The sequence below is a fragment of the Shewanella sp. AC34-MNA-CIBAN-0136 genome, from assembly GCF_040309945.1.
In the GTDB taxonomy this organism is placed as follows: Bacteria; Pseudomonadota; Gammaproteobacteria; order Enterobacterales; family Shewanellaceae; genus Shewanella.
Genome location: NZ_JBEOPJ010000005.1, coordinates 230,687 through 287,355 on the forward strand (window position 1 = coordinate 230,687; position 56,669 = coordinate 287,355).

The following is a 56,669-nucleotide window of genomic DNA, read 5'->3' on the forward strand; positions in this document are numbered from 1 at the left end:
TAACGAATATATTGTTTATCGACCCAATCTTGATCTGGTTCGTTGCCAAAGTAAAAGCCTCGCACACCATATTGTTCATCAAACAAATTGCGGCCCCATAAATATGCCGACCATGTTGGCGTTTCATAGCCTAAACGGGCGTTATAAATGGTATAGGCTTCTGACTGAGATTCATTGCTGTCAGAATAATAAAACTGGCTTTTACCACTGGCATTCACGTTTGCAAACCAACCAGAATCAGCAACATAAGTCATACCAGCACTGTAAGTAAATTTAGGTGAATGCGCTAAGTCGCGCCCAGATAAATCGACGGTAGAACCGTATTTGTCACTGTATTGATATTGGCCATATTCAGTTTCCAACCAACCGAAACTACCGTAGAACTCAATATTTTCTGTTAAATACCATTTTGCATCGAGTTCCGCGCCATAGTTACTTGAACTGCCAGCATTTTCGGTAAATAGAATAAAACGCTGCGGGCTATCTGGGTCTTGTAAAGAGGCGGCAACTTGTTGGTCTTGGCGGTCCATATAAAATAGCGCCAAGGTAGAATCCACTTCTCCATCAAACCAGCTCGATTTTAAGCCAACTTCATAGTTATACAAAATCTCAGTGTCGAACTGTTTCTTGTCAGACAATTCAGCAGGCAGTGTCATATTAAAACCACCCGCCTTATAACCGCGGGCGACACGAGCATAAGCATTGTGATTAGCATTAATGGCTTTTGACAACGCAATATGGCCGCCCCACATATCTTCTGATGGGGCAAAGTCATCTTTATTGCTGTCACTATAATCACTATCGCGGCGCTCGAAACGCAACCCAGTCGACAATAAGTAATCATCACCTAAATGGCTGTCTAATTGACCAAATATGGCATAGTTTGTCGCCTCATAATTTGACTGCAACACTTCATCTGGCCAGGTGTTGTATTCCGAGTATAAGTCGTTATCTTCTTTCAAATTCATCGCGTATACACCCAATAACCAGTCGGTACTACCGGCGAAGATGCGTCCTGCATCTTTGGATGATAAACGGAACTCTTGGGTAAAGGTTTTACGATCGCCCTTTTTGTCCCAGGTGTAATCATAAACACAAGGTTCAGTACCTGAGGCCGCTCCTGCGTCGTCATACACAGTGCATGCTTTACTCGCCCAATAATCCGAATTGGCCCAATCACCATCATATCCATTATGATGATCAGTTTGCGCAAATGATGTTAATGATGTGAAGTCAAATGCTTGCATACCCGTGTATATGAACTTAACCCCTGCTCCAGTCGTTTTTTGTGTATCAACACCGGGTTGGTCAGTTAAGGTATTACTGCGATTATTATCTAATGTCCACACATCGTAACCATTATCAAAATTGGCATGCAATAAGGTTAAATCAACTTGAAGATCGTCAGTAGCGTACCAACGGAACTTAGCCCTAGCCGTTAACTCATCACGTTCATTGGTATCATCACGGTTAAGATAAAGGTTGTCACGGTAACCATTTTGATTGTGCTGTTCTAGTGATACACGGTAGAGCAATTTACCTGAGTCATTGAGTGGACCAGAGCTAAAACCAGAAAGAGTACGAAGATTGTCATCACCTAAACTGACTTTTGCGCCATGTTCAAATGATTCGGTAGGGTCATTACTTTTTAAGTAAATTAATCCAGCTAGTGCATTAGCACCATATTGAGTACCTTGTGGACCGCGCAAGACTTCAACTTGCTGCATGTCGTACATACTCGACACCATGCCAAGGCCTGATAGGTCGATGTCGTCGACCACAAAGCCAACCGATGAGTTAGGTGCACCTTGATATTGTTCTTGTTCACCGACACCACGAATTTGGAAATATTTAGGACGAGAACTGCCACCAGACCAGTTAAAGTTGGCAATAGAATTGAGCACATCTTCAAAATGTTGCGCCCCTTCGTCTTCTAATTGTTGGGCATCAATAACCGTCACGCTTGACGGCATTTTATCAAGGCTGATATTACTAAAATCAGCATTAACAACAATCACTTCCATTTTTTCATATTCGGGAGTGACATTTTCAACATCGGCCGTTTTAGCCATAACCACAGGCGAGCTTAATGCCACCATTACCGCTAAGGCAATTGGTGTTTGGTGTAACCTAGTAGAGTTTTTCGTGAACATAGGACCTCAAATAGTGATTTTGAGATCCGGCAAGAGTAGCGAATAAGAGGTGCACATAAATAGTGTGGCCCATTCCTACGCCGGTATAAGCCGGATCAGGTTCTAAGGGTTCGTCATACAGACATCTCAGTTCAGGTTTTACTGAACACCCCTTGGCGATCACGATTATAAACTAACTTCACCATGAATACACGAGCAGCGATACAATTTGATAACGCAAAAATATAATTGATTAACTTTATATTAAATCTCAGTAATCATGTCTCTTCAAGTTCTCTGTAGCGTGGCTTAATTTGAGAAAGCTTCGCGCACATAAATCTCAAATCGAATAGCTTGTGTATTGGGCGCTACCGCACCCACTTGCAACTGCTGTTTACCATGTAATTTAACCGACTTCCAACTGCTTGCTTCATCCTCAACTGTAAATCCGCTAGCATCGTACCAAGTGAACTTATATTGTAGACGTAGGTCAGTGCTCGATTTGCTTTGAATTAGCGCAGATGCTTTGATTAAGTCAGCAACCATGACAGATGAAATATCCACAACATTGACATCACTGGCAAAAGAGCTGCTATCGACTCTAACCTGTCCGCTTGAGTCTACCGAAATACCTGCCGTGTTATGCGCACAGGCGCTAAGCAACAATGCTAATGCGAACACAAATATTGACGTTATTTTCATGCTATCTCCTTATTTGCTGTTAATGTAAAGCGTTGACTTAATCTATCAAAAAATGTGCTCTGGCAGTGGCTATCAATTGTTTACGGTTGGTTTGCCAACAGTTCATACTGACGTTAGCCACACGGCGGCCTTGGCGAGTAATTTTACATTCTGCAAAGGTATCTTGATGTAAACCTGCGCGTAAATAGTCAATTGAGAAATCAACAATTTTAGGCACTTTCTTGGCTTGCATAAATACCATTAATTGTACAATTGCCGACATTTCCATAAACCCAGCAATCACTCCGCCATGTATTGCAGGTAAAATCGGATTACCAATGTTGTCATCTTTAGCCGGCAGTCTAAATACCATTTCATCACCAAAACGGGCCACTGACATGCCAATAAATTGTGAGTAAGGTACTTTCTCAAGTAGGTAACTATAATCATTCAGTTCAATGGCACGTTTAACCACATCTTGAACATCTAAACCCTTTTGTGTCTCTATTTGGGTTGGCTCACTCATGATTTCGCCCCCGGTAAATTCCCCATTAACACTTGACGAAACTCTTCGCCGACCATTTCTGGACTAATTCGCATAAAAGAACCCACCGCGTGAGCGATAGGTTCATCAATACTGTCTTGATATGCTATCGCACGGGTAAAAGCAACGCTTGACGATAAACGATAGCATTCAGCAAAGGCATAAACCGACTTATGAGGCTCTGCGGGTTTCATGTAGTCGACACGTAAATCCAATGTTGGAGACAACTCTAACGATTGGTACTTCTTCAAAATGGCGCATACCACGGCTGTGCCACAAGCGGTATCTATCAAGGTTGTGATCACCCCACCATGAATGACTCCGGTGTCGGGGTAACCAATAATATCTTGACTGTAAGGTAACTCAATTAACACATGATGCTCACTGGCTTCTTGCACTGAAAGCCCTAAACGACGGCACTGAGCTAACTGGTTGACAAAACGGGTGGCGACTTCAGTTAATGGAAAAAAATCACTGTTAATTTTCATTATCCACGACTCAGCATTGGGCCTAATGGTTTACCCCCTAAAAGATGCATATGAATATGGTACACCTCTTGACCACCATGCTTATTGCAATTCATGATTAAGCGATAACCATCTTCAGCTATACCGGCTTCATCGGCAAGTTTGGCCGCTACTGTTATCATCCGCCCTAATGCTAATTCATCAGACGCTTTAACATCATTTGCTGTCGCGATTAAATGATTGGGAATAATCAGAATATGCGTAGGAACTTGCGGAGCAATATCCCGAAATGCGGTGACTAATTCATCTTGGTATAAAATATCCGCTGGAATTTCACGGCGGATAATTTTGCTAAATATGGTTTCTTCGGCCATTTGGATGCCCTCATTAGATAACTGCATTGATGCTATTGATAATACTATCAACTCTTTGAACTATCACTCCAGTAAAAACGCTTTTTATGGGTAATATTTTGCCTAAAATGGGATTCGTTTGCTTAAGTGAGTCAATTTTGGCAGCATTGGTTATTATAGCTCAATCGTTTTGATTGCGACTTGCCACTCATTCGGAATTCTTTATGCATTATCATATTCATGCGGTCGACCCAAAAGCTCATTTATTTGAAGTGACTTTTACGCTAAAAAACGCCAATCCATCTCAGATTTTTTCATTACCAGCATGGTTACCTGGCAGCTACATGATCCGAGATTTTGCCAAAAATATCATTGAAATTGATGCCAAAGAGAATCTACAATCGCTTGCAGTCACTCAATTAGATAAACAAACATGGCAATTGAATAACCAAGGCAGTGATATCACTCTGTGTTATCAAATTTATGCATGGGATTTGTCTGTTCGCACTGCACACCTTGATACTAATCATGGGTTTTTTAATGGCAGTAGCGTGTTTCTAGCGGCTAATGGTCTTGAGTCTCAACCACATACCGTCACCATTGCCAAACCTGCACTTGCAGAATTAGCTCATTGGACGCTAGCCACCAGCATGACTAGAGCATCAGGTGAACAATTTAGCTTTGGTGATTTTAGCGCTGAAAACTACGATGACTTAATTGACCATCCCGTTGAAATGGGTGAACTGGCCATCGAAACCTTTTTCGCTGCTGGTGTGCCACACGATATCGTACTCAGTGGCAAACACAGGGCAAATATGGCTCGATTAGCCAAAGATTTACAAGCGATTTGCGAATATCAAATTAATTTATTTGGCACTCCAGCACCCTTTAAGCGTTATGTATTCATGACCACCGTTTTGGACAATGGTTTTGGCGGTTTAGAACATAAAGCATCAACAGCGTTAATGTGCTCTCGCAACGACTTACCTTTGTCACTCGATGCGCCAGTAGATAAAGGTTATCGCACTTATTTATCACTGTGCAGCCATGAATATTTCCACTCATGGAACGTTAAACGGATTAAACCTGCTGAGTTTACGCCATTTGATTTATCACAAGAGTCTTATACTTCTCAATTGTGGGCGTACGAAGGTATCACGTCATATTACGATGATTTAATTACCTTTAAATCTCAGTGTATTGATGAGAAAGGTTACCTTACTTTACTCAGTCAAATTATGACTCGAGTATACCGAGGCGAAGGTCGCTTTAAACAAACCTTAAAGCAATCAAGTTTTAATGCTTGGACTAAGTTTTATAAGCAAGATGAAAATGCCGCTAATGCAATTGTCAGCTATTACACTAAAGGCGCACTATTTGCCTTGTATGTAGACTTAACTATCCGTATTGAAACCCAAGGTAAATACAGCCTTGATGATGTTATGCGTACACTTTGGCAACAATATGGTTTAACAGGTGTAGGTACTGAATCGTCAAGCCATCAACAGATTGTTGAAGCGCTATTAAATCGCCCTTGTGACGATATCTTTACTTATCTCGACAACACAGACGATTTGCCACTAAAAGAATTACTGGCTCAAGTGGGCGTGAATATGAGTTTACGGACCTGTGAAGGTGTAACTGATTTGGGTGGTGCTGGAGCTACAGGTTATAACATTGGTTTTGGCGCAAAAACAAAAGCGGAATCATTAGGGTTAAAAATTCTAACGGTTAGCCAACACAGTCCAGCACATCAAGCGGGATTAAGTGCGGGTGATTTATTGATTGCAGCAGACCACTTGCAAGTAACCAGTCAATTTGAACAGCAACTGCAAAGTCGACCCCTTGGCGAACAAATCACTTTGCATTGGTTTAGACGTGATGAATTGATGCAAGGAACATTAACGATCAGTGAAGCGGCTTTAGACACGATTTCGCTTAGCATCATTGATGCGACTAAAACACAATTGTGGCTTGGTTAAGACTAAGAAGCGATTATCAAGTTTGAAAATTGATTTACTGAGTACCATCAATATTAATCGAAAATTTGAATTAAAAAAGGATATCAATTTGATATCCTTTTTTATAAATCTTCTCTATTACTATACAAATGTACCAATATGACTAGCTCTGCTTAATCCGTTCTAATACTTGATTTTCAGTATGTGCTTCTAACCAGTATTTTTGTAATGTTGGATTTTTTACTCCTGATACAGGATCAAGTAAATTCCAAGCTCGTTTCCAAATACCGTCGGCAATCATATGTACGACCGCACTTTCAATAGCAGCTGCAATACATAAACTCACTGGTTCGTTTGAGGTATAACCCGCCTCAGACTCTAATAATTCTTGCGCATCAATAAATTTAAATACGCCAGCAGTAATTTCTTTTGAAATAACGGCCTTAGTGGTTGTCACACTGCTTAATAATCGACCTGTACGGATGTCGACCGCACGTAAATTAACCGTGATGCTATCGACACGGTATTGACCCGATACGCCGATTCCCAAATAACGAGCGCCTGCGCCACCGGTTTTAATATTGGTGTCGTAAGCCACTATGCCACCTTCCATTAAAATTTGGGCACTGTTTAATTGTGGCAACTTACTGGCATCACCATTGAGTCCTGCACGAACAATTTTTCGTTCTGTCAGTAAATTTTGTAACCCTTCACGCTCAACAGGCACAAACCAAGCAGAATCATTGAGCGCCTGAGCTAAGAAAGCCGTTCCAGACTGAGGTACTGCAGTTGAAAAGTTACTCGAAGGTATCGGCTTGTATTGACCCGTTTGATCACGAAAATCATACACTGCTGCCACCATACTTCCTTGGGGTGATGGCAAACTGACTAAATCATAATATGTCTCGCCCTTTGGCATTAAACTCGTGGTTGCTTCAATACCGTCGAATTCACTTTTTATCGATGAACACCCACTCAAAGATAGAATAAATAAGCTAAGCAGTAGTCTTTTCATGATTAGCCCCCTGTTGATGCGCCGACAATACCACCAACTTCGATGATGGTCGTCTCGCCGGTTAATAAGTCAGTAATGTGAACCAGTAACGATCCATCTTCATTGACCACATTTATCTCAAAGTCATCGGTTTTTAAATAACCTTCACCACCATTTGCCGCATCATTAAACAGTTGACTCATTAAGCGTGACTGTAATGAACTAGCAAGCCTGTCCAGCGCTGTAGGGGCTACATAAGAGGAACCACCTTGATGTTCATTTTGCGCTGACGCATTTGCCAATAAATAACTACCATTAAGGTAACTGCCCCCAAACGCAGGGTTAACTGGGGTATATACCAGTTGCGTCGCGACTAAGGGAAAACTAAATGATGTTATTGATAAGATTAGTAATAATTTTTTCATATGCATTCCCTGCTAAAACTCATCAGGAGCAAGATCGGGGTCTGAAAATGCCGCCCATTTTGCCTGTTGTTGATATTGCAACAGGGAAGCATTGACCCGCTTTGCTGCCATGTTCGCTTGTGCATCAATATTTCGCGATGCTGGGGATAAAAACGTCACAAAAACCGGCTTTCGATTATGCAACACTAAAATTTTACTACCACTTCTTGCTGTGGCTTGCTCTACAACAGTGAGCCCCGAATGGTTGCTCATGCCATTGATATCACGATAAGCGCTAACAAATTCTCGATAAAAACGGTGGCCAAATCTTGTCATGGCTCTATTTAAGATTAACCCATCAATTAAATCAGCTTCACGCTTAGGTTTTGCATCACTGACACTCACTACAGGTTCAGTTGAATGCAATAAATTCTCTTGAGCTTTGGAAGCGGAAGATTCTGGAATAACTTCATCTGTGGCGGGGGCAATATTAGCTTTAGTAAACTCTGGAACATTAACGTCAACATCTTTACGATCATCAGCCATAGCATCACTTAATAAAACGGCTTGACTAGCAATCAAGCAAATGAGTATCACTGATGGATATTTCACACTCTCACCTCATGCATATGAGTTTGTGCCCAAGCAATGGCTTGACCACGACTAGACACACCAATTTTTCGAAACGCACGATAGAGATGCGTTTTAATGGTAGATTCACTGACAAATAGTTGATTAGCTATATCGAGATTTGTGCTACCAGACAACAACGTTTGTAATACCTCACGTTCACGAATGGTCAGTTGTTCACTGTCATCGTCATGCTCATCGTTTAATATTGAACGTTGCAAGCCTTGCGGCATAACACTTCGACCTTTGAGTATTTCATTCAAACCTTGGCTTATTTCCGCTAAATTAGCATCAGAATAAAATACACCTATTGTTGTTGAAGGATGAATTAAAAATTTAGTATCAAGCTGCTTAGGAAAATTTAAAAACACTGTGTGAATCGCGCAATATTCGCGTTCAATGAGGCGTTGTAATTGGTAAGTTTGTTGTAAATCAATAGTCGACAAGTCAAATACAACAACTGAAATAGGCTCACTTGCTAACATTTTTGCCATTCCATTGGGCTGAGCTTTAGTCAATTTGATTAAAAACTCTTGTGGCCAGCGGCAATCAAGTAAATCGATCAATAACTGTGACCGAGAAACAATCATCCAATTTACGACTTTAAACATCATTTACACTCCATGTGAAGATGAACTAGATGCTCTTTAAACAGAATTTGCATCAATGTGAAACAAGATTAGCAAGGCTTTTATCATTTAACAATTAGTCAAAAGGGTGCTTACACACCCTTTATTATACTTATGTACTACAAACCTTGAGTTATCGTCACTGTGTTACCATAACCCGTGCTGGTAGCGATCGCTGAATTATGCATATCCGCTTGAGTAACATGAACAGTATTGTTACCTAGCCCTTCAACGTATACATCTGCGAAGTTCATAGCATCTGTTTGACTAATAACAATTTCGTTAGTATCACCCCACCAAGATTCAGCATAGGCCTCGTTATGATGACCAGTCTGATCTATATCAATGATTGTTGAAACATCAGCCGCATCGGCATAGGCTTTGTTATGATGGCCATTCTGATCAACGGTAACAACGTTATCCGTACCCCATGAACCAGCACCGATCCCTTCACCATAAAAATTACTACCATTTGGTCGGCTATTAACTTCATTATGATGGCCAGTTTGATTCACTGTAACGGTACTGAATCCACCAGAGTCAGTTGATGCACCCGCATAGTTATGATGACCTGATTGGTTAATCGCAATCGTGTTGTCATAACTGAACTCCCCTTGGAACACTATTGCTTCGTTTGAGAAACCCGCTTGCGCAATCGTAGCGGTATCACCCATACCTTCTTGGTCAACAGTAGCATTGTTACCAGAACCTGAATTACCGTTACCATTCCCAAGAGTTAACGCACTTTGAGTCACTGTTGCAGTGTTGCCTTCATTTGACTGATTGACGATTGCAACATGATCAAAGTCCATTTGCATTACCGTTGCGGTTTGATTCAAACCGTATTGGTTAACTTGAGCTTCATGATTACCGCCACTTTGAGTCACATGTGCATCATGAGATTCACCATTTTGATATACATTTGCCATGTTAGACAAACCAACTTGTTCAACTAAACCAATGTTGTCATTACCTTCCTGCTCTAATATTGCAACGGTATCGTCACTGGTTGCTCCACCATAATTTTGAGTGTTTTGTAATATATCACCAATATTATTTGAACCAGTTTGAGTTAATGTGGCACTAGCAGCATCTGATGATTCCTGCTGAATATAAGCATTATTGTTAGAGTTTCCAGATTGATTAATGGTTGCATCAGCAAAATCTGACCAATGATTATAAATTTCGGCGGTATCTTCACTTCCGGTTTGATTAATCGAAGACTGTGCACCGTCACCGTCATTTTGAGTGACGGTTGCTATGTTTCCATTGCCATTTTGGTTAACAGTTGCTTGAGCATTCTCACCGTTAAAAAATTCCTGTACGACATTTGCTTGGTTATCATTACCAATAGATTCAACAGATGCATTAGCTGTGCTTGTTGCATTATGTTGATCAATCAAAGAGGTATTTCCATCCCCCTCTTGATAGGATATAGCTTTTGAATTTGACGTTTCAGCTTGTGAAATCGTTGAGAGATTACTATCTCCAATTTGGACAATAGTTGCGTCATTAGCAACACTATTATTTTGTTGAACAACCACTGCAGTATTTAGATCTCCTTCTTGACTAACATCGGCTTCGTTGTTACTTGCATACGCACTTACTGAAGTTAATAAAACAGCAGATATTAATAAAGCTAATTTAGAATATTTCATCTTTGTATTCCCTTCATTTTATTGAATAGATTAATTCCTTTGAGTTACGTTCACATTCTGTGTTGTCCCCCATTGAGTGACACCGACAGCATTTCCAAAACCGTATTGTTGGATCCGAATGGTATTATCATTACCAGTCTGATTAATGATAGCTAAGTTACTAATTCCAATTTGGCTAACGTCCATCAATAAATTGAAACCAACCTGACTTGCAATCACTTGGTTATTAAACCCTGATTGGTAAATATTGGCTTCAATATCACTTCCAGACTGGAGTACAGCAGCACCATTGAGAATGCCTTGTTGAGTGGAAGATATTTGATTGTTATTGCCTAATTGAATGGAATTGAAGCGATTATTGAATCCATTTTGATTTACGTTGATTGATAACTCATCACCATTTTGACTCACATTAGCTCTATTATTAATGCCAATATTGAGCTCATCTATGTCGCTTAGATCTTGTTGTCCTAAGCTAGAAAAAGATATTAGACATAATAAAAAAGCAAGAATTCCAGTTCTTACATTAAAGCGAAGTTTATGAGTACGCTTGTTAAAGATCATGCTCCCTGCCCCTTGGTTATTTCACGTCATAACATTCAATCGGCTTAATAACGTTTCTATTGATAGTGTCAATATTATGGCGCTGTCAAATGGTATTTGAATCATCCTCGAGTATTAAACCAACATAGACCTATAGGTTATATTAATTTCAGCCCCCTACTTTATTACTACACAAACATATAAGATGATGATTTATATTTATATTTTTAAATATGCAATTCTAACCTAGCTATAAATTAGTGAGACATTAATATGAGAATTATAGGAAGAGCCGATTCTCCCAAAGAACAAGAAATTAAATATATACAAATAATAAAAAAATTAGAGTTTCCCTTAAAGTATGTATTTTGAAAGAGTAAGATGATGAAAAAAATTCAAAAGTAGATATTACTAATTAGTTACTAATTAAAAAATATAAATTATTGATAATAAACAGAAAATATTTATAGTCTGTATATTTTAAGTAATATATATTTGAGAAAGCTCCCCATAATCAATTATTCAGCAAAGAAGCCACTAAAAATATAAACAACACGATTGAAATCACTTGCCAAAAACGTACTGGGTTGCGAGTTATAATGGGCACATAATCATTTACTGTATGATTCGCTTTGGCAGTGGTTAATTGATGAATAAGCTCACAGGTATCCGCTTGGCGTAAATTAGGTTCTACATTGAGTGCTTTTTTTAATGCTACGTCAATCCACTCTGGCACCATTGGGTTTAATTTATGTACACTAATATATTCTAAACGTTGATAATCCTGCCGCGTTCGGCATTTCTCGAGTTTGCCTTTAAAAGGCAATTGCCCAGCCAACATCTCAAAAGCAATCACTGCAAGCGAAAATAAATCGGCACGACCATCGGCCTTATAACCCAGTATAACTTCAGGGGCGGTGTAATCAGCCGTACCCAAAATACGATCTCGAGTTAACGGACTACTAATTTCTGCCACTCCTTTGATATAACAAGAACCAAAATCGATGATTTTAACTACCCCTTCTCGGGTGATAAAAATATTATCCGGTTTTAAATCTTGATGCAGCGTTTCGCGACGGTGAAATGCTCTTATCCCTAATTCGATTTGTTTTAGCAACAGTAACACCTCTTCTACTGGGGCCTTTTTATGTTGAGTTAACCATTCACCTAAGCTTATCCCCGATAAAAACTCGGTGACATAATACAAAGCGGACTTTATGTTATGTTGCTCTACAACCTTAACGACATGAGCACTGCTAATACGCTGCCCTACCCAGCTCTCTAACATAAAGCGCTCTATGTAAGCGGCATCATCTATGTAATTGACGGAAGGTGTTTTCATGCAAAAGACTTGGTTTTGCCCATTGACGACTCTATACACTTGGCTGCGTTGTGATTGATGAAGTATATGAGTTACCTGATATCCATCAAGCTTCATTCCAACGCTAAGTGGGGGGGGGAATGGTTGACGCGACAAGCTTTGGTACACATCATCGATAGCTTGTTTAGGTAATTGTCTGACACTTAATAACTGCGCACTGAGATTATCTTTACTGCCTAAATCGAACGCCTTTTTATTCAACGCTAAGCAGAATTGTTCACACAAATCATCGCTAAGCGTTGGATGTTGCTGACAAAGAGCCGTCAACTTTCGGTGTATTTCAAATTCAGTGAGTACGTCATGAACTCCATCCGTTGTCAGTAAATAGAGGTCGTCAACTTCAACTGACAAGCTTTTATAGTCCACATCTAATTTAACGTCCATCCCCAATGCACGAGTAAGATATTGGTTTGATGAGTTAATATTAGTACAGTGATCATGAGTTAATTGCAGTAATTCGCCTCGGCGAAAACGATAAATACGTGAGTCGCCCACATGCAACATGTGCACTGAACAAGACTTAAATACCAATGCACTAAAGGTACATACAAAGCCACGTCTGGCATCACGATAGTCTTGCCCCAATCCATACAACCAACGGTTTAATGCTGTTAATACTTTGGTACTCGATGTTTGCACACTCCAAGTTTCTGGGGTGGAATAATAATCCGCAAGAAAATTACTGACACTAATGGCAGACGCATGAGCCCCACCTTCAGCGGTACTGACACCATCACTGATAACACTAACAACACCTTTCGACGTAAGTGGTATCCCTGAAGGAATACGAATACCTATGGCATCTTCATTTTGCAGTTTACGTCCTTTTTCAGAAGCTTGGCCTACAACAAGCTGCAAAGTTGCAGCAAAAGGAAGCATGGCATCTACACTATCCATCGTTTGTTCTAATGACTCTGAAGCCATAAAACCTCTCACTCTAAGATTAAGCTGCTTTATCAATATAAAAACTCAAATTGCTTAAACATAAACAATTTGAGTTTTTATGGCACTATGTTGCTCTGGCTACTTTACTCGAGCACTAACTTACGCTGATTAAAGTGACTTCGCCTTGATCGTTTACTTCAGCAATATGACCTTTGGGTTCTTTCATAAAAAATAATGTCACAAAACCAAATACGGCACTTATCGCAATCACATAAAAGAAAATTTGAGTGGATACGATAGAATATACGGTTAAGAAAAACACTGCACCGACGTTACCATAAGCCCCTGTCATACCCGCTATTTGCCCTGTTAAGCGACGCTTAATCAGCGGCACAGCAGCAAACACAGCCCCTTCGCCACCTTGAACAAAAAATGAACATGCCATAACGACTGCGACAGCCAAAGGTAATGACCATGACGAGTCGATTTGTGCTACCGACAAATAACCAATCGCTAACCCTGCAGTTAATATTAACAGGGTGGTTTTACGACCAAACTTATCACTTAACCAGCCACCGCCAGGACGAGACATTAAATTCATAAAGGCATAGCTTGATGCCAACATACCCGCTTGTGCCATGCCAAGCTCGAACGTTTCTGCAAAAAAGAGTGGCAACATCGATACCACGGCAAGCTCAGAGCCAAATGTAGTGAAATACAGCACATTCAATACAGCAACTTGCTTAAACTGATAGCGTTCAAACTCAGGCACTTCCATTGAAAACAAGTGCTTGTTCACTTGGTACGTTTGGTAAAAATCGAACAAAAACACCACCACCAACCCAAGATAAATAAGGTAGGTTGCATCTTGAGTAAACATACTCACACCTGCTGGAGACAGTTTCCAACCTAACAGCGCTAGCGTGGCATACATTGGCACCTTCATAATGATCAGTAACACATAGTCACTTTTACTGGTCACTTCTAAGCCGCCGCCCTTTTTGGGCTTAAAGTAAGTCGAACCTTTTGGGGTATCGGTCACATTGAAGTAATAAACAAATGCAAACAACAAACTCATTAAGCCGGTAATGCCAATGGCATAACGCCATCCGTCTGGGCCACCAAAAGCAAGTGCAACGGCAGGTAAAGTAAAGGCTGCTGCAGCTGAACCAAAGTTACCCCATCCGCCATAAATGCCTTCTGCTGTACCTAACTCTTTTGCCGGAAACCATTCACTCACCATACGGATACCAACCACAAAACCAGCACCAATAAAGCCAATCAGAAATCGGGCTAAGGCTAACTGCTCAAAAGTGTCGGCTACCGCAAACATAAAACAAGGGATTGAACAGATACCCAATAAGGCAGAATAGGTGATCCTTGGACCATATTTGTCGGTTACCATACCAATGATAATCCGCGCCGGGATTGTTAATGCTACATTGAGGATCAACAAGGTCTTAATTTGTGATTTAGTCAGCCCTAAACTGTCGGCGATTACGCTAACAAGTGGCGCTGCGTTAAACCACACAACAAAGGTGATAAAAAACGCCATCCAACTTAAATGCATGATTTTCATCTTGCCGTGGAAACAGAAAATATTAAATTTTTCAGCACTCATATTGCACCCCTTTATGACTGAGCCAAGACAAACACATTGCCTTGTTCAGTTTTAATTTCGAATGGTTTAACCACTAAATCAACATTTTCAATACAACGTCCGCTATCCAAGCGGTAATGTTGTTTATAAAGCGGCGAAGCAACACAAAGCTCACCATCGATTTCACAAATAAGTCCTCGGGACAATAAACTCACACCACTGGCAGGATCTACATTATCAAGGGCAAATAAACCGTCATCCCCTAAATTGAAAATGGCAACCGCACGTCCTGCAACCCAAGCCGCTATTCCGGTGCCTTTTGGCATGCTTGCTTCGCTACACACATTGACCCAAATCATGCTAATTCCTCCACAGCGAGTTGTGCTGCATCGTCTGTAATATCGTTAATAGCTATCGTTCCTGCCCCTGCGTCTTTAATACTCGGGAAACGTTGCTCACGAATTCGTTGGTAAGCACTGGTATCTGCTTCTGGCGCATCACTTGGATTAACAAACTCATTAAAGCGCGCCAAAAAGGCCGGTTGTTCAAGGCTGGTTTTCCACTCACATTGGTATGTCGCGGCAATATGGTCCATCTGCTGCTCTAAGGTCGAGTTAATCCCCAATGCATCGTCAATAACGACTGATTTTAAATACGCTAGACCACCTTCTAATGAATCCATCCAAGTCGAGGTTCGTTGTAATTTGTCTGCAGTTTTGACATAGAACATCAAAATGCGATCGATATATTTATAGAGATCTTCAGTGGATAAATCAGTGGCAAACAAATCACCATGACGGGGGCGCATACCGCCATTGCCAGCAACATACAAGTTCCAACCTTTGTCGGTTGCGATAATGCCAATATCTTTGCTTTGTGCTTCAGCACATTCACGAGTACATCCAGACACAGCAAATTTTAATTTATGTGGACTGCGTAAGCCCTTGTAACGGTTTTCTAAATCAATCGCGAAACCAACGGCGTCTTGCACCCCGTAACGACACCAAGTGCTGCCAACACAGGATTTTACCGTGCGCAATGATTTACCGTAGGCATGGCCTGTTTCAAAACCAGCATCAATGAGTTTTTTCCAAATTTCGGGTAGCTGCGATAACGTTGCGCCAAACATATCAATACGTTGGCCACCGGTTATTTTAGTATAGAGGTCATATTCTTGGGCAATTTGGCCCATGGCTATCAGCTTAGTTGGGGTAATTTCACCACCAGCGACTCGCGGCACAATAGAGTAAGTGCCGTCTTTTTGGATGTTGCCTAAGTAAGCATCATTGGTGTCTTGCAATTGCACATGACTGCTATCTTGATTCAACACATATTGGTTTTGTAAGCTAGCAAATATTGATGCGGCGGCAGGTTTACAAATATCACAGCCATATGTATGACCACTAGCTGAAGGTTTTCCATGCTGAGTGATTAAGGTATTAAAATCATTAATGCCTTCGACTTGACATAAGTGATACAAGGCTTGTCGGTCATGATCAAAATGGGCGCAAATTCCGGCATTAAAATCGAGTCCTGCAGCTTGTAAGGTTTGATCAATAATTTTTTGAACTAACGGCGCACAACCACCACAACCCGATGCCGCACGAGTACATGCTTTAATCTCGGCGATTTTATGGTTGCCAGCGGTCACGGCCCCAACAATGTCGCCCTTGGTTACTTGATGACAAGAACACACTATAGAAGTGTCTTTTAAATCGGCTTCGTTTTCTGCACCGGCTAGCAATAACTCAACTGCAGAACCTTCAATCTCGTCTTGAGACAAATAGCTATCAAGCAAGCGGCTGTAATCGCTGTTATCACCAATCAGCACTGCACCTTTTAAAAATTTACCGGTTTCGTCTAACCATAATTTTTTATAAATACCCGCTTGGTTATCAGATAACTCAACAAACTGTGCGTTATCAAAACCACGGCTAGCACCAATAGCGGCCACATCAACACCCAATAATTTAAGTTTGGTACTCATGTCTGCGCCGGTAAATGACTGCGACACGCTATTAGATGTTAATGAAGCAATATGCGAAGCGACCACTCGGGCCATTTGGTAACCAGGTGCCACTAAACCAAATATTTTTTGTTGCCATAACGCACACTCACCGATGGCATAAACATCGGGCGCTGAGGTTAAACAGTAATCGTCAATTTCAATGCCGCCACGTTCACCGATACAGATATTTGAAACTCGAGCTAATGAATCTTGTGGACGAATACCGGCAGAAAACACAATCATGTCAGTTTCAAGATAAGACTCATCATTAAAGGTCATTCGGTGCATTGCCGTTTCACCGTCAATAATCGCAGTGGTGGCTTTTGAAGTATGTACACTCACGCCGAGCTGTTCAATTTTACTGCACAGTAATTCACCCGCTTTATCATTTAGCTGAACGGGCATCAATTGTGGTGCAAACTCAACAACGTGGGTTTTTACCCCGAGCTGCATCATGGCATTGGCGGCTTCTAAACCTAATAGTCCACCACCAACAACCACCCCAACTTGACTGTTTTGAGCTGCGGCCTGAATCGATTCAAGATCTTCAATGGTGCGATACACTAAGCATTGAGCACGATCGTTACCTTGTATCGGTGGCACAAATGGAAATGATCCCGTTGCAAGCACTAAGCGGGTATAAGAATAATGATCACCTTGCGCGCTAGTCACCGTTTTGGCGGCAATATCAATTGCCGTAATAGGTGTGTTTAAGTGAAGCGTAATGCCCCAATCTTGATAATCTTGCGCGCTGGTTAACATCAGTGGATCGGCGCTACCGGTCTCGAAATATTTTGACAGCTGCACTCGGTCATAAGCTGGACGCGGCTCTTCACCAAACACGTGCACATCAAACGTTTTATTGAGACCTAAACTGCACACTTGCTCAATAAAATGATGACCAACCATGCCATTACCAACGACCACTAACTTGGGTTTTGAGACTGCCATATCCAACTCCTTCATGCCTTGGACCGTAAAAAGCAAAATGGCGCCAACTCCGCTTAAGGAGTTGGCGCCATTGCCTGTTGAGATCCAAATTTTTAAAATAAATTGTTGAGGTAAACGACCCAGTTAATTGCTGCCATTCACACTATCGTCAATCTGATACTTTATTCATTATATGTATTGTCTGCAGGCTCTATGCCAACTACAAAAAAGACTTAAACCATTGATTTATTAGCCTTAAAAAATCAACAGCCTTTACTAAACGCTCTACTGTTGTCCATCTTGGTCACAACCGCACCAAAGTGAGGCGCACCATCGTTGTTCACTGCGGTGTTTAGTGATTTTGACTTACCATGATGCTGAGTCACAATAGCAATAATTTGCGCTGACATTTGAGCTAATGACAAACCTTTTTGCATCGCTTGTTGTTGAATAATCTGGTGCGCTTTGGTTTCATCGAACCCTTGCTGCATAACGATAAGCTTGGCCTGACTAAGTAGTTTTATACTGCGGATTTCATCATCCAGTTTTTTAAATTCGGCGAGTGTTTTACTCGCAGCATTAAAACGTGCTTGGGCCAAACTAATGACACTGGTTAAACGATTAACACTTAACATCTCAGGAATAAAAGTGATGCGACCGCAATCAAGTAACTCGGTTAATGCTGTCTGCTGCCATGTTTTGGCATTGACAACTATCACCATTGGCTTACTGGTTAATATACGCTGAATAAGTCCTTGGATTTGAGCGTGTAATGTGTCGGTTAATATCAACAAGGTATCAAATGTTTGTTGATGTAATCGTTGCTCAATTTGGCTCACAGAAGTTAACACCGTGACATGTCCAAACGCTGCCAAACAAGCTTGGTACTTTACAACTTCACAATCGACCACTGGCACAGCTGAAAAACTCAGGTCACAAAAAATTAAACTGCGCATAACCACTCCTCGTTCAGCCATTTGGCTAATGGATTGTTTGTTGAACTGAAGCGGTTTGCCCAACATTGTTGACTCAAGTAAACAGCTTGCTCCGCTGCCATAATCTTCTGTGAATTTGATTTTTGTGAAATTGATTCTGGTGAAATTGATTCCTGTGGAATAATCGCTGTATTTAATTTGTGGTTAAGTAATAACAATACTGCAGCCAACGTTGCCGTCATACTGCTAAGCGCCTGCTCAATCATGGTGCGCGACATTAATGATGTCAGCGCATCAGCAGAAAAAGGCTCTTTTTCGCGCCATAACAGCGCAAGAATGTCGCTAGATAATTCAGCTTGACCCACTTTTGCACCAGAAAAGCCTTCTAATAACGTAGGGATAGATAAGCTCGATACCGCTATATTATCTGTCTGTCCGTTGACGACAGTTATCGTGGTAGCCACTCTTGGATTACACTCGGTTTCACCTTGTAAGCCTTTAAAAATAGCCACACTGCCGGCGTGATATTCGCTTTTCTCAAATAAAATTTCGCATATTCCTTGGTGTACCGCATCTAACCCAGGGTGAAAATAACTGCGAAGGCTTATTGGTGCATTAGTTGGGTTCATGCAACGCGCTGCGGTTTGAATCAAACTGCGTAGACCTAATTCTTGATGTAATTGACGACACTCATCTAACACTGGTGCTAAGTCACCCGCTCGAACATAAACAATATTATCTGACTGCAATGCCACTTTGGCCATTTGTGATGATGTACAACACGCAATATTAAGTGATGCTAAACATGATTCAACATGACGGCGATGAGGTAACGCTTGACTGTCACCGTGTAACATCACCCGAATACCTTGTTTCGCCAATAACTTAGCAACCAGTAAAAGCCAAGGTAACTGTTCGCGCTTGCCCGCATACACAGGCCAATCGATATCAACCTCAAGCGAATGCCAACCTTTATCGACAGTGCGACGTAAGCCCGCCACCATCCCTGCTATTTCTTCAGTCGTTTCACCGCGCACGCGCATGAGCATCATGGCACTGGCCATTTGCACACGCGATACTTTTCCTTTGGCAAAACCTTCAAGCAGCAAGCAAGCCTCATCAAACGTTAATGCACGTGAGCCTTTTTCGCCCTTACCTAATGCTTTTATCAGCAAACGAAAGTCAAACTCATCCACGGATGTCAGCGTTAACTCACCAATTTTAGGCATATAAAGCCTCACGCCCATATTCAAATGAGGTTTGTGTTGCAGCTACATCAATATCGGCAAGCAAAGCATTCAGCTGTTGACCAACAGACACCACTTCACCAATGATGATTAACGTCGGCCCAGAGTCTTTAATGGTTAACGCGGCATCGGCCATAGAAGCGACTGTGGCATAAGTAACAATTTGATTCGGTCTTCCACCATTGGTAACAAATGCTACCGGCAGATTAGCGGCACTTTGAGCATCGAGTAACCCAATTGAAATGCTTGCCGCTTGTTCTTTACCCATATAAAACACCAAGGTTGATTGCGCTGCTAATAATGCTTGCCACTGCGTAGGTGCATTTGCATTATCGGCATCGGTCATTTTGGTGCCGGTGATCAGCGTAACACTGCGAGCCATACCACGATACGTTAATGGAATTCCGGTACTTGATGCACAACCTAACGCCGCGGTAACACCAGCAATAAATTGCGAACGGATACCATTTTGTGCAAGGTAAAGCGCTTCTTCTGCACCTCTACCAAAAATATGCGGATCGCCGCCCTTTAATCGCACCACTTTTAATCCTTGCTGCGCTAATGTCAGCAATAATGCATTAATGTCGTCTTGCTTTTTACTCGGCTGACCACAGCGTTTACCCACAAAATGACGCTGACAAGTTGGCGTCACTAACGTCAAAATGTCACTACTCACCAGACTGTCGAACACCAACGCTTCAGCTTGTGCCACTATTCTAGCGGCCTTAAGTGTCATTAACTCTAATTGACCACAACCCGCACCAACAATAGCCACATCACCCGCGTGTAATTCATTCGCCGCATGTCCTAAAGTACTTATAGGTTGACGACCTTTTATCATTGCTTCTACGGTATTCATTAGGCTACGTCCTCTGCTACTGATGGTTGATCTTCAATGCCGGAATAAGATAAGGCGTCTTGCCAACTTTGCTTGGCACACTGCTTAACTTCACTATGACAACTGCCACATTGACGGCCGCAACCGAGTAATAACTGGGTGCTATCTAACGCCTGCTCAAAACTGATATTCGCTAAACCGTCACTCATCACTTGGTCGTTAAATTGTTGATTGATTTCGTCGTTAATGTTCGCTTCGATTACCCCTGTACAAGCGCAGATTAACGGACTATTTCCGGCTTTTATTTGCTGATGTAGCTGCTTAATTAACTGTTTATCGACAGGCTTACCAATGAAATCATTCATTTGATATAGGGCCACATTGACTTGAGTATGAGACAAGACTTTTAATGCTTTAAGTAATCCTTTATCCATATTGCATTGGATATATAAAGGCTGGCCATCTACCGTTAAAGTCCACTTAAGTGAATGCACAGTCGCTTGATACGCAAAGCCGTCGTCGGTATCCGTAAAACCGATGTGATGACACACTCCGTTCTCTAGTGTTTGTGCAACTTGCCAACATAGCCCGTGAGCAGAAGAGTCGTGTTGACCAAAAACCACCCCTTGCAGCGCCAGTTCAACAGAGCTTAATGTCACAGGTTGACACTTAAACCCTGGTTGTTTTGATATTGGGTCGACGCGAGCATCTAATGCCTGATTCACGCCTTTGGTCAGCGAAAACTGCGCAGACCAATGCATTGACATCAAAGCCATATTTGTCGGTATGTCATCATCGACAACAGCGCGAGCCATCGTGAATGAGGCATGGGGAAAAAGGTCGGGGTTAGCGGTCTCTGTGGAGTATTGTTCAATTTGATTTTGAATAGCTTCAATGCGGACCAAGCCACCTTCGGTTAAAGAGAATGCACTGAGTTGTGATGAATGCAGGTGAACGACAGGCTCAGGAATACTGGCTCGTAAGCTAGCAATATGTCCGGTGCGAGTCATGGTATGCCACTGTTCTCGGCTGCGGCCAGTGTTTAATAACAAGGTGTTACTCGGTAATGATTGTTGCGGAACACTAACAACCGCAGGCGCAACAAACTGAGCTTTACCCGTCGCGGTAGCAAACTCTCCCTGGCTAAAAACTCGCACGTTTTGTTGACCAATTTGTGTCGCCGAAGCAATAGGCCATTGTGTCGGTACTAGTGCATCATATTGCGCTTTGGATAAATCTGTTAGCCCAGTGAGATCAAACACCTTAGTCGGAAAAGCTTGTTTAACTCTAGCGGATAAAGCTGCAAACTCGCTAAATACACTGGTATTGTCATCAAAATTAAAACCATCAAAGCCCATTTTGTTCGCGACTTGGCTAACCGCCCACCAATCAGGTTTAGCTTGGCCTTTGGCTGTGATAAAGCCACGTTGACGCGTAATAGTGCGCTCACTATTAGTGACGGTACCGCACTTTTCTGACCAGCCTTGAGCTGGGAGTAATACATCAGCAAGTTTGGCGGTATCAGAATCAGGACTGATTTCAGACACCACCACAAAAGGACAATCGGCTAATGCTTGTGCTATTTTTTCACTGTTGGGCAAAGACACCACAGGATTGGTGCCCATAATCCAAATCGCTTTGATTTTACCTTCGGCAAGGGCATCAAACATCTCAACTGCTGCTAAACCTTTTTGATCTGCAACACTGTCAACTTGCCAAAAATCAGCTAATAACTGCTGCTCCGATTGTGAAAACCCCATATGACACGCTAACTGAGTGGCTAACCCACCGACCTCACGGCCGCCCATGGCATTGGGCTGCCCTGTTAACGAAAAGAATCCACAGCCAGCTTGACCGATGTGTCCTAACGCGAGGTGACAATTAATCATCGCATTGGTTGCATCGGTGCCAATGGTTGACTGATTAACCCCCTGACAAGATGCCGTAAGTACTTTTTTATTGTTGGCTACAAGTTGATAGAATTGCGTCAGCTGAGTGACAGAAACACCGACTTGTGTGGCAAGATCGGCTAAATTGACACTTAATTGTTGCGCCTGCAAAACCACGGTATCAAAGCCTTCTGTGTGTGCGGCAATATACGCATGGTCGACACGATTTTGATCGGCTAAATAACCGAGTAAGCCATGAAATAATGTTAAATCAACGCCCGGTTTAATGGCTAAATGTAAATCTGCTTGTTTTGCTGTGGCTGTTGATAACGGGTCGATTACCACTAAACGAGCATTATTGATTTTTTTTGCGGCTAAAATCCGTTGAAAAAGAACGGGATGAGTCCAAGCAGTATTGGCCCCTACAAGCACAATCACATCAGCTTGCTCTAGGTCGTCGTAACAACCAGGTACAACATCTTCACCAAAGGCGCGTTGCATCGCACTCACCGCTGACGACATGCATAACCGTGAATTAGTATCGACGTTGGCTGTCTTTAAAAAGCCTTTGGCAAACTTGTTGGCTACATAATAATCTTCAGTGAGTAATTGCCCTGATAGATAAAGCGCAACAGAGTCTGGACCGTGCTCAGCAATGGTTTGCGCAAATGTATCGGCAATCAAGGTGCTAGCACGGTCCCAATCAAGTGGCATACCAGATCGTAGTTTAGGGTAACGCAGTACATTCGGTTGGGCTAAACTGTCGAGTAAGCGTTCGCCTTTGGCACATAAATGACCGTAGTTAGCAGGATGCATGTTATCGCCGACTAATTCTAAATCTACAGCATCGATATCGGTCCAATCCGCTTTATTTGAAGACACGCTAATGCCGCATCCGACACCACAATAAGCACAACTAGATTGGATTGCTGACATACATCTACCTTTTCACATTAACGATTACATAATTGAAATACTGCGAAAGATGTGCCAAAAAAATAACTTACTGATTTACAATAGAAATAGAAAATACCTAGGTATTTTAAAACAACATTTGTGCAACAAAAGTGCGCAGCCTGCGCCCTTATGTTGCGCATCTACTTGAAAATAAAAGAATTTAAATACCTAAAAAGAGGTATGCCACTGCAAGTGAAAACGTTTTATATATGTGTTTCACTCAGCCTCATGATTTTCTAACTTGACGAATTAACGTTAAGTGATGAATTTCTTCAAAGCATGTTAAAGGTTGAGGAGAGACAATTAATACACGAGGGTGAGATATTTTATTAGACTGACTAAAATTCGCTGCATCATCTAATAAGAGCAAGTTTGTATACAAATTGATTCAATTGACTAGTGCACTTTATGCGGAAGATCGTAAAGAATGATGGGGATATTAAAACAAAATACCGACATTACGTCGGTATTTTTCAGCTACTAAAAGACTTTATTTAGCAACACGACCATCATCGTGGCATGTATCACATGTTGGCATTTCGCCTACTTTAGCTTCATGTGGTGCATGACAATCTGCGCACATTAAAATACCATCATGCGGCTTATGGTTATCATCCATTTCGGCAAGTGTACCATGGCAACTTTGACATTGTTCAAATTCATAAGCGCCATCTTTTGATGGTTCGCCATCAGCGTGACAGTTTTCACAGCCACCCATTTCAACGTGAAACTCTGCGAGGGTCTCATCAGCAGCAAATGATGCAGAAGACATCATCATTACCGCGAAACCAGCCGCAAACAATGCACTCAGTAGTTTATTGCTCACTATTCATTCCTCCAATTTTAGTGTGTGTCCGCATTCTTTTATCTGACACGGATCATCACACTGCAGCACGACACTTTGCTTAAGGGTTATTTAACAACTTTGTTTATAGACCGTTTATCAAAAAATTTATAAACAATCTCAAATTGACTGACAATATAAACGTAGTTAATCAATCCACTTTAAGCAAAATTAATTTAGATTAAACAATAATAGCAGCGATAATTAGATGAAGATGTGCGCTATATCATGTAACTCGATGGTTTTTAGTCAATAAATCAACTTAAGATCAGAAAGCAGCTAATAAAGCAAAGGCTAATGTTTGTGGGTTTGTAGCCAATAAAAAAGCCCCAATCTATATTGGGGCTACATTCTCGCAATAATATGTTACAAGCACTGTGTGTTGATATTAACTGCGCGACTTTTCTAAGCGGGCAAGTAAGCTAGAGGTATCCCAGCGATTACCTTTCATTGCTTGAACTTCTGAATAAAACTGATCAACTAATGCTGCCACCGGTAAATGGCTACCATTACGACGAGCTTCGTCTAATGCAATACCCAAATCTTTGCGCATCCAATCGATAGCAAACCCGAAATCATATTGACCTTGCCACATAGTTTGATAGCGATTTTCCATCTGCCAGCTTTGTGCCGCACCTTTGCTGATCACTTCAATCACTTTTAAGCCATCTAAGCCCGCACTCTTAGCAAAATGAAGTCCCTCAGCTAGACCTTGCACTACACCAGCAATACAAATTTGATTAACCATTTTAGTCAACTGCCCAGAACCAACTGGCCCTAACAGTTCAGCGCAGCGGCTGTATGCCGCAATAACAGGTTTAACGGTATCAAAATGAGTCTGTTCGCCACCCATCATCACGGTTAACGCACCATTTTCTGCTCCAGCTTGACCACCAGATACAGGCGCATCTAAAAAGGCAATCTGAAGTGGCTCTATGTGCGCAGCAATTTCACGCGCGACATCAGCAGAAGCCGTAGTATGGTCAACCAAAATAGCACCTGCATGCATACCATGAACAACACCTTGCTCACCTAGTACGACCTGACGTAAGTCATCATCATTACCCACACAGGTAAAAACAATGTCTTGGCCTTTGGCGGCATCTTTTGGTGTATCGGCCTTCTTACCACCATATTGTTCAACCCACTGAGCCGCTTTAGCCCCTGTACGGTTATACACAGTAACGTCATGACCCTGTTTAACCAAATGTCCCGCCATCGGGAACCCCATAACGCCTAAACCAATAAATGCTACCTTGGCCATGATTTCCCCTTATTTATTCAACTGAAGGTTTAACGTGAGCTTCCATTTCGGCACCGATACGCTTACGCATATCCATTAGTCTCAATGCACTATCACGTAAGCGAACATCATCGGCAGTAGCTGGTATCCACTCAGGAACCGATGTGGGATGACCTTCATCATCAACGGCTACCATGATAACGATACAGTGTGTCGTCAGATGACGTTCAGACTCTTTAGGATCGCCCGCCTTTACATCAATCGCAATATGCATAGACGTTGTACCGGTATAAATAACTTTACCAGTCACTTCAACAATATTACCCACATGGATAGGCTTAACAAATCGAATGCCGCCTGCATACACAGTAATACAATATTTACCGCTCCAGCCTGCTGCTGCTGCATAAGCGGCTAAATCGATCCATTTCATTACTGCACCGCCGTGAACCTTACCGCCAAAATTGACGTCTGCAGGTTCGGCCAAAAAACGTAATGTAAGTTGTCTATCTTTACCGGCCATAATAGATCCTATTAGATAAATGTCATTACTTATCAGTCTACGCTAAATCATCATTTAGCGGGAATTGATAAATACTAATGTGACAAAAAAACAAACCAAATAAATAAAAAAGGGAAGATTTTCATCTTCCCTTATTGGCATTAACTCGATTAAATTCTCTTAAACAGTAACGAACCGTTTGTGCCACCAAAACCAAATGAATTACATAAGGCATAGTCAAACTGATGACGACGTGAGGTATGAGCAACAAAATCTAAGTCGCAACCTTCGTCTGGGTTATCTAAGTTGATTGTTGGCGGTACGTGCTGATCACGCAGTGCAAGCAAAGTAATAATGGCTTCAACAGCGCCAGCTGCGCCCAACAAATGTCCAGTCATTGATTTAGTTGAACTTACAAGTACCTCGTAGGCATGTGGTCCAAACACCGATTTAACTGCTGCAGCTTCTGCTTTATCACCCGCATGAGTTGAGGTGCCATGTGCATTGATGTAACCCACAAGCTCTTTGTCAATTTGGGCATCATTAATGGCGTTAACCATTGCAGCTGCGGCACCAGCACCATCACTTGGAGGTGATGTCATGTGAAATGCATCGCCGCTCATACCAAAACCAACTAACTCACCGTAAATTTTAGCACCACGAGCTTTAGCTCGTTCATACTCTTCCATCACAATAACCCCGGCGCCATCGCCAATAACAAAGCCATCACGGTCTTTGTCCCAAGGGCGACTTGCTGCTGTTGGATTGTCATTACGAGTCGATAATGCTTTAGCAGCACTAAAACCTGCAACGCCTAATGGGCTAGTAACATCTTCTGCGCCACCAGCTACCATCACATCAGCATCACCGTAAGCAATGGTACGTGCTGCAAAACCAATATTGTGTACACCCGTTGTACAGGCTGTAGTCACAGCAAAATTAGGACCTGTCATGCCATACATAATCGACAAGTTTCCGGCTATCATATTGATAATGGTGCTTGGCACAAAAAATGGCGACACTTTACGTGGTCCACCATTTAATAATGCAGAATGGCCTTGTTCAATCAACCACATACCACCCATACCAGAACCAATAGCAGTACCTATTCGAGCTGGATTTTCTTGGCTCATATCTAAGCCTGAATCTTTTACTGCTTGAATACCCGCAGCCATGCCGTATTGGATAAATAAATCCATTTTACGAGCTTCTTTTTTGGTTAGGTATTGTTCGACGTCAAAATCTTTCACAGAGCCACTGAAACGAGTACCAAATTCACTAGCATCAAACTTAGTGATTGGAGCTATACCACTCTTACCAGCCAATAAGGCATTCCAAGTAGACTCGACATCATTACCCACAGGAGTCACAAGACCAAGACCTGTGATGACGACACGACGTTTAGACATGATATTCACCTTTAAATAAAATCTGCCACGATGCCATTATTGCGATTTAGCTAAAGAAGTATAAGGAGGGATGTTCTAATGCAATTAAATGGAACGAGCGTTTACAAATGCTTTAAACAAAAACAGGCGGCATAAATGCCGCCTGTTTTTGTGAATTCTTGATTACTGATTCTTAGAAACGTAATCGATCGCTGCTTGAACAGTAGTGATCTTTTCAGCTTCTTCGTCAGGGATCTCGGTATCAAACTCTTCTTCTAGAGCCATAACCAATTCAACAGTGTCTAGAGAATCAGCGCCTAAATCGTCTACAAAAGAAGCAGCTGATTTAACGTCTTCTTCTTTAACGCCAAGTTGTTCGATGATGATTTTCTTTACACGTTCTTCGATGTTGCTCATTAGTTTTCTTTCCTATTCAAATTACGCACTTGCGTAAGATTGCGAGTAGTTTATTCGAATTAGATAACAATGCAAGCTTAGATTTTGTGGTCTAACCACAAAAATTAACATTGAATTGTCACTAACACTGACTCAAATGAAGGTAGTTACCTACCTATCGCCCTTAAACCATGTACATACCGCCATTCACATGCAATGTTTCGCCTGTGATGTAAGCGGCTGAATCCGAGGCCAAAAACAATACTGCATTGGCAATTTCTTGTGCTTGCCCTAATCGTTCCATCGGAACTTGCGACATAATAGCTTGTTGCTGCTCAACTGTCAGCTCATCTGTCATGTCTGTCTGAATAAATCCAGGTGCAATAGCATTCACTGTTATTTGACGAGATGCAACCTCTCTTGCAAGAGATTTTGTAAATCCGATCAAACCAGCTTTAGCAGCCGAGTAATTTACTTGGCCAGCGTTGCCCATTGTACCTACTACAGAACCGATACTGATAATACGTCCGAAACGTTTTTTCATCATAGATCGCATTACTGGTTTAGACAATTTAAATAATGAAGTCAAATTAGTGTCAATAATATCTTGCCACTCATCATCTTTCATCCGCATTAATAAATTATCACGGGTAATACCCGCATTGTTGATAAGAATATCAACTTCACCTGCTTTTTCTTTGATCTGGCTATATAAATCAGCAACAGATTGAGAGTCAGTGACATTTAACACCATCCCAAAGCCTTTGTCACCTAGGTATGCTTGAATCGCCGCTGCACCTTTTTCACTGGTTGCCGTACCGATAACCATCGCGCCAGCTTGTACCAATGATTCAGCAATCGCACGCCCAATACCGCGACTAGCGCCTGTCACTAAAGCAACTTTACCGTCTAAATTAATGCTAAAGCTCATATCAACTCCTTTATTCGACTAATGCTGCAAATGAAGCAACATCATTGACCGCTTGAGCGGATATCGATTTATTAATTCTTTTTGTTAAACCGGTTAATACTTTACCCGGTCCACACTCTATTAATTTTGTAACACCTTGTGTCGCCATAAATTCAACAGACTCGCTCCAACGCACTGGGCAATATAACTGACGCACTAATGCATCTTTAATTGCCTGTGAATCTGTCGGCATGGCCACATCAACATTGTTGACGACATTAATGGTAGGCTCTGAGAATGTCACTTCAATTAACGCTTTAGCGAGTTCATCAGCGGCTGGCTTCATTAGTGCACAATGTGACGGTACACTCACAGGTAATGCTACTGTCATTTTTGCCCCTGCAGCTTTACATGCAGCTGCAGCGCGTTCAACAGCCGCTTTCTCACCGGCTATCACAACTTGACCTGGGCTGTTGTAGTTAACAGGGCTTACCACGCTACCTTCAGCAGACTCTGCGCATGCTTTAGCAATAGCAGCATCATCAAGACCAATAATGGCAAACATGGCACCTGAGCCCGCTGGCACAGCTTGTTGCATTAACTTTCCGCGTAGTTCAACTAATTTAACTGCATCAATAAATTCAATCACACCTGCGCAAACTAAAGCAGAATACTCTCCAAGGCTGTGACCTGCTAATAAAGAAGGCATGGGCTTGTTAGATGCTTGATATGCACGCCAAATAGCTACGCTTGCCGTAAGCAATGCAGGCTGGGTTTTATCTGTTTCATTCAAGGCCTCAGCTGGACCATTGGCAACAAGATCCCATAAATCATAACCTAACGCTTCACTCGCTTCAGCAAAGGTTTGTCCAATAATGACATGAGTTTGAGCCAATTCCGCTAACATTCCTACAGCCTGTGAACCTTGGCCAGGAAATACAAAAGCAACATTTTCCATAAACGCTTACCTGTATAAAAAATTAATTTGAAAATTAAAAACGAACTAAAGCACTGCCCCAAGCAAAACCACCGCCAAATGCTTCGAGTAGTAATAAATGTCCACGCTGAATTCGACCATCGCGTACCGCTTCATCTAATGCAATAGGCACTGAGGCCGCTGAAGTATTACCGTGTTTAGCCAATGTCAACACGACTTTATCAAGACTCATGTGCAACTTTTTAGCTGTGGCATTAATAATGCGGAAATTAGCCTGATGCGGCACTAGCCAATCAATTTCTGATTTATCGACATTATTAAGACGCAAAGTTTCGGTGACCACATTAGACAACTGCGTAACCGCAACTTTAAACACATCGTTGCCTTTCATCGTCATAAAACCAACGGCTTCAGAACTTTCATTAGCACGAGGAGGGAAAGAGCATTTTAATAAATCCCCTTGGCTGCCATCAGCATAGATATGCGTCGCAATGATACCTGGAGTATCACTAACACCAATAATCGCGGCGCCGGCACCATCGCCAAATAAAATGACGGTAGAGCGATCAGCAGGATCGCACATCCGTGACAATACGTCAGAACCTATAACCAGTACTTTTTTAGCAGAACCCGTTTTTACGAATTGATCCGCAACCGATAGTGCATAAATAAATCCAGAACACGCGGCAGCAATATCAAAGGCAGGGATATTTTTGACGCCTAATAAGGCTTGAATTTCGCATGCAGCTGCAGGAAATGCGTTTGATGCACTGGTGGTTCCACAAACAATCATATCAAGATCGCTTGCTTCGATCCCTGCCATTTCAAGCGCTTTTAGTGCCGCTTGATAACCCATTGTTGAAACCGATTCATCTGATGCAGCAATGCGCCGTTCAGAAATACCGGTTCGGTCAACAATCCATTGGTCACTGGTTTCAACCATTTTTTCGAGATCTTGATTGCTACGAACTTGCACAGGTAGATAGCTACCTGTTCCGAGAATTTTTGTGTGCATATATGAGATCAGCTATTGATGTCTAAAAGAATCGACTCCAAACGATCTTTAATCATTTCAGGAAGACGACGTTTTGCTTCTGTTGCTGCTAAATTTAATGCTTGTAAAAATGCAGCTTCATCCGCGTTACCATGACTCTTTACTACTATTCCGCGCAATCCTATCAGACTTGCACCGTTATAGTGGTCGGGGTTCATCTTACTGAGTACTGCTTGTATACGTGGAGCGATGAGTTTGGAGAGTAAACGAACAAAAAAACCGTCATTTAAGCCGCGTTTTAATTGATGTACTAACAGTTTTGCGATGCCTTCAGAAGTCTTTAAGGTGATATTACCGACAAAGCCATCACAAACAATGACATCCACATTACCAGTGTAAATTTCATCGCCTTCAACAAAGCCGATATAATTAACTTGTTCGGTGTGTTGTAAAATTTGTCCGGCCTGTTGAACCTGGTCGTTCCCCTTAATGGCTTCAATACCGACATTAAGCAAAGCGACTTTGGGACGGGATTTCTTATGGACAGCTTCACATAAGACAGACCCCATAATAGCAAACTGGAATAAGGTCTCGGAATCACAAGATACATTAGCCCCTAAATCCAGCAGATAAACGGGCTTGCCAGTCATTGCAGGTAAACAAGAAACCAGTGCGGGTCTATCAATACCCGGTAATGTTTTTAATAGCACCTTAGCCATCGCCATCAACGCACCAGTATTACCAGCGCTAACGCAGGCCTCGGCTTTTCCGTCACGTACCAGTTCAAGCGCTATTCTCATAGAACTGTTTTTACGCGAACGCAAAGCATGAATGGGCCTATCGCACATTGTCACGACTTCAGTAGTGTGGATTATTTCAATTCTGGATAAATCAGCTGAGTGAGCTTGGGGGAGGTATTTTTCTATTTCGGTTTTATTACCAACCAAAATAATATTTAAAGAGGTATGAAATTTCAGTGCCTGCATCGCTGCAGGCACTGTCACGTGGGGACCGTGATCGCCCCCCATCGCATCTAACGCAAGCGTCAGATTTGTCATCAGATAATCAACAAATTACTTGTTGATAACCTTTTTACCGCGGTAAAAACCATCAGCAGTCACGTTGTGACGTAGATGTAATTCACCGCTAGTTGCGTCTACTGATAATTGAGCAGTGCTCAATGAATCATGTGAACGACGCATGCCGCGCTTTGAACGTGATTTTTTATTCTGTTGTACAGCCATTGGACCTGTCTCCTACGATTACTTGCTCTTCAGTTTTTCTAACACTGCAAACGGATTTGGACGCTCCTCATGAGCGGGTTCGATCTCGCCTACAACTATATCTTTCGATCCAGACTTACAACTATTATCATCGTGCATCGGGATGATAGGCATAGCGACTATCAATTCATCTTCAATCAATTGATGCAGACGTACTTCACCAATCTCATTACACTCAATTGGATCATACGCATCCGGGAGCTCATCGATTTCTGCCTCAGTCTTACAAGGACTAAAACAAAAGTCGACCGTAACCTCAGTAGTAAATTGTGTCATGCAACGTTGACATAGCAGAGTGAGCTCCGTCACAGCCTTCCCGCGAAGGTAGACTATCCCCTGTAAATCGACGCCACATTCCAACGACACAACTACGTCGGAACAGTCGCCGGCACATAACTCGCTTAATCGCTTAAGTTGCTTACCTAAAATGGTACCTTCATATCGAAGGCCGCTAGAGGCAGCGCGTATAGGATCAATTGAAACCGGTATCTTTACTGTTTGCATAAGGCGCGCATATTATAGTTTGAAAACGCTGGAGTCAAAGAAAATTTCCGTAAAAATACGGTAACCTCACCTAACAAGGAACTTTAGGTACTCTTTAAATCCGGCATTGAATTTGAAAGTTGGTAAATTTTACCGAACCCAACCCCATCACACAAGCATTACTCGAGAAAAATGATCCATTTGCATAGATGAATACAGTAAACTGACTAATATTCTGTTATTAGCCAATAAATAATGAAACAAAACCAATGAAATTCAATCTTGTACTTGCGTCAACCTCACCTTTTCGTCAACAACTATTGCAAAAATTAATGCTGCCTTTTAGTTGTGTTAATCCAGATATTGATGAAACCCCAATAAAAGATGAGACAGCATTAGCATTGGTTAAGCGCTTAGCCGAGCAAAAAGCATTAGCAGGCGCGAACTTAATTGATCAAACATCTGTGCCGCAATTAATTATTGGTTCCGATCAAGTCGCGCTGATTAACGGTCAAATTATCGGTAAGCCTTATACTGTAGACAATGCGATAGCTCAATTAAGCTCAGCATCTGGTCAAGCAATTACTTTTTATACAGGTCTTGCTGTATTCAATAGTGCCAATCAACAAATGATATCTTGTGTTGAACCGTTTACGGTTCATTTTAAACACTTATCTGCTGCGCAAATTCGCTATTACGTCGATGCAGAGCAGCCACTATATTGCGCGGGGAGTTTTAAATGCGAAGGGTTAGGCATTGCCTTATTTAGCCGTTTAGAAGGTGACGACCCAAATAGCTTAATTGGACTACCATTAATTAAGCTGATTGATTTACTCTCACAACACGGTGTAGATGTTCTTAGTACAGCAGCAGAATGCTCAATCAACGAATATTAATATCGAATACTAATATCGAATATAAGGTCGATACCGAATCTAAAAAGGTGCATTGATGAAGGTAATGGTGTTTCCGCTTGATGTGGGAACGATAACAGGTGTAACACCGAGATAAGCTAAGCAACATATAAAGCGTATGCTATGCAGAATCGAACACTTATATTCGATGCTGCATTACACATCTGGCAATACATCACCCACAATAATTAAACATAGTCATGTATCGCCGATGGTTGGTCGACAATCGCGCGTGGATTTAACGTTTTTAATCTAGCTTCATTATGTGCGCCGTAACTCACACCAATACTCGCCATGCCAGCATTATTGGCCATGGTTAAATCATGAATAGAATCACCAATCATGACGGCTCTATCGGCAGCAACATCAAAATATCTCAATAATGAATGCAGCATCTCAGGATGTGGCTTGCTCTTAGCGTCATCAGCGCAACGCGTCGCATGAAAATACTGTCCTAAGCCTGTTAATGCTAATACCTTGTCTAGACCGTCTCGTCCTTTACCCGTCGCCACAGCTAATTGATAACCAGCCGCATGTAGATTAATAATGAGCGACTCTACCCCCTCAAATAGAGGTGTAGGCTGCTCATTGGCAAAATGATGACGTCGATAACAATCAATAATCTGTTGATGGTTTTGGTGACCAGCAAATAAAATCGGCATGATTTTAGGTAAAGATAAGCCTATGACATCTCTAATTTGTTGCTCAGAGGGTATAGGTAAAATTAATTCTTGTGCTACATCTTGCATACAAGACACTATTTTACCTACGGTATCCATTAGTGTGCCATCCCAATCGAAAATGACTAGTTCATAAGCTTTATCTTTAATGTTCAATATCATGCCCTACTTCATTTGCACATATCTGTGGGTGTTATACTCTTTTCAATTTATCAAGAGTGCTCAATAACACTGGGTCTAAAGGCGCTTTAACTTGCATGATTTCATCATTTTCTGGATGAGTGAATTTAAGTTCAGCCGCGTGTAAAAACAGACGGTCTAACCCTAAAGCACGCATGCTGTCGTCAAATTGTTGCTCGCTGTATTTATCATCACAAGCAATTGCATGGCCTGCATACTGACAATGTACTCGTATTTGATGGGTTCGCCCTGTAACAGGACTCGCCTTAACTAAAGTACACCCTTGGTAACGCTGCATGATCTTATAGCGGGTTTCTGACTCTTTACCCTCTTTGTTAACCCGAACGATTCTCTCGCCCGACTTTAAGGTAATTTTTAATAGCGGTGCTTTAACCACTTTATCACTTGCTTGCCATTCACCACGCACCAACGCTAAATAATCTTTTTGCATGGTTTTACTGCGCAATTGCTCATGTAAATGCTTTAGTGCACTTCGCTTCTTAGCCACAAGCAGCACACCCGAGGTATCTTTATCTAATCGATGCACTAGCTCTAAAAACTTTTGCTGTGGTCGCAGTGAGCGTAATCCTTCAATCACACCATAATCGACACCGCTGCCACCATGTACAGCAATACCAGCAGGCTTGTTTAACACGATAAGATGATTATCTTCATGGATAATACGATCTTCAAGCTGTGACACTCTGGATAAATTAGGAGATGGTGCCTTGCGATTGTCTTTTTCGGCAACACGAACAGGCGGTACTCTTACGATGTCACCAATTTGTAATTTGTATTCAGGCTTGATGCGTTTTTTATTTACCCGCACTTCCCCTTTGCGCACAATCCGATAGATCATGCTTTTAGGAACACCTTTTAATTTAGTTAGCAGAAAATTATCGATTCGTTGTTCAAAATGATCTTCGTCGATAGTCACGTATTCAACTTGGGGGGTAGTTTCAGTATTCATGATGCGCCATATAGTGGTAACCCCAATAGTGTACCTTATCTTGCAAATGATTGGCTATTGCCGCATCAGACTTGAAATAAATACATGAAAGAATATAGGCTTTTGATTGCTGAAAATAACGTTTGTTGCTATATTTGCCCACAGGTTGAGAGTAAACAGTGGATAAAGTGTTCACAACTTTGACCAAATGCGAAACACTAGCAGTTAAAAAAATGAACCTAATCGGTAGCAACTCATTGATTTGCAAATTGTATTAATTAAAAAACGACAAAAACCGTTTGTGCAATTAAACCGTAAGTTTTGAATAAAGATTTCAATTTAACTGTAGTAAATCGCCCCAAATTCGAACAACATTTTAGCTTGTTATCAAACAAACCGATTCGACTTGGGCATTAACGGATTAAAATACCATAATTTATGGGGTTGGTTGTTAGTCAACCAATTCCTTGTTTTTGTAAACATTAGAAAATAAGCCATAAATAGGATGCGACACGCAGTGACTGCGTTTTACAGTAATGAGCACCTAATTGCCTGGATCTAGCCGTGAGGTTATACCGATTAATTCAGGCCCGTAATGCAGAAAAAATCGTGTTGTTTGATGACCTCATTTAGAAGAATCACGTCATCATGAAACGTATGTTAATTAATGCAACTCAATCAGAAGAGTTGCGCGTAGCCCTAGTTGATGGGCAAGAACTGTATGATTTAGACATTGAAAGTCCAGGTCACGAACAGAAAAAATCAAATATCTATAAAGGTAAAATCACTCGAGTAGAACCGTCACTTGAAGCCGCATTCGTTGATTACGGTGCAGATCGTCATGGTTTTTTACCCCTCAAAGAAATTGGTCGCGAATACTTCCCTAAAGGTTATTCATTCCAAGGCCGCCCAAACATTAAAGAAGTGGTACAAGAAGGCCAAGAAGTCATCGTTCAAATCGATAAAGAAGAACGTGGCAACAAAGGCGCTGCACTAACTACCTTTATTAGTCTTGCTGGCTCTTATTTAGTATTAATGCCAAATAACCCTCGTGCTGGCGGTATTTCTCGTCGTATCGAAGGTGATGAACGTACCGAACTCAAAGAAGCAATGGCTGAGCTAGAAGTACCGAATGGTATGGGCTTGATTGTGCGAACTGCTGGTGTAGGCAAAGAATCAACAGAGCTAAAGTGGGACTTAAAAGTACTACAACATCATTGGGACGCTATTCAAGAAGCTGCTCAAAGTAAAGCCGCGCCATTCTTAATTCATCAAGAAAGCAACGTGATTGTTCGCGCTATTCGTGACTACTTACGTCGCGATGTGGGTGAGATCCTTATCGATCACCCACGTATTTTCGAAGAAGCTAAATTGCACATTGGTTTAGTTCGCCCCGATTTTGTAGAACGTGTAAAACTATATGATTCTGAAGTACCGTTGTTTACTCACTTTCAAATTGAGTCTCAAATCGAGTCAGCGTTCCAACGCGAAGTGCGTTTACCTTCAGGCGGATCAATTGTTATTGACCCGACAGAAGCATTAACGTCGATCGATATCAACTCAGCCCGTGCAACTAAAGGCGGCGATATTGAAGAAACAGCGCTAAACACTAACCTTGAAGCTGCGGATGAAATTGCTCGTCAATTACGTCTACGTGACTTAGGCGGTTTAGTGGTTATCGACTTTATCGATATGACACCTGTTCGTCATCAACGTGAAGTAGAAAACCGTTTACGTGATGCAGTACACCATGACCGTGCTCGTGTGCAATTAGGTCGTATTTCTCGCTTTGGTTTAATGGAAATGTCGCGTCAGCGTCTGCGTCCATCGTTAGAAGAATCAGCAGCTCACTTGTGTCCACGTTGTCATGGCCAAGGCACTATTCGCAGTACTGAATCATTAGCGCTATCGATTTTACGTTTAATGGAAGAAGAAGCCATTAAAGAGAACACTACACAAATCGAAGCGATTGTACCGGTTGATGTTGCTGCGTTCTTATTAAACGAGAAACGTAAAGCAATTCGTATTACCGAAGAACGTCACGAAGTTGAAGTTTACATCATCCCAGATGCACACATGCAAACACCAGATTACCGCGTTGTACGTCGTAAGAGTGATGATGAAGTCAGTGAATCTAGCTATAAGCGAGTAGAACAACCAGTCGCCAAATTGTATGAGCCTCGTAAGCTTGAGCGTGCAGCGTCTCCTGAGCCTGCATTAAAAGGCTTTACTGCTCCACAAAAAGCCGCTGAAGATACAGTACAAGCAATACCTGCAAATGTCGCTCCGGTGGCAACGTCTAATCAGCCAGGATTATTCACTCGAATGATCTCAGCAATTAGCGCCTTATTTTCAGGTAATGAAGCTGAGGCCAAAGATACCAAAGCAGCTGAACCAACTAAAGAAACGGCTCAAACTAACACCCGTCGTAATACCCGTCGTAATGACACTCGTAACGACAGCACTAACCGTAATGACAAACGCAATGATAGTCGTCGTCAGCGAAATGACAGCGATAAATCAAAAGACAGCACAGAAGCTCGTCCTCAGAATAAGCGTAATGAACGTAATAGCAGAAATACGGTTCAAGATGACAACGCCAAAAACAAACCGAGAACAGAGAAAGTTGACAAGCCATTGCCTGTCAATGAAACCAAAGCAACAGAGGCTAAAGTAACAGAGTCTAAAGTTGCTACTGAAAAATCTCCAAAACAAGAAGCTGCTCGTGAGCGTCGCCAGCGTCGTAATTTACGTCGTAAAGTGCGAATTGAAAGCGAACAGAGTGAAACATTACCAACAACCGATGTTAATGATAATAAATCAACTGAGCAATCAGTTGAGGTAATGACATCAGAACCTAAAGCGGTAGAGTCAAAAGTAGCTGAAGAAAAAACATCAGAAACTAGAGCGCCACGCAGTCGTCGTCAACCTCGTAAAGAGAAGACTGAACAGGCGGTTGAAGCGCCAGCAGAAAATGGAACAGAGCAAACAACTGATCCAGTTACTGAAGTAGCAAATGTTACCAGTACTGCTGCTCCAGTTGAAACTGACGCTACTGCCGTGGTTGAAGTAAAAACAGAAACAACTCAAGCAGATGTTGATACTGTCACTGAAACGGTAGTTGCTAGCACTGACGTTGCAGCTGAAACTGATGAGTCAAGTTCAAGCGCTGACGATGCAACATCAGACAGCGAAGCTGAAGGGCGTGAAGGTCAACGTCGTAGCCGTCGTAGCCCGCGTCACTTGCGTGCAGCAGGTCAACGCCGTCGTCGTGATGATGAAACGGGCTCTACTCAACCAGCCGTTTTCACACCTAATGATGAGCTAGAAAAGCAATTAGACGCTGAACAAGCTAGAGCTCAAGCGAAGACTCCAGATATTGAAGGTGAAGCAATTGCTGAAGTCGTTAATACACCTGTTGAACCCGTTACTAAGCCAGTTGAAGCCGTAGAGACAGAAGCTAACAAAGCTGATGCTGTAGCGGTTAATGTTGAAACAACTGAAACGCCAGTAGAAATAAAGGTGGCTCCTCAAGCAGTAAAAGCACCTGAGGCCCCTGAACTTAAAGCTGAAGTAGAAGTTGCTAAAACAACGGTTGATGTTGAAGCTAAACAAGCACCGGTAGCGACAGTGACTGAAACAACATCTATTGAAACTGAAAAAACCGCAGCGTTAACTAGCAAGCAAGATAAATCGGTTGCGGCCAATTCCTCTGCGCCAATGGCTAAGCCTGCTGCAATTGTGCGTCAAGCTAAACCTGAAGTCGTAAAAGAAGTCGCGGCGACAATAGCAGAGACGGTTTCTACTGAAGCAGCGCCATCAACCAAAGCCCCTGTAAAGGTAAGTCGCTTTGGTTCTATGGTGTCATCTGACATGACTAAACCTACAGTCGATGTCCGTGAGCAGAAAGCAGTACCTCAAGGACGTACTTATGAAGCCCAAGCGACTGAAAGCAACACTCCCAAAGTAGCAAAGAATAACAGTGCATCTGCTGATATGACTCGCCCTGGAGAGTAACGATAATAAGGGGCTAACTAGCCCCCATTATTTATAAAGCCATGCTTAGCATGGCTTTTTTATTGACAATATTAATAGAAAACTCAAAAAACAGCCTCATTGAATTGATATCATCACAGTTCAAAAATCAAGTGTTTTTTGTTGAAATAATCCCCCTTTTTATTAACTTACAAACAAAACCAGAGGTTAAATATTCGATCTCATTCGCCATAAACAAGTAGTAGTAAAGCCGATATTTTGTCAGGATTAACCGTGGCGTTAGCCTAATCCCAGAAGCAGTTGCCTTTGCGTTCGTCGCCCATGTTGAACCTATGGTAGGAATATACGCTGCCTTCATTATGGGTTTAATCACCGCATTAATTGGCGGGCGATCAGGTATGATTTCCGGCGCTACAGGTGCTATGGCAGTAGTCATGGTGTCATTAGTGATTGAACAAGGTATAGGGGCATTTACCGATCTGGCTTTTTGCTGTGTTTGTTGGTGTTATCGTATCTGCTTTGGTGTTTGCATGGCAACACGCAAAACACATCAACATTGACATAAGTGAAGACACAAATGGCTGGAAAATATATCGCTTAAATGGGCCATTATTCTTTGGCTCAGAGGTTAATTTCCTTGAAGTATTTGATGCTGAAAACGATAACCAAGATGTGATTATTGATTTTCAAAATTCACGAGTGGCAGATCATTCAGCGTTAGAGGCTATCGATACCTTAGCTAAACGTTATGTGGTTGCGGGGAAACGTCTGCCTTTACGTTACTTAAGCCAAGATTGTAAAGCCCTACTCCTAAAGCACTTGATTTGGTTTAAATTTACCTTATTGAAGATCTGCACAACAAAGTGGCCGACGATAAATTAGACTAAACGGACATAATACCAATGCCAATAATTATCTGGTCATTCAGCCGGAGCTACTCAGGCTTTCCATTTCTTTGTTGCATTGTTTTACAAGGGAACAAGCATTCTTTCAACAATGCGCCTCAAACTGGAAAACCTGAGAGGCTCTGATTGAGCACATAATTAATGGAATTGATATAAAAAAAGGGGTGATTGAATATTCAATCACCCCTTTTTTTATTATGCTTAGCCCTAATACAAGAGCAAAAAATTTAGTTTACACTTTACGCTTATCTGCAAACTTACTCATGACTTTATCAAATTTAGGCTTAACCACTAATTGGCAATAAGGTTGTTCACCATGCTTTGCAAAGTAGTCATCATGATAATTTTCAGCAGGATAAAATGTGTCAAACGCACTGATTTCGGTCACTATCGGCCTAGGCCAAAGTTGTTGTTCAGTTAACGCATGAATAAATCGGTTTGCAGCATCTACTTGTTCACTATTATGGGCAAAAATAGCTGAACGATACTGTGGCCCTTTATCATTACCCTGTTGATTAAGTGTGGTCGGATCGTGGCTTTCAAATAGTACGCTAAGTAAGGTGTCAAATTGAATAACCGCAGGGTCAAATTCAATATGAACCACTTCTGCATGAGCTGTTTTACCAGAACACACTGCGTCATAATTTGCATCTTTTGCTTCACCGCCACAATAACCTGATTTAACACTTAGCACGCCATTAAGTTGAGCAAAAATAGCCTCAACACACCAAAAGCACCCAGCGCCAAAAGTGGCCTTTTGGAAAGAAGCTACCGCCGAACTTGATTGCGCTAACTCATCACGGGATTTAAAAATCATCGATACTGAATTAACACAATGACGAACATTATTATCCGTTAAATGCTCGCCTTCAAACACATGACCTAAATGACCGCCACATTGTGCACAGGTGATTTCGGTTCGATGACCATCAGCATCAGGAGTATGTTCTACTGCGCCCTCGATTTCATCATCAAATGCAGGCCAGCCACAATGTGCATTAAATTTATGTTCACTGTTATAAAGAGGTGCATGGCACTTTTTACATAAATAAACGCCTTGCGCATCATGATCAACATATTCACCGCTGAAAGGCCGTTCTGTACCTTTTTGTTCAATTACATATTTTTCAAATTCGGTTAAATTATTCATTGTCGGCTCTCATTGAGTTGTTTGTCGCAAATATTAACAAAGGATACGTGAGATCCGCAGCATCAGTTCAACCAATACAACATGAAGACACGCAAAGAATTGCGACAAAGTGTGACTAAGGTTACCATTAGCAGTGGGTCAACACACTAATAAGAAAATATAATGAAACTAAATACAATTGATTACTTAGCACCAGATAGCGCTGAGCGCTTTGTTGAATCGCTTCAACAAACAGGTTTTGGGGTACTATCGAATCACCCTATTCAAAAGCAACTTGTCGAAGACATTTATAAAGAGTGGTACAACTTCTTCCAATCTGAACAAAAACATGACTTTTTGTTCAAGTCAGAAACACACGATGGATTTTTTCCTGCATCGATTTCTGAAACAGCCAAAGGTAACAATGTAAAAGATATCAAAGAATATTATCATGTGTATCCTTGGGGCCGTATTCCTGATTCACTTAGATCCAATATTCTTGCATATTATGAGCATGCCAACACCCTAGCGGCGGAATTACTCAGCTGGATTGAAAAATATACACCCGCAGATGTTGCGGCAAAATATACGATTCCATTACCAGACATGATTGCACAAAGCCAGCAAACCTTATTGCGGATTTTACATTATCCACCAATGAAAGGTGATGAAGAAATGGGCGCTATCCGCGCTGCAGCGCATGAGGACATTAACCTCATCACTATATTACCTGCAGCAAATGAACCTGGATTACAAGTGAAAACCAAAACCGGTGAATGGATTGACGTACCTAGCGATTTTGGCAGCATCATTATTAACATCGGTGACATGTTGCAAGAAGCATCGGGTGGCTATTTCCCTTCGACATCACATAGGGTAATCAACCCTGAAGGGGCAGACAAAACCAAATCACGGATTTCATTACCGCTGTTTTTGCATCCGAATCCAGAAGTCGTGTTATCAGAGCGTTATACCGCTGACAGCTATTTACAGGAAAGATTACGTGAATTAGGCGTTATTTAAGCATTAATGCTTCATTTAGCAATGATACTAAGCGCCTTCGGGCGCTTTTTTTATGCATTTAATCTGCTAACGAGGTAGAATATCACTTTTGTATTTATTGTATTTACTCTCCGGTTTATAAGGCAACATCATGGCAATTCAGTGGTATCCAGGACACATGCACAAAGCACGTAAAGAGATCGAGGAGGCAATGCCTCAAGTGGATCTCGTTATTGAAGTGCTCGATGCACGTATTCCATACAGCAGTGAAAATCCGATGGTGTCACAACTACGTGGTGATAAACCCTGCATTAAATTACTGAATAAATCTGATTTAGCCGATCCTAAGGTTACCGCCCAATGGATTGAATACCTAGAACGTGAACAAGGCGTTCAGGCATCAGCAATCACAAGTTTACAACCCAGTATGGTAAAAAGTATTCCTGATCTTTGCCGTAAACTGGTGCCACACCGTGACATTATGGAAAAAGACATCCGCACCATGATCATGGGTATTCCTAATGTTGGTAAATCTACAATTATTAATACCTTAGCGGGTCGCACTATAGCCAAAACAGGTAATGAACCTGCAGTCACAAGACGTCAGCAACGTATTAACTTACGTAACGGAATCGTACTATCGGATACTCCGGGTATTTTATGGCCAAAGGTGGACAATGAAGCCAGTAGCTATCGCCTTGCTGTCACTGGTGCAATTAAAGATACCGCTATGGAATACGAAGATGTGGCAATGTTTGCTGCTGGCTATTTCCTTAAAGCCTATCCCGACGAAATTTGCGAACGTTATAAGCTTCAATCGCTACCCGCCAGCGATATCGAATTACTCGAAGCTATCAGTCGTTCCCGCGGAGCACTTCGCCCTGGCGCACGAGTTGATTACCATAAAGTATCTGAACTCTTACTACATGAATACCGCTCAGGGAAAATCGGACTATTAAGCCTTGAAACTCCAGCGATGGCTGAAATAGAAAAAGAGGAAGTTGCACGTAAATTAGCTGAGAAAGAACTCATTAAACAGCAGAAAATAGAGCAAGAGAAACTTAAACGATCCGGTAAACGTTATAACGATTAAGCCGAACAAAGTCTAGGTCGTCAACATCAATGCCGGCCTAGCACTTATCATTCAGAGTGAACAGCCATGCTTAAGTAGCCTGAATTAAGTAACCATAATTAAGTAACCATAATTAAGTAACCATAATTAATTAACCTAGATAAGTAGCCTTAGTTAAATCTTCTTAGTTAATTGATTATATTTCAACGTTTAGCTAACTTAATCGCCAATGCCATTAAACTGGCTTCAAGTAAATCGATAACCATCTCAAATCCTCGCTCACCACCATAATATGGGTCAGGTACTTCTTCGACTAACGAATCACCATAGCTTAATATCAACTGTAATTTATATCGTAAATGGACAGGACACCTTTGTTTCAAATCAGCTAAATTGGCAAAGTCTGCCGCTAAAATCAAATCAAATCGTTCAAAATCAGCATCGATAACCTGCCGAGCTGTCATTCCTGAAAAATCAAGTCCGCGCTTGTTGCCAGCAATAATACTGCGACTATCCGGAGCATGCCCTTGATGATAAGCAATAGTCCCTGCAGAATCGATATCAAGTTGAAGCGAGTGACGTTTCATTTGTTGCCTAAACACTGCCTCTGCAGTCGGCGAACGGCAAATATTGCCCATACAGACAAACAACACCGAGCGAACATTTAAAAGATATTTATCATCGATCATTGATAACCGCCATTATCTCCAGTTTTATACCATCACTTAATTATGTTGCCAATGCCTTAACCGAAGTTAGGATCATTACCCATTGTAGTTCCAGACTTAGTTCTACATTTAGTTTTACCATTATTATTTAATAATACACCACGCAACATGTCAGCAAGTTTGAGCGTTATTGTGATGGCCTTTGGCGTAGAAAAGTAGCAAATCTTGGTGTCCCTTTTTGAGTTAAGCCTAAATATTGATAAGTAATTATCGAACCAACTAAAGGTGGATTTTCTCGTTGTTTATCGCTTAAACCACTGCCTATATTAAACACGATCCCTGCAGGTGTTTTTACGATTAACGCACCTAGCTTACCTCTATATTTACCTTTACCTTCTGTATGACCGATCACTACAGCTTCAGCGTCATATTTGGGTTTGAGCTTAACAATATACTCACTGCGGCCGACAGCATAATGCGCTTGCTGATAATGTAACATCAATCCTTCACCGCCAGCATTAACGACGGAATCAAGCAGTGTAAACAAAGCTTCCGTTGAAACCACTGGCCCCTGCTTAATGACCTGTAAATGTATGGAGGCCGTTTGTTCTACCAACATTTTCATTGCTAAATAGCGATCAATAAAGGGGCCGGAATGTCGTGGCAAATCAAACATCATAAACTTGACTTCCAGCCACTCTTTATCAGGTACTTGCTGACGTCGAACCAATGCAGAAATATCTTCGAAACGATTACGACCTAACCAAAGTTCACCGTCAATAGCAGTATTAGGAAAACCAAGGGTAAACGACGCAGGTAGAGTCACTTTTCGGCCACTGCGAGTCAGCATATTACTGCCATCCCAATAGCCTCGAACGCCATCGAGTTTCTCGCTGATTAAGTATTCAGTGACGTCGATATCTTGTTGATACTTTGTTGCTAACTGAATAGGAGGAATTGATAACACTTCACTCTTTATCGTAAAACAATGCAGTGAACTAATGACCAAAATTAAAATATAAGGTAGCTTACGCATATGCAATCCTTGCTAATAATAAAATCCATTTAGTGTCTTTTCGTTTTCGTTTTTGTTCAAAAGTTTATTTCAATGCCTCAAGTGTTTACTGTATTGGGCATCAAGTCACTTCCGAGCAATACCGCTCAAAACACTGTTATAACACCTGCCATTCGTGACGAAAGACTTACGCCTGTTTAAAATGATTATCTGTAATGTTAAGTGAGCCTAGTACAAACAGAAGAATTATCCATTCATTGGTCGGGCTTATTTTGATATAAATCGATGCATGATGAGGGCAGATATCAGCACAACGATAAATGTTTTTTCTGCTCTACAGCACATCATAAGACCGAAATAACCGCTGGATGCATATGAACAGAATGTTACAATCTACGGAATGAACATCAAAAAGATAATGAGCAAAATGAAACCAGAGAACAATCATGGTCTAAAACGCGTATTTCGAGCGACAGGATTTTCAATGCTAGGGCTAAAGTCAGCGTGGAAAAATGAAGCGGCATTCAGACAAGAAACCGTGCTTGCTTGCCTAATGCTACCTATTGCACTACTACTCAATATCAGTAGTACTGATCGTATTTTGCTTATCATGACGGTGTTAATTGTATTGATTGTAGAATTGTTGAACTCCGCTATTGAAGCGGTAGTTGATCGGATTGGTGATGAGATCCATCCACTCAGTGGTCAGGCAAAAGACATTGCTTCTGCAGCAGTCTTTATCAGTTTAGTATTATGTGCCATCACTTGGGGCATCGTTATTTGGCCATTACTGTTTTAATAACAGCCAAACGAATATCATTTAGTGTGCTTAGCGGTAGTCAAAATTGAAATGGCTTGTTCAATATAAGCAAGTCTTTCATTTTCAGCCCAATAAGCAGCATACACATGCCGATGGATACATTTTGCATCATCGACAACATACAGAGTCCCGTTATCTAAATAAGGCTGTATGAGTGCCTCAGGCAAAAATGCACATCCGCCGTTATTAAGTATAAAGTCCAACGCCATACGAGCAGAACTTGTATGTAATACCGGCAAAGGTAACATGGTAAAATCCTGAGCATGAGTGATATTAAAGGCAGTCCCCCAATCTACTTTTATATAAGGTAAAGTAGGTGTTTGAGTAAGCTTAACGCCTGCTTGTTTGCAGACTAAATACAATTTTACTTCAGCAAGCTTAACTAATATAACGCCATCAAGCTTTGGAGGATCAAACGTAATCGCAATATCTAAGGTTCGTTCAATAAGTTGACGAGTCATTACTGCTGCAGGTAACACATCCGTTCTTAAAGCCACTCCTTCCAAGCCTAAATGTAATGGCTGTAAAAAACCTTGTAAAAAAGCATCCCAAATATTATCGCCAGCCGACAACGCTAACTGAGCACTGTGCTGCTGATTTAAAATAATATCTTGTTTTGCTCTTTCCCAGGCGTTAAGCACGGCCTCAGCATGGCCGAGCATTCTTTCACCTGCCGGAGTTGGTTGAATGTTGTTACGTAAGCGTTCAAATAACTCTATACCCAGAATATTTTCTAATTGCTTTATCCTAAAACTGACAGCACTTCGAGTGAGGTATAGATTTTCAGCCGCTTTACCAAAGTGTCGAGTACGGGACACTTCTAAGAAGGTTTTTAATAAATCTGTATCCATAAAAATTCTTTACCATTAAGGACAAAATATTTTGATTTAAAAAATGATAATACTAGCCAATACTCCAGTTGCAAATCTTTATATCTCATAATCTAGAAGGTATTAGCCATGTCTCAGCAATCATTTATCAATGCAAAACAAGGTATTGATGCTAACACCAATGGTCATAGCAACAGTTTTCAATCTACTAAACGCTTCTATGATGACGTGAATTTCCCAAAAGGATTTAAACGTTGTGGTGATTTTACCAATAAGGAAGCTGAGTTGCTTGAACAACACGGTCAAGCAATGAAAAATTTAGCCGATGGCTCGCAGTTACCTTGTCATGTTGACGAAGACCAATTTGTTAACGTTTTACAGGGTAAAAAACCTGCAACAACACCAATGGAGCTATTGTGGTCTAAATATTGTCGTCTAGCAAAAGGCAAACCATTTTATGCTGTTGTTGGGACAATTCACGCGCCAGCAAGCTCTAAAGTTGAAATTGAATTTGACGATGTAGAAGAAGATGCTTCTGACACCGATGAGTCAGAATAAACTATCTTTCAACGGCTAAAGTCGCCACATTAAACATGTAACATATTTGTTATATGAGTAGTAAAAGTAGAGTCAACATCCTGCTCTACTTTTCTTGTTCTGTCACATTTTTGTCACCCACCGCAGCTACGCCAATGCTCTGGCGCCTTTATCCGTGTTGACTTTTCGCTGGAATGGTTGTTTTTACACCGTTGAGTTCAAGCTATTAACGAAAACTTGATTTAGCGCAATAATTCTATACAAATACTTCACATTTAGTAGCAAGGTGCTAGTATATGCACTGAACAGTTTGTCGTTTTTATTTTAACTTAATGTTTATGGCTGCGCATTTTGATAATCCTTATTTGGGATATCAGCGCTGAATAGGTTAGGTATTAAATTCGACAAAAGCATCATATGAAGACGCATATCCTGTGATATAGAAAAAATAATAAATGCGGAGTTTCAATGATAAGATCTTTTATTTGTATAGTGTTGTTGATATTAGGTACTCGAACTGCTGCGGCAGAAACGGAACTATCAACTAACAACTCAACAGTTACCGATAAATATACCCTTGATATCGGTATGTTTTATGCTAATTCAGATTCAAACTTCATCGCTACAAACCCTAAAACAGGCGGAACATTCCCGGTAGACTTTGAAGATGAACTGCTACTTGCTGAAGAGCAATACTTACCCTACTTTGAATTCACATTCTCTTTTAACCAACGCCATAGTATTTATATTGATTGGAAGTCGTTGGATCGCAAAGCAGACACTGAAACGGTATCAGAAGATTTTATTCTTGAAGATATTGATGGAAAAGACTACCTGATTGAAACTGGCGCCAAACTGAATACCGAACTCAATATTGATATTCTGCGAATTGGCTATGGTTATGACATATGGCAAGGAACTCACTACGCTGTTGGAGTATCCGTTGGTATACATACCATGTTTATCGAAACCGCTTTTAAAGGCACTATCGGTATTTGCGTGCCAGACTCAACCTTAACCAGTTTATGCAACGATGCAGTAGCAACACCTGAAGTGATAGACGATACTCTAACGGCGCCTCTACCAGACATTGGCCTTTACGGCTCTTACGAATTTTATCCTGGTTGGACATTTGATGCTCACGCCCAATATTTTGCTATCAAATATGATGATGTAGATGGATCACTTATCGATATCCGTTTAGGTGTTGAAGCTAAGGTTTGCGATAATTGGTCATTAAAACTGGCTTACAACTATTATGATGTTGATGTCACTATCGAAAAAACACGTAATGTCGGTAATATTGAACAGCGTACTTTTGATTACAATATAAACTACAGCTTTACTGGCCCAATGTTTGCTGTCTCTTACGTTTTTTAATATGATTCAAGTCACTAAAAAAGCATCTTCGGATGCTTTTTTGTTATTTGTATCACTATAATATCATGGTACAAACTCTGCTATTATTGTTATATTTACTTCAATTGTAGATTTTTTAAAGTCTTTCCTTAGCCCGGATCATGAGGCACTTAATGTCGAACACTCTACTGCAAACCGCTGCAGCCAATTTGAAAAAAGCTGTTCCGTTAATGTTAAAATATAGAATACCCACAACACCAACAAACTACGCGCTTTGGTATGCTTACGTGGGTGAACAAAACCCGTTACTTAATCAAGAGTTAGATACTGCAGTAAAACAAAATCAAACCTGTTCACCAGTGACCAGCGAATTGTTATATCGTAAACATGTGGCTGATCCGGTCGAGCTAGATGTGCGCGACATGCGTAAGAACCTTGATGCTATGGTATGTGAGTTATCTCAGTCACTCAAAGATACTAATTTGGACACTGAGACATTTCAAAATCAAATTGATAAAGATTTTAAAAAATTAAGCGATCTTGAAAATCAAGGTTTTTCTCTCGAGCAAGTGATTGGTATTATTAGAAATATCGTTAAAGAATCTTCCAGCATCCGTTCTAGTACCGTGAGTTTTACCGAACAACTCCAAAAAGCTCAATCAGAGATTGATACTCTCAAAACTCGTTTAGCTGAATCTGAAAAAGACATGCTATTTGACGCCCTAACCAATGTGTTAAATCGCCGTGCATTTAACACTGACATTGAAGCGCAAATAAGTTCAGCCCCTGCGGGTACCTGCATGATTTTAATTGATATTGATCACTTTAAAACCTTCAACGATAATTTTGGTCATCAACTTGGTGATTTAGTCCTAAAAACCGTTGCGAAACGGATCCAAGAAGCCTGCCGTGACGGAATTAAATTGTACCGTTTTGGTGGTGAAGAGTTCGCCATTATTGTGCCAAGTAGTCAGTTTAGAGTTGCTAGACAATTAGCTGAAGGCATTCGCAGAGCGCTCGAAAAACTCAGTGTCAAAGACAGACGCAGTGACAAGGTTATTGATTCGATAACCGCATCTTTTGGTGTTGCTGAATGGAAACCTAAGCAAAATGTATCGCAATTAATTGAAGCAACCGATAAATTACTGTACGAAGCAAAACGCTTAGGTCGTAATAGAGTGATGCCAATCGCAAACTAATCATTCTGGTAATATCAATTGATTGATCGCCCGCTTTTGCCTGCTCATACTGAAAAGCTAACTGCGGGCAAAGTTGGGCTTAATATTTTCGACTACGAATTATTTCGGTAATTGCAGATAACTCGCGGCATGTTCAGCTGTTGCATTGGCTAAATGAGGCACATAACCTAAAAATGGTCCCTGCATCATCTGCTGTAAACTGTTGAGGTTATCGTCAATAAAAGCCATATCAGGGTCCACTTGATTAGCAACCCACCCCGCTATCGACAATCCGTCGGCCAACACAGCCTCTTGAGTTAATAACGCATGGTTTAAACAGCCTAGTTTCATGCCTACAACTAAAATAACCTCAACCTGAGATATCGCCTGTTGGCCTTGAACCAGCTGAATTTGTTGTAGCTTGGCGTGCAATAATTTAACAGTCTCAGATAAATACTCACCATTACCTAGTGGTAAACGCCAGCCACCAGCACCTTCTATCAAGGCAAAATCTGCATCTAACATCGCGGGATGGTAGATAGTATCAAGTACACGTTGAGCCGTTAATGTTTGATTAGTTTGTTTGGCGGCAATGTGCGGCGCTATAGCGGGTTCAAAACAAATAGGATTCACCACTTGATACGGTAAATCCATATTCGACTGAGCTATTAGCATTAAGGCATCACTGTTGCGTAAGCCCGCGTCGGTGGATATACATCCTGATGCTATCGGTTTAAAGCCACATTTATGGCCTTGAGCCTTGGATAATAATGCAGCCGAAACTAAGGTTTTACCGCTGTCGGTATCGGTTCCTGTCACAAAGTACAACATCGTTTCAACCTCGCTTGGCGCGGATATACGCAATTTGATAAGTTAATGGCAAGCCTTTATCGGTACGCATTGTTTCTGCAAGTACGATGCGTTGCTGCCATTGTTGCTTTGTGAGTGGCTGATGTTGTGTTGCATTGTTTTCGTCTTGTTGAGCAAACGACGCACCCACACCCTTTATTGAGTACAGCAAGCTGCGCAAATCATCAAAATACACGCTAATACTCTCAACATGGATATCAATGCTGTGCCAATCATCCACAGTCGTATGAGATGCACTCAATGCGGCATTAAGTGCCGATACGGAATAAAATGGGTTAACTCTAAAGCCTAATGTTTGTAATTCAGCCAAACTGCCATCAACAACTACACTAAGATGACACTCACCATTTTGTCGCAATACTCGATGAAACTCAGCAAATGCTTGTGGTAACGTTTGGCACCATTGCAAGGCTAAATTAGAATAGATACTGTCAATGGAAGCACTCTGTAATCCAAGCGCCTGTGCGTCGCTGCATATCGGTAAATAATCAGGGTGTTGTTTGGTTAATTGCTTAAGCATGCCATGAGCGATATCAACCGCAACGACCTGCTTAACATCAAAGGCATGAAAACTCGTACCAGGACCGGCACCCACATCAAGTAAGGTGCCAAATAGATGCGCATTGTCTAATAATTGCTTAGCGGTAATACGTTGTAATACATCATGTTGCTTGTAATGAGATGCGGCGATTGAAAATTTGCTTGCCACTAGATTATCTAACGTCATGAGAGTCTCATCGATACGATTTATTTAGCCACTGTTTGTGGCGCTAATGCACCTAGCTTTGCGTCAGTATCACTATATTGGTGAATAAGCTGAGTTAAAGTGCTCACAAGTGATTGAATATCAGCGGCTTTATGCTGTGCATTTAAAGTAATCCGCAAACGCGCCTGTCCTTTTGGCACCGTTGGTGAACGAATAGCTCCAACTAAAAAACCTCGTTGTTTTAACTGCTGCGCAATAGCGATAACCTGATGATTATCACCGATCATAATCGGTTGAATTGCGGTAGTAGAAGACATAATACTCAATTTATTTACTAATGCGAGTTGCCTAAACAATGTGATATTAGCCGTTAATTGTTCCAATAATTCTGGGTGAGTTTGTTGCCAATTAATTGCCGCTAATGCTAATTGAGCATTGGCTGGCGATAAAGCGGTTGAGTAAATATACTCACGACACGTCGCAACCAAGTAATCAATCACTTCTGTGGAGGCTAAAATAGCGGCGCCTTGGCAGCCTAGCGCCTTACCAAAGGTGACGACTTGAATATCGACATTATCGGCATTAACAAACGAGCTTGGTAATACCCCAAAACCATGGGCATCATCGACAATGAGCCAACAGCCATGTTGCTTACATAAATCCGATAGCTCAACAATGGGGGCTATGTCGCCGTCCATACTGAATACGCTCTCGGTAACCACTGCGGTATTGGGATTTCGTTCAATAATGCGTGCAGCGCTATTGATTTCGTTATGCAAAAATCGGCTAATTTTGCTGCCGCTGTCTTTTAAACCGTCAATGACAGAGGCATGCACCAATTTATCAGCAATGACCGTATCATCGGGGTTAAACAAGGTTTTCATTAACGCGCTATTGGCACTAAAGCCTGAACTAAACAGCATACAAGCTTGGTGACCGGTAATCTCACATAAACCTTGTTCCAGCGCCACATGGGCTTGGCTATAACCACTTACAAGCGGTGATGCCCCACTGCCCACACCATATACTGTTGCACCGTCGTAAAGTGCTTGTGCTAACGCTGGTTCATGGGCTAAACCCAAATAATCATTATGACTAAAATCAATCAATACTGACTGTTGCGACGTTGCTGTCACATGTCGCTGGCGTAAAAGACCTGCTGCGTTTAGTTCAGCAAGCTTTTCACTTATCCTTAAAGCTATTGGGTGTTTCCCAATCGCAGGCAGGCCTAATGACGTCATGCTTAATTACAGCGCTGCTGCGTCAAAAAACTGCTTGGTCGACTTATCTTGTATGGCGTTAGCTTTGGCTAATAATGCGTTATCTGTTTCGATGTGGGCTTGTGGGCCTTGTTCCGGGTGCAAACCTAAACGACGGAACAAATTCATATCATCGTTTTCTTCTGGGTTTGCTGTAGTTAATAGCTTACAACCGTAGAAAATAGAGTTAGCACCAGCAAAGAAACACATAGATTGCAGTTCATCACTCATGCTTTCTCGTCCTGCAGATAAACGCACCCGCGACTTAGGCATAATAATGCGGGCTACAGCAATGGTGCGCACAAATTCAAGCGGGTCAAGATCATCTATATTCTCAAACGGCGTACCGGCCACTTTGACTAACATGTTGATTGGCACCGAATCTGGATGTTGTTCTAAATTGGCCAATTGTTGCAATAAACCGGCGCGATCTGTGGCTTGTTCGCCCATACCCACAATGCCGCCAGAACAGACTTTCATCCCAGATGCACGTACGTTTGTTAGCGTATCTAAGCGACTTTGATAGGTGCGAGTGGTAATAACGTCGCCGTAATATTCTGGTGAGGTATCAAGGTTATGGTTGTAGTAATCCAAACCAGCATCGGCTAATTTCCCGGCCTGCTCAGATGACAACATGCCTAATGTCATACAGGTTTCCATGCCTAAGGCACGAACATCTTTTACCATTTGCGTTAAATATGGCATATCTTTGTCACGCGGGTTACGCCAGGCTGCCCCCATACAAAAACGCGATGCTCCAGCAGCTTTAGCACTTTTAGCCTCGGTTAATACTTTATCAATTTCAAGCAAACGTTCTTTTTCAAGGCCAGTGTCATAGCGTGCGCTTTGTGGACAATATTTACAGTCCTCAGGGCATGCACCGGTTTTAATCGACAATAGGCGGCTTATCTGCACTTCGTTAGGGTCAAACGTTTCACGATGAATACTGTGAGCCTTAAACAATAAATCATTCATAGGCAGCGCAAACAATGCTTCAATTTGTGCTTTTTGCCAATCGTGACGAACTTCAGCTAACGACATGGTTCATTCCTTTATTTTGATTTTATGTTGGCTAGGATACCCTGAGCCCGTAAACTGTCAACGCAACAACCACTTTGCGCTTTACTAGTGGTCAAATGATGAGCACCTATAATTATGGCACTTCCCGACACAAATACCACTATCGATTACGCTTTCGATGCACAACATATATGGCACCCTTATACCTCTATGACCCAGTCTCTGCCTGTATATGGAGTCATTTCCGCTCAAGGTTGCGAGTTGACTTTAGACGATGGCAAGGTACTTATAGATGGCACCAGTTCGTGGTGGTCTTGTGTCCATGGTTATAGTCATCCGACCATTTTAGCGGCTATGCAAAAGCAGTTATCACAACTGAGTCATGTGATGTTTGGTGGCATAACCCACCAGCCAGCCATTGAAACCTCAAAACGCTTAGTGCAGATGACGAGTGATAATTTAACTAAGGTTTTTTTAGCCGACTCGGGCTCAATTGCAGTAGAAGTTGCATTAAAAATGGCGCTGCAATATTGGCAAGGCCGAAATCAACCACAAAAGCAGCGGATTATGACCGTAAAAAGTGGTTATCATGGCGATACCTTTGCCGCAATGAGCGTATGTGATCCTGATGGTGGAATGCACACCATGTTCGGTAATAATGTCACTGAACAAGTCTTTATCCCTGCGCCAACGTCTAAGTTTAATGACCCCCTTAATCAAACAGATTCACTGGCTTTAGATGCTGCATTTGCTCAACATCACCAAGATATTGCAGCCGTAATTATTGAGCCCATCATGCAAGGCGCTGGCGGAATGCGTTTTTACTCACCAGCTTATTTAGTTAAACTGCGCCAACTTTGCGACCAATACGATGTGCTATTGATATTAGACGAAATCGCTACCGGATTTGGCCGCACCGGCACCCTCTTCGCTTATGAGCATGCTAATATTGAGGCCGATATTTTATGTGTAGGTAAAGCCTTAACCGGTGGATATATTAGCCTCGCAGCCACCTTATGCAGTGACGAAGTGGCCAATGGTATTAGTGATTCTCCCGCCGGTGTGTTTATGCATGGCCCTACTTTTATGGGGAATCCATTAGCATGTGCTGCAGCAACCGCTAGCTTAGACTTATTGCTTGCCGGCGATTGGCAACTACAGGTAAAAAACATTGAAGCGCATTTAATCCGCACCTTACCCGCAGCCATGGCGTCAAAAGAGGTTAAAGATGTACGAGTACTTGGCAGTGTCGGCGTAATCGAAATGCACTCGCCAGTGAATACCGCAGCCTTACAAAAAGCCTTTGTTGACTTAGGTGTGTGGGTAAGGCCATTTAGCCGCTATATCTACATAATGCCGCCTTATACTATTAGCGCTGCCCAGTTATCCGAACTAACCTCTGCCATGTTGTTAGTTGCCGATACCCTTGTTCCTACCGAAGAGAATCAAACGTTGATTAGTCATGGATAATCAACGCTAGGCTTTTCTCTGCATGGGCAGGTCTCAATTTTGGTCATTCTCAGTTTAGGTAGATCAAAGTTTAGCTTAATCTAATACCTCTTGAGCGTGGGCAATAATGGCATCTGAAACGTCTTTATAGACACCTTTAAGTAAAATCCAATGGTGCCAGTAAAGCGTTTCAGTGATGATATGGTCCTTACATATGTGCACTAACTCACCAGTGGCTAGTTCTGGTTTAATTTGCGTTTTTGGTACTAAACAATGGGCAGCACCATGTTTAGCCATAGTTACAAAAGCATCTGATGAACGCACAGCATGTAATGGATATTCACCTTGCATCAGACTAAAATGCTGTTGAATATAACGTGTGTGCATATTGTCTTTATGAGCAAACGCAATACCCGGTGCTTTTCTAAGGCTGTCAGCACTAATGCCGTTAGGGAAATAATGACGATTAAACTCAGGTAACGCCACTAGCAGATAGTCGACACAGCCTAATCGAGTTAATTGACAACCTTTAATCGGTGTAGATTGCACCGAAATTACGCCAAAAGCTTGGCCAGCCTTTAACCTATTAATCGTACGAGCTTTACCTTCAACATCATTCAAAAATGTATTGCGAAATCAGTACCAAATTGCAACACATATTACAGCAGCTAATAGTCGTAAAAAAATTATCGGCACCACATTTTCGGTCACCTTGCTTAACCCTCATGTGTATTTAGATACTGTGATGATATTAGGTAGCGTGGGCGGCACTTTTGATGGTAACGAAAAATGGGCATTTGCTATAGATACCATACTGGCGTCGGTTTTGCGGTTTTATACTATTGCACTTGGCGCCGCTAAACTTGCCCCTTGGTTAGGTGCGCCGAAAGTTCAACGCGTGATTGATGTCTTAGTCGGCACAATTATGCTTTTTATCGCCTATTCAGTATTTAATACTTTATTAATAATACCAACAAATTTATAGCGACAGACAACACATGAAAATCAAAAGATATTCATAAAAATAGTAAAGAATTAACTCTCCATCGGCACAAACCCAGCTTGCTGTTTTATGCGTATTAACCATTGATTAATCTTTGGGTAATGGGCTAACTCAAAGCCACCTTGATGAGCTACATGGGTATACGCAAACAAAGCAATGTCCGCTAAGGTAAGCTGCGAACCACACAGAAAGGGTTGCTTAGCAAGTTCAGTCTCCATAACCGCAAGCGCTTTATGGCCTTTAACGTGCAGTGAGTGATATTCAACTAAACGATCATCAGGCAACCCTAAATACAACTGAATAAAGCGTGCAACGGCAATATATGGCTCATGACTATATTGTTCAAAAAACATCCACTGGTACATTTTCGCTTTACTAAAGACATCAGTTGGGATCAACTCAGAGCCTGAGGGATCCCCACGAATTTAATAGCATGCTTGTGGATCCTTGATTAACGATTGTAGAGTCTTAATTCCTGCTCG

53 protein-coding genes, 1 pseudogene and 1 riboswitch (1 of these 55 cut by a window edge) are annotated in these 56,669 nt (G+C 41.6%); of the genes and pseudogenes, 12 read left to right on the forward strand and 42 right to left on the reverse strand.

The genetic code is table 11. The features are described 5' to 3' along the window. The 5 genes from AAEY94_RS07105 to hinT all read right to left on the reverse strand — a co-directional run. Positions 1-2,153, reverse strand: partial view of a TonB-dependent receptor gene (locus AAEY94_RS07105; RefSeq protein ID WP_350978147.1) — the 5' portion only. The gene continues 49 nt to the left of window position 1, outside the view; the window shows 2,153 of its 2,202 coding nt (coding positions 1-2,153); its start codon is at positions 2,151-2,153; its stop codon lies beyond the left edge, outside the window. 55 nt (positions 2,154-2,208) lie between these two features. Continuing rightward, positions 2,209-2,316, reverse strand: a riboswitch (TPP riboswitch). A gap of 125 nt (positions 2,317-2,441) precedes the next feature. Further along, the gene (locus tag AAEY94_RS07110; protein ID WP_101086831.1) at positions 2,442-2,834 is read right to left on the reverse strand and encodes a YcfL family putative periplasmic lipoprotein; all 393 of its coding nucleotides are present in this window, start codon (positions 2,832-2,834) and stop codon (positions 2,442-2,444) included. A 37-nt stretch (positions 2,835-2,871) separates the two neighbouring features. Then, positions 2,872-3,339, reverse strand: a complete 468-nt coding sequence (locus AAEY94_RS07115) for a PaaI family thioesterase (RefSeq protein ID WP_101086830.1) — start codon at positions 3,337-3,339, stop codon at positions 2,872-2,874. Next, complete coding sequence (locus AAEY94_RS07120; RefSeq protein WP_101086829.1) at positions 3,336-3,845, reverse strand: PaaI family thioesterase; 510 nt, start codon at positions 3,843-3,845, stop codon at positions 3,336-3,338. The genes AAEY94_RS07115 and AAEY94_RS07120 overlap by 4 nt, the downstream gene beginning before the upstream one ends. Then, entirely contained in the window at positions 3,845-4,198 is a 354-nt protein-coding gene (gene hinT, locus AAEY94_RS07125; RefSeq protein WP_101087215.1) for a purine nucleoside phosphoramidase, read from the reverse strand. The genes AAEY94_RS07120 and hinT overlap by 1 nt, the downstream gene beginning before the upstream one ends. Positions 4,199-4,401: 203 nt before the next feature. Here hinT and AAEY94_RS07130 point away from each other — a divergent pair, with 203 nt between their 5' ends. Then, a complete protein-coding gene (locus AAEY94_RS07130) occupies positions 4,402-6,159 on the forward strand; it encodes a M61 family metallopeptidase (protein WP_101086828.1) in 1,758 nt (585 codons plus the stop codon). A 142-nt stretch (positions 6,160-6,301) separates the two neighbouring features. Here the strand turns inward: AAEY94_RS07130 and AAEY94_RS07135 are convergent, their stop codons facing one another. The 25 genes from AAEY94_RS07135 to yceD form a co-directional block, all read right to left on the reverse strand. Next, complete coding sequence (locus AAEY94_RS07135) at positions 6,302-7,153, reverse strand: CsgG/HfaB family protein (RefSeq protein ID WP_101086827.1); 852 nt, start codon at positions 7,151-7,153, stop codon at positions 6,302-6,304. A gap of 2 nt (positions 7,154-7,155) precedes the next feature. Continuing rightward, the gene (locus tag AAEY94_RS07140; protein ID WP_101086826.1) at positions 7,156-7,557 is read right to left on the reverse strand and encodes a curli assembly protein CsgF; all 402 of its coding nucleotides are present in this window, start codon (positions 7,555-7,557) and stop codon (positions 7,156-7,158) included. A 12-nt stretch (positions 7,558-7,569) separates the two neighbouring features. Continuing rightward, entirely contained in the window at positions 7,570-8,148 is a 579-nt protein-coding gene (locus tag AAEY94_RS07145) for a curli production assembly/transport protein CsgE (RefSeq protein WP_350978151.1), read from the reverse strand. Next, positions 8,145-8,777: a response regulator transcription factor gene (locus tag AAEY94_RS07150; protein WP_101087213.1), complete on the reverse strand. Its 633-nt coding sequence runs from the start codon at positions 8,775-8,777 to the stop codon at positions 8,145-8,147. The genes AAEY94_RS07145 and AAEY94_RS07150 overlap by 4 nt, the downstream gene beginning before the upstream one ends. Positions 8,778-8,914: 137 nt before the next feature. Then, entirely contained in the window at positions 8,915-10,453 is a 1,539-nt protein-coding gene (locus tag AAEY94_RS07155) for a curlin (protein WP_101086825.1), read from the reverse strand. A gap of 30 nt (positions 10,454-10,483) precedes the next feature. Continuing rightward, positions 10,484-11,017, reverse strand: a complete 534-nt coding sequence (locus tag AAEY94_RS07160; protein WP_101086824.1) for a curlin — start codon at positions 11,015-11,017, stop codon at positions 10,484-10,486. Between the two features lie 493 nt (positions 11,018-11,510). Then, positions 11,511-13,301, reverse strand: a complete 1,791-nt coding sequence (locus tag AAEY94_RS07165) for a bifunctional protein-serine/threonine kinase/phosphatase (protein WP_350978154.1) — start codon at positions 13,299-13,301, stop codon at positions 11,511-11,513. 115 nt (positions 13,302-13,416) lie between these two features. Continuing rightward, complete coding sequence (locus AAEY94_RS07170) at positions 13,417-14,883, reverse strand: NarK family nitrate/nitrite MFS transporter (RefSeq protein ID WP_101086823.1); 1,467 nt, start codon at positions 14,881-14,883, stop codon at positions 13,417-13,419. Positions 14,884-14,894: 11 nt separating this feature from the next. After that, entirely contained in the window at positions 14,895-15,221 is a 327-nt protein-coding gene (gene nirD, locus AAEY94_RS07175; protein ID WP_101086822.1) for a nitrite reductase small subunit NirD, read from the reverse strand. Continuing rightward, positions 15,218-17,821 (reverse strand): nitrite reductase large subunit NirB, encoded by a 2,604-nt coding sequence (gene nirB, locus AAEY94_RS07180; RefSeq protein WP_350978156.1) that lies wholly within the window; start codon positions 17,819-17,821, stop codon positions 15,218-15,220. Before nirB ends, nirD begins: the two co-directional genes overlap by 4 nt. A 242-nt stretch (positions 17,822-18,063) precedes the next feature. After that, positions 18,064-18,756, reverse strand: a complete 693-nt coding sequence (locus tag AAEY94_RS07185) for an ANTAR domain-containing response regulator (RefSeq protein ID WP_157822792.1) — start codon at positions 18,754-18,756, stop codon at positions 18,064-18,066. Beyond that, a complete protein-coding gene (locus tag AAEY94_RS07190) occupies positions 18,744-19,964 on the reverse strand; it encodes a glycosyl transferase (RefSeq protein WP_157822791.1) in 1,221 nt (406 codons plus the stop codon). Before AAEY94_RS07190 ends, AAEY94_RS07185 begins: the two co-directional genes overlap by 13 nt. Then, a complete protein-coding gene (cobA, locus tag AAEY94_RS07195) occupies positions 19,957-20,841 on the reverse strand; it encodes a uroporphyrinogen-III C-methyltransferase (protein WP_101086818.1) in 885 nt (294 codons plus the stop codon). Before cobA ends, AAEY94_RS07190 begins: the two co-directional genes overlap by 8 nt. After that, positions 20,841-23,645, reverse strand: a complete 2,805-nt coding sequence (locus AAEY94_RS07200) for a molybdopterin oxidoreductase family protein (RefSeq protein ID WP_350978159.1) — start codon at positions 23,643-23,645, stop codon at positions 20,841-20,843. Before AAEY94_RS07200 ends, cobA begins: the two co-directional genes overlap by 1 nt. A 511-nt stretch (positions 23,646-24,156) precedes the next feature. Continuing rightward, positions 24,157-24,492, reverse strand: a complete 336-nt coding sequence (cctA, locus tag AAEY94_RS07205; protein WP_101086816.1) for a tetraheme c-type cytochrome CctA — start codon at positions 24,490-24,492, stop codon at positions 24,157-24,159. Between the two features lie 406 nt (positions 24,493-24,898). Next, a complete protein-coding gene (locus tag AAEY94_RS07210; protein ID WP_101086815.1) occupies positions 24,899-25,774 on the reverse strand; it encodes an NAD(P)-dependent oxidoreductase in 876 nt (291 codons plus the stop codon). Between the two features lie 13 nt (positions 25,775-25,787). Then, positions 25,788-26,276, reverse strand: a complete 489-nt coding sequence (locus AAEY94_RS07215; protein ID WP_011636973.1) for an acyl-CoA thioesterase — start codon at positions 26,274-26,276, stop codon at positions 25,788-25,790. 149 nt (positions 26,277-26,425) lie between these two features. Next, positions 26,426-27,664: a beta-ketoacyl-ACP synthase II gene (fabF, locus tag AAEY94_RS07220; protein ID WP_182744010.1), complete on the reverse strand. Its 1,239-nt coding sequence runs from the start codon at positions 27,662-27,664 to the stop codon at positions 26,426-26,428. Positions 27,665-27,826: 162 nt separating this feature from the next. After that, positions 27,827-28,060, reverse strand: a complete 234-nt coding sequence (acpP, locus tag AAEY94_RS07225) for an acyl carrier protein (RefSeq protein ID WP_011496723.1) — start codon at positions 28,058-28,060, stop codon at positions 27,827-27,829. A 163-nt stretch (positions 28,061-28,223) separates the two neighbouring features. Next, positions 28,224-28,970, reverse strand: coding sequence for a 3-oxoacyl-ACP reductase FabG (gene fabG, locus AAEY94_RS07230; protein WP_011636971.1), 747 nt, complete (start codon positions 28,968-28,970; stop codon positions 28,224-28,226). Between the two features lie 10 nt (positions 28,971-28,980). After that, complete coding sequence (gene fabD, locus AAEY94_RS07235; RefSeq protein WP_335691545.1) at positions 28,981-29,907, reverse strand: ACP S-malonyltransferase; 927 nt, start codon at positions 29,905-29,907, stop codon at positions 28,981-28,983. Between the two features lie 34 nt (positions 29,908-29,941). Beyond that, positions 29,942-30,901, reverse strand: coding sequence for a beta-ketoacyl-ACP synthase III (locus AAEY94_RS07240; RefSeq protein ID WP_182744012.1), 960 nt, complete (start codon positions 30,899-30,901; stop codon positions 29,942-29,944). 8 nt (positions 30,902-30,909) lie between these two features. Beyond that, on the reverse strand, positions 30,910-31,938 hold the full coding sequence (plsX, locus tag AAEY94_RS07245) for a phosphate acyltransferase PlsX (protein WP_101086811.1): 1,029 nt from the start codon (positions 31,936-31,938) through the stop codon (positions 30,910-30,912). 15 nt (positions 31,939-31,953) lie between these two features. Continuing rightward, positions 31,954-32,124 (reverse strand): 50S ribosomal protein L32, encoded by a 171-nt coding sequence (rpmF, locus tag AAEY94_RS07250; protein ID WP_011636967.1) that lies wholly within the window; start codon positions 32,122-32,124, stop codon positions 31,954-31,956. Positions 32,125-32,142: 18 nt separating this feature from the next. Beyond that, positions 32,143-32,667: a 23S rRNA accumulation protein YceD gene (gene yceD / locus AAEY94_RS07255; RefSeq protein ID WP_101086810.1), complete on the reverse strand. Its 525-nt coding sequence runs from the start codon at positions 32,665-32,667 to the stop codon at positions 32,143-32,145. Between the two features lie 248 nt (positions 32,668-32,915). Here yceD and AAEY94_RS07260 point away from each other — a divergent pair, with 248 nt between their 5' ends. Further along, a complete protein-coding gene (locus AAEY94_RS07260; protein ID WP_101086809.1) occupies positions 32,916-33,542 on the forward strand; it encodes a Maf family protein in 627 nt (208 codons plus the stop codon). Between the two features lie 206 nt (positions 33,543-33,748). Here AAEY94_RS07260 and AAEY94_RS07265 read toward each other — a convergent pair whose 3' ends face one another. Both AAEY94_RS07265 and rluC read right to left on the reverse strand, forming a co-directional pair. Continuing rightward, positions 33,749-34,402, reverse strand: a complete 654-nt coding sequence (locus AAEY94_RS07265; RefSeq protein WP_101086808.1) for an HAD-IA family hydrolase — start codon at positions 34,400-34,402, stop codon at positions 33,749-33,751. A gap of 31 nt (positions 34,403-34,433) precedes the next feature. Next, the gene (gene rluC, locus AAEY94_RS07270; RefSeq protein ID WP_011636963.1) at positions 34,434-35,390 is read right to left on the reverse strand and encodes a 23S rRNA pseudouridine(955/2504/2580) synthase RluC; all 957 of its coding nucleotides are present in this window, start codon (positions 35,388-35,390) and stop codon (positions 34,434-34,436) included. A 627-nt stretch (positions 35,391-36,017) separates the two neighbouring features. Between rluC and rne the strand changes: the two genes are divergently transcribed. After that, on the forward strand, positions 36,018-39,386 hold the full coding sequence (rne, locus tag AAEY94_RS07275; protein WP_350978167.1) for a ribonuclease E: 3,369 nt from the start codon (positions 36,018-36,020) through the stop codon (positions 39,384-39,386). A gap of 234 nt (positions 39,387-39,620) precedes the next feature. Beyond that, positions 39,621-40,198, forward strand: a pseudogene (locus tag AAEY94_RS07280) (SulP family inorganic anion transporter). A 304-nt stretch (positions 40,199-40,502) separates the two neighbouring features. Here AAEY94_RS07280 and AAEY94_RS07285 read toward each other — a convergent pair. Next, a complete protein-coding gene (locus tag AAEY94_RS07285) occupies positions 40,503-41,420 on the reverse strand; it encodes a bifunctional methionine sulfoxide reductase B/A protein (protein ID WP_192115139.1) in 918 nt (305 codons plus the stop codon). Positions 41,421-41,582: 162 nt separating this feature from the next. Between AAEY94_RS07285 and AAEY94_RS07290 the strand changes: the two genes are divergently transcribed. After that, positions 41,583-42,422, forward strand: coding sequence for an isopenicillin N synthase family dioxygenase (locus tag AAEY94_RS07290; protein WP_162023386.1), 840 nt, complete (start codon positions 41,583-41,585; stop codon positions 42,420-42,422). A 130-nt stretch (positions 42,423-42,552) separates the two neighbouring features. Then, positions 42,553-43,494, forward strand: coding sequence for a ribosome biogenesis GTPase YlqF (gene ylqF / locus AAEY94_RS07295; RefSeq protein WP_101086803.1), 942 nt, complete (start codon positions 42,553-42,555; stop codon positions 43,492-43,494). A gap of 182 nt (positions 43,495-43,676) precedes the next feature. Here the strand turns inward: ylqF and AAEY94_RS07300 are convergent, their stop codons facing one another. Together AAEY94_RS07300 and AAEY94_RS07305 are read right to left on the reverse strand one after the other, a co-directional pair. Continuing rightward, positions 43,677-44,162 (reverse strand): low molecular weight protein-tyrosine-phosphatase, encoded by a 486-nt coding sequence (locus AAEY94_RS07300; protein WP_350978170.1) that lies wholly within the window; start codon positions 44,160-44,162, stop codon positions 43,677-43,679. A gap of 166 nt (positions 44,163-44,328) precedes the next feature. After that, positions 44,329-45,177, reverse strand: coding sequence for a DNA ligase (locus AAEY94_RS07305; protein ID WP_162023388.1), 849 nt, complete (start codon positions 45,175-45,177; stop codon positions 44,329-44,331). Positions 45,178-45,583: 406 nt separating this feature from the next. On the opposite strand from AAEY94_RS07305, the gene AAEY94_RS07310 reads away from it, so the two are divergent. After that, entirely contained in the window at positions 45,584-45,955 is a 372-nt protein-coding gene (locus tag AAEY94_RS07310) for a diacylglycerol kinase (protein WP_101086801.1), read from the forward strand. A 17-nt stretch (positions 45,956-45,972) separates the two neighbouring features. Here AAEY94_RS07310 and hdfR read toward each other — a convergent pair whose 3' ends face one another. Then, positions 45,973-46,827: an HTH-type transcriptional regulator HdfR gene (gene hdfR / locus AAEY94_RS07315; RefSeq protein ID WP_101086800.1), complete on the reverse strand. Its 855-nt coding sequence runs from the start codon at positions 46,825-46,827 to the stop codon at positions 45,973-45,975. Between the two features lie 108 nt (positions 46,828-46,935). Between hdfR and AAEY94_RS07320 the strand changes: the two genes are divergently transcribed. The 3 genes from AAEY94_RS07320 to AAEY94_RS07330 all read left to right on the forward strand — a co-directional run bounded on the left by AAEY94_RS07320 (position 46,936) and on the right by AAEY94_RS07330 (position 49,901). Continuing rightward, entirely contained in the window at positions 46,936-47,364 is a 429-nt protein-coding gene (locus AAEY94_RS07320; protein WP_101086799.1) for a MaoP family protein, read from the forward strand. A gap of 447 nt (positions 47,365-47,811) precedes the next feature. After that, positions 47,812-48,723 (forward strand): porin family protein, encoded by a 912-nt coding sequence (locus tag AAEY94_RS07325; protein WP_101086798.1) that lies wholly within the window; start codon positions 47,812-47,814, stop codon positions 48,721-48,723. 152 nt (positions 48,724-48,875) lie between these two features. Beyond that, positions 48,876-49,901 (forward strand): GGDEF domain-containing protein, encoded by a 1,026-nt coding sequence (locus AAEY94_RS07330; protein ID WP_192115143.1) that lies wholly within the window; start codon positions 48,876-48,878, stop codon positions 49,899-49,901. Positions 49,902-50,000: 99 nt separating this feature from the next. Here AAEY94_RS07330 and bioD read toward each other — a convergent pair whose 3' ends face one another. Genes bioD through bioB form a run of 4 tightly spaced genes read right to left on the reverse strand, consistent with a single transcriptional unit; the run spans position 50,001 to position 53,756 of the window. After that, on the reverse strand, positions 50,001-50,708 hold the full coding sequence (gene bioD, locus AAEY94_RS07335) for a dethiobiotin synthase (protein WP_350978186.1): 708 nt from the start codon (positions 50,706-50,708) through the stop codon (positions 50,001-50,003). A 7-nt stretch (positions 50,709-50,715) separates the two neighbouring features. Next, positions 50,716-51,477 carry a methyltransferase domain-containing protein gene (locus tag AAEY94_RS07340; protein WP_350978173.1) on the reverse strand — a complete coding sequence of 254 codons (762 nt, stop codon included), beginning with the start codon at positions 51,475-51,477 and terminating at the stop codon, positions 50,716-50,718. A 20-nt stretch (positions 51,478-51,497) separates the two neighbouring features. Then, positions 51,498-52,697 carry an aminotransferase class I/II-fold pyridoxal phosphate-dependent enzyme gene (locus tag AAEY94_RS07345; RefSeq protein ID WP_350978175.1) on the reverse strand — a complete coding sequence of 400 codons (1,200 nt, stop codon included), beginning with the start codon at positions 52,695-52,697 and terminating at the stop codon, positions 51,498-51,500. 6 nt (positions 52,698-52,703) lie between these two features. Continuing rightward, entirely contained in the window at positions 52,704-53,756 is a 1,053-nt protein-coding gene (gene bioB, locus AAEY94_RS07350; RefSeq protein WP_162023394.1) for a biotin synthase BioB, read from the reverse strand. A gap of 114 nt (positions 53,757-53,870) precedes the next feature. Between bioB and bioA the strand changes: the two genes are divergently transcribed. Further along, positions 53,871-55,205, forward strand: a complete 1,335-nt coding sequence (bioA, locus tag AAEY94_RS07355; RefSeq protein ID WP_350978177.1) for an adenosylmethionine--8-amino-7-oxononanoate transaminase — start codon at positions 53,871-53,873, stop codon at positions 55,203-55,205. Positions 55,206-55,280: 75 nt separating this feature from the next. Here the strand turns inward: bioA and AAEY94_RS07360 are convergent, their stop codons facing one another. Beyond that, the gene (locus AAEY94_RS07360) at positions 55,281-55,805 is read right to left on the reverse strand and encodes a type 2 periplasmic-binding domain-containing protein (RefSeq protein ID WP_350978178.1); all 525 of its coding nucleotides are present in this window, start codon (positions 55,803-55,805) and stop codon (positions 55,281-55,283) included. A 7-nt stretch (positions 55,806-55,812) separates the two neighbouring features. Here AAEY94_RS07360 and AAEY94_RS07365 point away from each other — a divergent pair, with 7 nt between their 5' ends. Beyond that, a complete protein-coding gene (locus AAEY94_RS07365; RefSeq protein ID WP_350978179.1) occupies positions 55,813-56,169 on the forward strand; it encodes a LysE/ArgO family amino acid transporter in 357 nt (118 codons plus the stop codon). Positions 56,170-56,219: 50 nt separating this feature from the next. Here AAEY94_RS07365 and AAEY94_RS07370 read toward each other — a convergent pair whose 3' ends face one another. Then, positions 56,220-56,585 (reverse strand): glutathione S-transferase C-terminal domain-containing protein, encoded by a 366-nt coding sequence (locus tag AAEY94_RS07370; RefSeq protein ID WP_350978180.1) that lies wholly within the window; start codon positions 56,583-56,585, stop codon positions 56,220-56,222. Between the last annotated feature and the right edge of the window lie 84 nt (positions 56,586-56,669).

Bases quoted from the DNA above. Each gene is read 5' to 3' on its own strand.
- AAEY94_RS07130 (WP_101086828.1), top strand. From the start codon at position 4,402: ATGCATTATCATATTCATGCGGTCGACCCAAAAGCTCATTTATTTGAA.
- AAEY94_RS07305 (WP_162023388.1), bottom strand. From the start codon at position 45,177: ATGCGTAAGCTACCTTATATTTTAATTTTGGTCATTAGTTCACTGCAT.
- rpmF (WP_011636967.1), bottom strand. From the start codon at position 32,124: ATGGCTGTACAACAGAATAAAAAATCACGTTCAAAGCGCGGCATGCGT.
- AAEY94_RS07160 (WP_101086824.1), bottom strand. From the start codon at position 11,017: ATGATCTTTAACAAGCGTACTCATAAACTTCGCTTTAATGTAAGAACT.
- AAEY94_RS07345 (WP_350978175.1), bottom strand. From the start codon at position 52,697: ATGACGTCATTAGGCCTGCCTGCGATTGGGAAACACCCAATAGCTTTA.
- AAEY94_RS07120 (WP_101086829.1), bottom strand. From the start codon at position 3,845: ATGAAAATTAACAGTGATTTTTTTCCATTAACTGAAGTCGCCACCCGT.
- AAEY94_RS07310 (WP_101086801.1), top strand. From the start codon at position 45,584: ATGAAACCAGAGAACAATCATGGTCTAAAACGCGTATTTCGAGCGACA.
- AAEY94_RS07215 (WP_011636973.1), bottom strand. From the start codon at position 26,276: ATGGCCGGTAAAGATAGACAACTTACATTACGTTTTTTGGCCGAACCT.
- AAEY94_RS07210 (WP_101086815.1), bottom strand. From the start codon at position 25,774: ATGGCCAAGGTAGCATTTATTGGTTTAGGCGTTATGGGGTTCCCGATG.
- bioB (WP_162023394.1), bottom strand. From the start codon at position 53,756: ATGTCGTTAGCTGAAGTTCGTCACGATTGGCAAAAAGCACAAATTGAA.
- AAEY94_RS07320 (WP_101086799.1), top strand. From the start codon at position 46,936: ATGTCTCAGCAATCATTTATCAATGCAAAACAAGGTATTGATGCTAAC.
- yceD (WP_101086810.1), bottom strand. From the start codon at position 32,667: ATGCAAACAGTAAAGATACCGGTTTCAATTGATCCTATACGCGCTGCC.
- nirD (WP_101086822.1), bottom strand. From the start codon at position 15,221: ATGATTTGGGTCAATGTGTGTAGCGAAGCAAGCATGCCAAAAGGCACC.
- nirB (WP_350978156.1), bottom strand. From the start codon at position 17,821: ATGGCAGTCTCAAAACCCAAGTTAGTGGTCGTTGGTAATGGCATGGTT.
- cobA (WP_101086818.1), bottom strand. From the start codon at position 20,841: ATGAATACCGTAGAAGCAATGATAAAAGGTCGTCAACCTATAAGTACT.
- hdfR (WP_101086800.1), bottom strand. From the start codon at position 46,827: ATGGATACAGATTTATTAAAAACCTTCTTAGAAGTGTCCCGTACTCGA.
- AAEY94_RS07150 (WP_101087213.1), bottom strand. From the start codon at position 8,777: ATGTTTAAAGTCGTAAATTGGATGATTGTTTCTCGGTCACAGTTATTG.
- ylqF (WP_101086803.1), top strand. From the start codon at position 42,553: ATGGCAATTCAGTGGTATCCAGGACACATGCACAAAGCACGTAAAGAG.
- AAEY94_RS07265 (WP_101086808.1), bottom strand. From the start codon at position 34,402: ATGATATTGAACATTAAAGATAAAGCTTATGAACTAGTCATTTTCGAT.
- AAEY94_RS07300 (WP_350978170.1), bottom strand. From the start codon at position 44,162: ATGATCGATGATAAATATCTTTTAAATGTTCGCTCGGTGTTGTTTGTC.
- AAEY94_RS07285 (WP_192115139.1), bottom strand. From the start codon at position 41,420: ATGAATAATTTAACCGAATTTGAAAAATATGTAATTGAACAAAAAGGT.
- AAEY94_RS07155 (WP_101086825.1), bottom strand. From the start codon at position 10,453: ATGAAATATTCTAAATTAGCTTTATTAATATCTGCTGTTTTATTAACT.
- AAEY94_RS07110 (WP_101086831.1), bottom strand. From the start codon at position 2,834: ATGAAAATAACGTCAATATTTGTGTTCGCATTAGCATTGTTGCTTAGC.
- AAEY94_RS07135 (WP_101086827.1), bottom strand. From the start codon at position 7,153: ATGAAAAGACTACTGCTTAGCTTATTTATTCTATCTTTGAGTGGGTGT.
- fabG (WP_011636971.1), bottom strand. From the start codon at position 28,970: ATGAGCTTTAGCATTAATTTAGACGGTAAAGTTGCTTTAGTGACAGGC.
- fabF (WP_182744010.1), bottom strand. From the start codon at position 27,664: ATGTCTAAACGTCGTGTCGTCATCACAGGTCTTGGTCTTGTGACTCCT.
- AAEY94_RS07330 (WP_192115143.1), top strand. From the start codon at position 48,876: ATGTCGAACACTCTACTGCAAACCGCTGCAGCCAATTTGAAAAAAGCT.
- AAEY94_RS07240 (WP_182744012.1), bottom strand. From the start codon at position 30,901: ATGCACACAAAAATTCTCGGAACAGGTAGCTATCTACCTGTGCAAGTT.
- AAEY94_RS07115 (WP_101086830.1), bottom strand. From the start codon at position 3,339: ATGAGTGAGCCAACCCAAATAGAGACACAAAAGGGTTTAGATGTTCAA.
- hinT (WP_101087215.1), bottom strand. From the start codon at position 4,198: ATGGCCGAAGAAACCATATTTAGCAAAATTATCCGCCGTGAAATTCCA.
- AAEY94_RS07190 (WP_157822791.1), bottom strand. From the start codon at position 19,964: ATGCCTAAAATTGGTGAGTTAACGCTGACATCCGTGGATGAGTTTGAC.
- AAEY94_RS07325 (WP_101086798.1), top strand. From the start codon at position 47,812: ATGATAAGATCTTTTATTTGTATAGTGTTGTTGATATTAGGTACTCGA.
- bioA (WP_350978177.1), top strand. From the start codon at position 53,871: ATGGCACTTCCCGACACAAATACCACTATCGATTACGCTTTCGATGCA.
- AAEY94_RS07165 (WP_350978154.1), bottom strand. From the start codon at position 13,301: ATGGCTTCAGAGTCATTAGAACAAACGATGGATAGTGTAGATGCCATG.
- fabD (WP_335691545.1), bottom strand. From the start codon at position 29,907: ATGGAAAATGTTGCTTTTGTATTTCCTGGCCAAGGTTCACAGGCTGTA.
- plsX (WP_101086811.1), bottom strand. From the start codon at position 31,938: ATGACAAATCTGACGCTTGCGTTAGATGCGATGGGGGGCGATCACGGT.
- rluC (WP_011636963.1), bottom strand. From the start codon at position 35,390: ATGAATACTGAAACTACCCCCCAAGTTGAATACGTGACTATCGACGAA.
- AAEY94_RS07185 (WP_157822792.1), bottom strand. From the start codon at position 18,756: ATGCGCAGTTTAATTTTTTGTGACCTGAGTTTTTCAGCTGTGCCAGTG.
- acpP (WP_011496723.1), bottom strand. From the start codon at position 28,060: ATGAGCAACATCGAAGAACGTGTAAAGAAAATCATCATCGAACAACTT.
- AAEY94_RS07200 (WP_350978159.1), bottom strand. From the start codon at position 23,645: ATGTCAGCAATCCAATCTAGTTGTGCTTATTGTGGTGTCGGATGCGGC.
- AAEY94_RS07170 (WP_101086823.1), bottom strand. From the start codon at position 14,883: ATGAGTGCTGAAAAATTTAATATTTTCTGTTTCCACGGCAAGATGAAA.
- AAEY94_RS07140 (WP_101086826.1), bottom strand. From the start codon at position 7,557: ATGAAAAAATTATTACTAATCTTATCAATAACATCATTTAGTTTTCCC.
- AAEY94_RS07290 (WP_162023386.1), top strand. From the start codon at position 41,583: ATGAAACTAAATACAATTGATTACTTAGCACCAGATAGCGCTGAGCGC.
- AAEY94_RS07340 (WP_350978173.1), bottom strand. From the start codon at position 51,477: ATGACGTTAGATAATCTAGTGGCAAGCAAATTTTCAATCGCCGCATCT.
- rne (WP_350978167.1), top strand. From the start codon at position 36,018: ATGAAACGTATGTTAATTAATGCAACTCAATCAGAAGAGTTGCGCGTA.
- AAEY94_RS07260 (WP_101086809.1), top strand. From the start codon at position 32,916: ATGAAATTCAATCTTGTACTTGCGTCAACCTCACCTTTTCGTCAACAA.